This window comes from Bartonella sp. MR110HLJHH, from assembly GCF_042194225.1.
GTDB lineage: Bacteria > Pseudomonadota > Alphaproteobacteria > Rhizobiales > Rhizobiaceae > Bartonella > Bartonella grahamii.
Genome location: NZ_JBHIMQ010000010.1, coordinates 1 through 57,671, shown reverse-complemented (window position 1 = coordinate 57,671; position 57,671 = coordinate 1). Strand labels below are relative to the sequence as shown.

Annotated in this window: 46 protein-coding genes, 1 tRNA gene and 4 pseudogenes (1 of these 51 running past the window's edge); 25 read left to right on the top strand and 26 right to left on the bottom strand. The window is 35.9% G+C overall.

Going from position 1 to position 57,671, the window contains the following annotated elements; translation table 11 throughout:
- The 6 genes from proS to ACFIKB_RS06940 form a co-directional block, all read left to right on the top strand.
- Nucleotides 1-1,117, top strand: the 3' portion of a protein-coding gene (gene proS, locus ACFIKB_RS06965) for a proline--tRNA ligase (protein ID WP_375653131.1). 209 nt of this gene lie to the left of the window's left edge; only the last 1,117 of its 1,326 coding nucleotides appear in the window; its start codon lies beyond the left edge, outside the window; it ends in the stop codon at nt 1,115-1,117.
- Between the two features lie 11 nt (nt 1,118-1,128).
- On the top strand, nt 1,129-2,397 hold the full coding sequence (locus ACFIKB_RS06960; RefSeq protein WP_375636117.1) for a lipoprotein-releasing ABC transporter permease subunit: 1,269 nt from the start codon (nt 1,129-1,131) through the stop codon (nt 2,395-2,397).
- Entirely contained in the window at nt 2,397-3,077 is a 681-nt protein-coding gene (locus ACFIKB_RS06955; RefSeq protein WP_375636116.1) for an ABC transporter ATP-binding protein, read from the top strand. The genes ACFIKB_RS06960 and ACFIKB_RS06955 overlap by 1 nt, the downstream gene beginning before the upstream one ends.
- A gap of 66 nt (nt 3,078-3,143) precedes the next feature.
- A complete protein-coding gene (locus tag ACFIKB_RS06950) occupies nt 3,144-3,431 on the top strand; it encodes a succinate dehydrogenase assembly factor 2 (RefSeq protein WP_375636115.1) in 288 nt (95 codons plus the stop codon).
- Nucleotides 3,432-3,436: 5 nt separating this feature from the next.
- Entirely contained in the window at nt 3,437-6,937 is a 3,501-nt protein-coding gene (mfd, locus tag ACFIKB_RS06945; protein WP_375636114.1) for a transcription-repair coupling factor, read from the top strand.
- Between the two features lie 1,662 nt (nt 6,938-8,599).
- The gene (locus tag ACFIKB_RS06940) at nt 8,600-9,211 is read left to right on the top strand and encodes an invasion associated locus B family protein (RefSeq protein ID WP_015856370.1); all 612 of its coding nucleotides are present in this window, start codon (nt 8,600-8,602) and stop codon (nt 9,209-9,211) included.
- 87 nt (nt 9,212-9,298) lie between these two features.
- Here the strand turns inward: ACFIKB_RS06940 and ACFIKB_RS06935 are convergent, their stop codons facing one another.
- Entirely contained in the window at nt 9,299-11,929 is a 2,631-nt protein-coding gene (locus ACFIKB_RS06935) for a ribonuclease E/G (protein ID WP_375653128.1), read from the bottom strand.
- A gap of 588 nt (nt 11,930-12,517) precedes the next feature.
- Here ACFIKB_RS06935 and ACFIKB_RS06930 point away from each other — a divergent pair.
- From ACFIKB_RS06930 to prfB, 3 genes are all read left to right on the top strand, one after another.
- Nucleotides 12,518-13,747, top strand: coding sequence for an N-acetylmuramoyl-L-alanine amidase (locus ACFIKB_RS06930; RefSeq protein ID WP_015856372.1), 1,230 nt, complete (start codon nt 12,518-12,520; stop codon nt 13,745-13,747).
- Nucleotides 13,748-13,915: 168 nt separating this feature from the next.
- Nucleotides 13,916-16,381, top strand: coding sequence for a penicillin-binding protein 1A (locus tag ACFIKB_RS06925; protein ID WP_375653126.1), 2,466 nt, complete (start codon nt 13,916-13,918; stop codon nt 16,379-16,381).
- 168 nt (nt 16,382-16,549) lie between these two features.
- Nucleotides 16,550-17,678, top strand: a protein-coding gene (gene prfB / locus ACFIKB_RS06920) for a peptide chain release factor 2 (RefSeq protein WP_015856374.1) whose coding sequence is annotated in 2 segments (ribosomal slippage) — nt 16,550-16,618 and nt 16,620-17,678 — 1,128 coding nt in all. Because the reading frame shifts where the segments join, the coding sequence is not laid out codon by codon here.
- Nucleotides 17,679-18,014: 336 nt separating this feature from the next.
- Here prfB and ACFIKB_RS06915 read toward each other — a convergent pair.
- From ACFIKB_RS06915 to ACFIKB_RS06905, 3 genes are all read right to left on the bottom strand, one after another.
- Complete coding sequence (locus ACFIKB_RS06915; RefSeq protein ID WP_375636110.1) at nt 18,015-18,500, bottom strand: peroxiredoxin; 486 nt, start codon at nt 18,498-18,500, stop codon at nt 18,015-18,017.
- A gap of 186 nt (nt 18,501-18,686) precedes the next feature.
- Nucleotides 18,687-19,940, bottom strand: coding sequence for a tyrosine--tRNA ligase (gene tyrS, locus ACFIKB_RS06910; protein ID WP_375653124.1), 1,254 nt, complete (start codon nt 19,938-19,940; stop codon nt 18,687-18,689).
- A gap of 315 nt (nt 19,941-20,255) precedes the next feature.
- The gene (locus ACFIKB_RS06905; protein WP_015856377.1) at nt 20,256-20,936 is read right to left on the bottom strand and encodes an alpha/beta hydrolase; all 681 of its coding nucleotides are present in this window, start codon (nt 20,934-20,936) and stop codon (nt 20,256-20,258) included.
- Between the two features lie 161 nt (nt 20,937-21,097).
- Here ACFIKB_RS06905 and ACFIKB_RS06900 point away from each other — a divergent pair, with 161 nt between their 5' ends.
- The 10 genes from ACFIKB_RS06900 to ACFIKB_RS06855 all read left to right on the top strand — a co-directional run bounded on the left by ACFIKB_RS06900 (nt 21,098) and on the right by ACFIKB_RS06855 (nt 33,600).
- Entirely contained in the window at nt 21,098-22,243 is a 1,146-nt protein-coding gene (locus ACFIKB_RS06900) for a cysteine desulfurase family protein (protein WP_015856378.1), read from the top strand.
- 192 nt (nt 22,244-22,435) lie between these two features.
- Nucleotides 22,436-23,947: a Fe-S cluster assembly protein SufB gene (gene sufB / locus ACFIKB_RS06895; protein ID WP_015856379.1), complete on the top strand. Its 1,512-nt coding sequence runs from the start codon at nt 22,436-22,438 to the stop codon at nt 23,945-23,947.
- Nucleotides 23,948-24,105: 158 nt separating this feature from the next.
- Nucleotides 24,106-24,861, top strand: coding sequence for a Fe-S cluster assembly ATPase SufC (gene sufC, locus ACFIKB_RS06890; RefSeq protein ID WP_375636107.1), 756 nt, complete (start codon nt 24,106-24,108; stop codon nt 24,859-24,861).
- 11 nt (nt 24,862-24,872) lie between these two features.
- Complete coding sequence (gene sufD / locus ACFIKB_RS06885; protein WP_375644837.1) at nt 24,873-26,135, top strand: Fe-S cluster assembly protein SufD; 1,263 nt, start codon at nt 24,873-24,875, stop codon at nt 26,133-26,135.
- Nucleotides 26,136-26,145: 10 nt separating this feature from the next.
- Nucleotides 26,146-27,384: a cysteine desulfurase gene (locus tag ACFIKB_RS06880; protein WP_375644836.1), complete on the top strand. Its 1,239-nt coding sequence runs from the start codon at nt 26,146-26,148 to the stop codon at nt 27,382-27,384.
- The gene (locus tag ACFIKB_RS06875; RefSeq protein ID WP_375644835.1) at nt 27,384-27,785 is read left to right on the top strand and encodes an SUF system Fe-S cluster assembly protein; all 402 of its coding nucleotides are present in this window, start codon (nt 27,384-27,386) and stop codon (nt 27,783-27,785) included. Before ACFIKB_RS06880 ends, ACFIKB_RS06875 begins: the two co-directional genes overlap by 1 nt.
- Before the next feature lie 83 nt (nt 27,786-27,868).
- Nucleotides 27,869-28,060: a hypothetical protein gene (locus ACFIKB_RS06870; RefSeq protein ID WP_375644834.1), complete on the top strand. Its 192-nt coding sequence runs from the start codon at nt 27,869-27,871 to the stop codon at nt 28,058-28,060.
- A gap of 6 nt (nt 28,061-28,066) precedes the next feature.
- Nucleotides 28,067-29,509 (top strand): site-specific DNA-methyltransferase, encoded by a 1,443-nt coding sequence (locus ACFIKB_RS06865; RefSeq protein WP_375644833.1) that lies wholly within the window; start codon nt 28,067-28,069, stop codon nt 29,507-29,509.
- A gap of 21 nt (nt 29,510-29,530) precedes the next feature.
- On the top strand, nt 29,531-32,281 hold the full coding sequence (locus tag ACFIKB_RS06860) for a DEAD/DEAH box helicase (RefSeq protein WP_375653122.1): 2,751 nt from the start codon (nt 29,531-29,533) through the stop codon (nt 32,279-32,281).
- A 443-nt stretch (nt 32,282-32,724) separates the two neighbouring features.
- Nucleotides 32,725-33,600, top strand: coding sequence for a COG2958 family protein (locus ACFIKB_RS06855; RefSeq protein WP_375653120.1), 876 nt, complete (start codon nt 32,725-32,727; stop codon nt 33,598-33,600).
- A gap of 570 nt (nt 33,601-34,170) precedes the next feature.
- Here the strand turns inward: ACFIKB_RS06855 and sodC are convergent.
- From sodC to ACFIKB_RS06835, 4 genes are all read right to left on the bottom strand, one after another.
- Nucleotides 34,171-34,698, bottom strand: coding sequence for a superoxide dismutase [Cu-Zn] SodC (gene sodC, locus ACFIKB_RS06850; protein WP_375653118.1), 528 nt, complete (start codon nt 34,696-34,698; stop codon nt 34,171-34,173).
- Between the two features lie 213 nt (nt 34,699-34,911).
- Nucleotides 34,912-35,268, bottom strand: coding sequence for a hypothetical protein (locus ACFIKB_RS06845; protein WP_375653116.1), 357 nt, complete (start codon nt 35,266-35,268; stop codon nt 34,912-34,914).
- Nucleotides 35,246-35,590: a hypothetical protein gene (locus ACFIKB_RS06840; protein ID WP_015856389.1), complete on the bottom strand. Its 345-nt coding sequence runs from the start codon at nt 35,588-35,590 to the stop codon at nt 35,246-35,248. Before ACFIKB_RS06840 ends, ACFIKB_RS06845 begins: the two co-directional genes overlap by 23 nt.
- Nucleotides 35,591-36,134: 544 nt before the next feature.
- The gene (locus ACFIKB_RS06835) at nt 36,135-37,361 is read right to left on the bottom strand and encodes a UbiH/UbiF family hydroxylase (RefSeq protein WP_375653113.1); all 1,227 of its coding nucleotides are present in this window, start codon (nt 37,359-37,361) and stop codon (nt 36,135-36,137) included.
- Nucleotides 37,362-37,543: 182 nt separating this feature from the next.
- Between ACFIKB_RS06835 and pcsA the strand changes: the two genes are divergently transcribed.
- From pcsA to ACFIKB_RS06820, 3 genes are read left to right on the top strand one after another with little or no spacing between them, the layout of a single operon-like run.
- The gene (gene pcsA, locus ACFIKB_RS06830) at nt 37,544-38,356 is read left to right on the top strand and encodes a phosphatidylcholine synthase (RefSeq protein WP_375636099.1); all 813 of its coding nucleotides are present in this window, start codon (nt 37,544-37,546) and stop codon (nt 38,354-38,356) included.
- A 25-nt stretch (nt 38,357-38,381) separates the two neighbouring features.
- Complete coding sequence (locus ACFIKB_RS06825) at nt 38,382-39,428, top strand: enoyl-CoA hydratase/isomerase family protein (protein WP_375644826.1); 1,047 nt, start codon at nt 38,382-38,384, stop codon at nt 39,426-39,428.
- Entirely contained in the window at nt 39,425-39,838 is a 414-nt protein-coding gene (locus tag ACFIKB_RS06820) for a DUF6163 family protein (protein WP_375644825.1), read from the top strand. The genes ACFIKB_RS06825 and ACFIKB_RS06820 overlap by 4 nt, the downstream gene beginning before the upstream one ends.
- A gap of 366 nt (nt 39,839-40,204) precedes the next feature.
- On the opposite strand, the gene ACFIKB_RS06815 is transcribed toward ACFIKB_RS06820, so the two are convergent.
- The 8 genes from ACFIKB_RS06815 to ACFIKB_RS06780 form a co-directional block, all read right to left on the bottom strand.
- A complete protein-coding gene (locus ACFIKB_RS06815; RefSeq protein ID WP_375644824.1) occupies nt 40,205-40,564 on the bottom strand; it encodes a hypothetical protein in 360 nt (119 codons plus the stop codon).
- A 110-nt stretch (nt 40,565-40,674) separates the two neighbouring features.
- On the bottom strand, nt 40,675-41,484 hold the full coding sequence (locus tag ACFIKB_RS06810; protein WP_375644823.1) for an MBL fold metallo-hydrolase: 810 nt from the start codon (nt 41,482-41,484) through the stop codon (nt 40,675-40,677).
- Nucleotides 41,485-41,494: 10 nt separating this feature from the next.
- On the bottom strand, nt 41,495-42,268 hold the full coding sequence (locus tag ACFIKB_RS06805) for a TatD family hydrolase (RefSeq protein ID WP_375644822.1): 774 nt from the start codon (nt 42,266-42,268) through the stop codon (nt 41,495-41,497).
- The gene (metG, locus tag ACFIKB_RS06800; protein WP_015856397.1) at nt 42,258-43,817 is read right to left on the bottom strand and encodes a methionine--tRNA ligase; all 1,560 of its coding nucleotides are present in this window, start codon (nt 43,815-43,817) and stop codon (nt 42,258-42,260) included. Before metG ends, ACFIKB_RS06805 begins: the two co-directional genes overlap by 11 nt.
- A gap of 84 nt (nt 43,818-43,901) precedes the next feature.
- Entirely contained in the window at nt 43,902-44,945 is a 1,044-nt protein-coding gene (locus ACFIKB_RS06795; protein ID WP_375644821.1) for a DNA polymerase III subunit delta', read from the bottom strand.
- A complete protein-coding gene (gene tmk, locus ACFIKB_RS06790) occupies nt 44,942-45,586 on the bottom strand; it encodes a dTMP kinase (RefSeq protein WP_375644820.1) in 645 nt (214 codons plus the stop codon). The genes ACFIKB_RS06795 and tmk overlap by 4 nt, the downstream gene beginning before the upstream one ends.
- 28 nt (nt 45,587-45,614) lie before the next feature.
- Nucleotides 45,615-46,778 (bottom strand): D-alanyl-D-alanine carboxypeptidase family protein, encoded by a 1,164-nt coding sequence (locus ACFIKB_RS06785; protein ID WP_375636091.1) that lies wholly within the window; start codon nt 46,776-46,778, stop codon nt 45,615-45,617.
- Nucleotides 46,779-47,866: 1,088 nt separating this feature from the next.
- Nucleotides 47,867-48,766, bottom strand: coding sequence for a septal ring lytic transglycosylase RlpA family protein (locus ACFIKB_RS06780; protein WP_375653112.1), 900 nt, complete (start codon nt 48,764-48,766; stop codon nt 47,867-47,869).
- A 285-nt stretch (nt 48,767-49,051) separates the two neighbouring features.
- Here ACFIKB_RS06780 and ACFIKB_RS06775 point away from each other — a divergent pair.
- Nucleotides 49,052-49,238, top strand: a pseudogene (locus ACFIKB_RS06775) (integrase); the annotation flags it as partial.
- Between the two features lie 90 nt (nt 49,239-49,328).
- Here the strand turns inward: ACFIKB_RS06775 and ACFIKB_RS06770 are convergent.
- Nucleotides 49,329-49,404 (bottom strand) — tRNA-Lys (locus ACFIKB_RS06770).
- A 683-nt stretch (nt 49,405-50,087) separates the two neighbouring features.
- On the opposite strand from ACFIKB_RS06770, the pseudogene ACFIKB_RS06765 reads away from it, so the two are divergent.
- Both ACFIKB_RS06765 and ACFIKB_RS06760 read left to right on the top strand, forming a co-directional pair.
- Nucleotides 50,088-51,254, top strand: a pseudogene (locus tag ACFIKB_RS06765) (tyrosine-type recombinase/integrase).
- Between the two features lie 209 nt (nt 51,255-51,463).
- Nucleotides 51,464-51,664: a helix-turn-helix transcriptional regulator gene (locus ACFIKB_RS06760; protein WP_375653111.1), complete on the top strand. Its 201-nt coding sequence runs from the start codon at nt 51,464-51,466 to the stop codon at nt 51,662-51,664.
- 218 nt (nt 51,665-51,882) lie between these two features.
- On the opposite strand, the gene ACFIKB_RS06755 is transcribed toward ACFIKB_RS06760, so the two are convergent.
- From ACFIKB_RS06755 to ACFIKB_RS06715, 9 genes and pseudogenes are all read right to left on the bottom strand, one after another.
- A complete protein-coding gene (locus ACFIKB_RS06755; protein WP_375653109.1) occupies nt 51,883-52,290 on the bottom strand; it encodes a hypothetical protein in 408 nt (135 codons plus the stop codon).
- Nucleotides 52,287-53,015, bottom strand: a complete 729-nt coding sequence (locus ACFIKB_RS06750) for a filamentous hemagglutinin (protein WP_375653108.1) — start codon at nt 53,013-53,015, stop codon at nt 52,287-52,289. The genes ACFIKB_RS06755 and ACFIKB_RS06750 overlap by 4 nt, the downstream gene beginning before the upstream one ends.
- 38 nt (nt 53,016-53,053) lie before the next feature.
- Nucleotides 53,054-53,458, bottom strand: coding sequence for a hypothetical protein (locus tag ACFIKB_RS06745; RefSeq protein WP_375611045.1), 405 nt, complete (start codon nt 53,456-53,458; stop codon nt 53,054-53,056).
- On the bottom strand, nt 53,455-54,219 hold the full coding sequence (locus tag ACFIKB_RS06740; protein WP_375653106.1) for a filamentous hemagglutinin: 765 nt from the start codon (nt 54,217-54,219) through the stop codon (nt 53,455-53,457). The genes ACFIKB_RS06745 and ACFIKB_RS06740 overlap by 4 nt, the downstream gene beginning before the upstream one ends.
- A 15-nt stretch (nt 54,220-54,234) precedes the next feature.
- Complete coding sequence (locus tag ACFIKB_RS06735; RefSeq protein ID WP_273791333.1) at nt 54,235-54,639, bottom strand: hypothetical protein; 405 nt, start codon at nt 54,637-54,639, stop codon at nt 54,235-54,237.
- Nucleotides 54,636-55,904: pseudogene (locus tag ACFIKB_RS06730) on the bottom strand (filamentous hemagglutinin); the annotation flags it as partial. The pseudogene ACFIKB_RS06730 and the gene ACFIKB_RS06735, both read right to left, overlap by 4 nt.
- Nucleotides 55,905-56,262: 358 nt before the next feature.
- Nucleotides 56,263-56,739 carry a hypothetical protein gene (locus tag ACFIKB_RS06725; RefSeq protein ID WP_375653105.1) on the bottom strand — a complete coding sequence of 159 codons (477 nt, stop codon included), beginning with the start codon at nt 56,737-56,739 and terminating at the stop codon, nt 56,263-56,265.
- A 177-nt stretch (nt 56,740-56,916) separates the two neighbouring features.
- Nucleotides 56,917-57,330 carry a hypothetical protein gene (locus ACFIKB_RS06720; protein WP_019219059.1) on the bottom strand — a complete coding sequence of 138 codons (414 nt, stop codon included), beginning with the start codon at nt 57,328-57,330 and terminating at the stop codon, nt 56,917-56,919.
- Nucleotides 57,327-57,671, bottom strand: a pseudogene (locus ACFIKB_RS06715) (filamentous hemagglutinin); the annotation flags it as partial. The pseudogene ACFIKB_RS06715 and the gene ACFIKB_RS06720, both read right to left, overlap by 4 nt.

The following is a 57,671-nucleotide window of genomic DNA, read 5'->3' as shown; positions in this document are numbered from 1 at the left end:
GATGCCTACAATTCAATCTTCTGATCTTTGGCGTGAAAGCGGTCGTTATGATGATTATGGTTTGGAAATGCTTCGCATTAAAGATCGTCAAAAGCGTGATTTACTTTATGGTCCAACCAATGAAGAGATGGTAACAGATATTTTTCGCTCATATGTTCGTTCTTATAAAGATCTTCCACTTAATTTGTATCATATTCAATGGAAATTTCGTGATGAAATTCGCCCACGTTTTGGTGTGATGCGGGCACGGGAATTTTTAATGAAAGATGCTTATTCTTTTGATCTTGATTATGAAGGCTCTAAAACATCTTATAATCGTATGTTTGTTGCTTATTTACGCACTTTTTCTCGTCTTGGCTTAAAAGCAATCCCTATGCGTGCAGATACAGGTCCAATAGGGGGGAAACTCAGTCATGAATTTATCATTTTGGCTGAAACGGGAGAGAGCGCTATCTTCTGTGATAAACAATTTCTTGAACTTACTGTTCCTGATAGTTCAATCAATTTTAGTGATAAAGCTGTTTTAGATGATATTGTTAAACAATGGACATCTTTTTATGCAGCGACAGAAGAAATGCATAATGAAGAGGAGTGGGCTAAAGTTTCTGATCATAGTCGTCTTTCAGCGCGTGGTATTGAAGTCGGGCATATTTTCCACTTTGGCACGAAATATTCTGCTCCAATGGGAGCAAAAGTTATGGGACAAGATGGAAAAGAGCATGTAGTCTCTATGGGATCTTATGGTATTGGACCTTCGCGTCTTGTTGCGGCCGCTATAGAGGCTTCTCATGATGAAAATGGTATTATTTGGCCAAAGTCGATGGCACCGTTTGATTTTGGGATTATCAATATGAAATCCGATGATGAAAAATGCACGAAGGCATGTGAGTTTCTCTATCAGGGATTAAAGGAGGCTGGTTTTGATCCATTATTAGATGATAGAAATGAACGTCCTGGATCAAAATTTGCAACAATGGATTTGATTGGTTTGCCAACGCAAATCATTGTTGGTCCTAACAGCATTGCACAAAATGAAGTTGAAATTAAAGATCGAAAAACAGGTGTAAAAAAATCTCTAAAGGTTGAAGATGTACTCAGCCAACTTTCTATGAATTAATAGGAAATGTTATGAAGAGGCTGAAAGACAAATGGTTTTCATCTTATGAGTGGATGATCGCTTTTCGTTACATGATTCCCAATAAAAAACATGTCGTTGCATCTGTTATTTCAATTATTTCTCTTATTGGGATTATGTTGGGCGTATTTGCTCTGGTTGTTGTTATGGCGGTGATGAATGGCTTTCGTACAGAGCTTCTCAATCGTATTCTTGGTATGAATGGGCATCTTATTGTTCAAACAGTTGATTCTGGTTTTTCTGATTATAAGACTCTTATTTCTTCTTTAGAATCTACAAATGGTGTAAAGTTTGCTTTGCCTGTTATTGAAGGTCAAGCGCTTGTTCAAGGTGAAGTTCAAGGTGGCTCTGGCGCATTAGTTCGTGGTATGCGCAAACAAGATCTAGAAAAGCTTAAAACAGTCTCTCAAAACATTAAATTAGGATCGATTTCTCGGTTTGATGAAGAAGAAGGTGTTGCAATTGGAAGTGGCTTAGCAGAAAAATTGGGGCTGACAGTTGGAAGAGATATTCGTATTATTACTCCAGATGGTGATGAGACTCCTTTTGGCGTTACACCACGTGTGAAAGCTTATAGAGTCGTTGCTATTTTTGAAGTTGGTATGTCTGAATATGATTCAATATTTATCTTTATGCCTCTCCATGAAGCACAAATGTTTTTTAATTTGGGAGATAAGGTTCAGTCTTTAGAATTATTTCTAAATGATCCTGATGCTGTTGATCAAATAAAACCTGTTGTAGAAAAAACAGTTGATCAACAGGTCTATTTAATTGATTGGCGTACACGCAATCAGGCTTTTTTTTCAGCCTTACAGATTGAACGAAATGTTATGTTTTTCATTCTTTCTCTGATCGTTCTTGTTGCTGCTTTAAATATTATTTCAGGGCTGATTATGCTTGTAAAAGATAAAAGTCATGATATTGCGATTTTACGCACGATGGGGGCTCAACAGAGTGCGATTTTGCGTATATTTATCATTACAGGAATGATGATTGGTTTTATTGGAACTATATTGGGTTTAGTTTTAGGTGTTATCGCGACCGCGAATATTAATCATATCCAAGACTTTATATCTTGGTTATTTAATGTCGACGTTTTTAATCCTCAACTTTATTTTTTAACAAAATTGCCTGCACAAATTGACTGGAAACAGACAATCTTGGTTGCTATGATGGCTTTATTTTTGTCGTTTCTTGCTGCTCTCATTCCGGCATGGCGTGCTGCTAAGCTAGATCCCGTACAAGCTTTGAGGTATGAATAATGACAGCTATTTTAGAGCTTGTAGAGATTGAAAGACACTTTTTCGAGAGTCATAAGCCGCTTATTGTTTTAGATAAAGCGAATTTTATTCTTAATCGTGGAGAGCTTGTCGCACTTGTTGCACCATCTGGTGCTGGAAAATCAACACTTCTTCATATTGCTGGATTATTAGAAAAACCAACAGCTGGTGATGTGATGTTACGGGGTGTTTCTTGTGCAAAGCGCTCTGATAGTGAGCGAACAGCTATAAGACGAAATGATATTGGTTTTGTTTATCAATTTCATCATTTACTTCCAGAGTTTACGGCGTTAGAAAATGTCATGGTACCGCAAATGATAGCAGGATTAAAAAAATCCATAGCAGAAGATCGTGCGCGCAAATTATTGACGTATCTGCGTATTTCTCATCGCGCTAACCATCGTCCCTCAGAGTTATCGGGAGGAGAACAACAACGTGTTGCTATTGCACGTGCAGTAGCAAATGGCCCTTCGGTTCTTTTGGCTGATGAACCTACAGGAAATCTTGATCCAGTAACTTCAGCTTATGTCTTTCAAGCTTTGTCTATCCTTGTTCGTCAGTCGGGTCTTTCTGCTCTTATTGCAACACATAATTACGCTTTGGCTAAGCAAATGCATCGTCGAATTACACTTAAAGAACAAAAGATTATAGAACTTCCTTAAAAGCAAGGTACAAATTTTATACGACTAATTGAATAGTTTATATTACTTTATTCAAGGAGATTTTTTATGACAGTTTTTGTCGTTGACAAAAATCAATTAGATGTGCGTCGTCGTCGATTGATTTTTCGTGCATGGCATCGCGGTATTCGTGAAATGGATCTCATTTTTGGACATTATGTCGATGCTCATATTGCTGAAATGAATGATAAAACGCTCTCTGAACTTGAATATATTATGTCTTTTGATGATCGTGATTTACTCACATGGATTACTGGAGAAGTTTTGCCACCCTCTGAAGTTGATAGTCCACTTTTTCGCGATATTGCCAATTATCGTATTTGCTTAAGTTATTAATCCTGATGCCTATATTTAAAAAAATTGTTATTCCCAAAAATAATTCTGTTCGTATGATTTTTGATGGAGTTCCTGATGGATTTGAAGCCTTTGCGCTTGCTAAATTAAGTTCAGAAATTGCACAAGGTAAACCACTCATCTATGTTGTCCGCGACGGAACAAAAATTGTTCATTTACAACAAGTTTTAAATTTTATTGAGCCCAATTTACCCATACTTCAATTTCCTGCATGGGATTGTTTGCCTTATGATCGTGTGTCACCAGGAATTGCTGTTATGGCACGTCGACTATCAGCATTGGCACACATAGCAAATTTACGTAAAGATCCACATCCTGCAATTATATTAACAACAGCAAATGCGATTATGCAAAAGTTACCTCCTCGTGAAATGATAGAAGCTCAGCTTATTCACGCACGTGTTGGCCAGCGCAATAACATGGGAAATCTTATTCAGTTTTTAGAAACCAATGGTTTTGAACGCGTTACGGTTGTCCGTGATGTTGGTGAGTTTGCTGTAAGAGGAGGAATACTTGATATCTTTTCTCCCATGGATGTTGAACCTTTACGTCTTGATTTTTTTGGAGATACCCTAGAAAGTATCCGCATATTTGATCCAGAAAGTCAAAGGACAACAGGTCAAAAAACTGAACTTTTATTACAGGCAATGAGTGAGGTTGTTCTTACACCAGAACGCATAAGCCGTTTTAAGAGCAATTATACCCGTACATTTGGTGTATCACAAAAAAATAACATGCTTTATGAAGCAATTGCTCAAGGTCGGCGTTTTGCCGGTATGGAACATTGGCTTCCATTTTTTTATGAAAACCTTGATAGTTTTTTTGACCATTGTGGTAACTTACCGATAGTTTTTGAGCATCTCATAGAAGAAGCCTTCATTGAGCGCTATCGTCTTATTGAGGACTATTATAACGCGCGCAAAGAGCGCGAAAATGATGAAAAAAATTCTACTTCTTATCACCCAATAGATCCTAGTCTTTTCTATTTAACGCCAGAGCGTGTTTTGGAGGGTGTGCAACAATCTTCACAGCGTATTGATTTTTCGCCTTTTAATATTCCACAAAGTTTGGAAAAAACTGTTATTCACACCAATGTTAAACAGGGATATGATTTTGTAAAAGAGCGTAATGCGCAGGAAAAAAATGTTTTTTCAAGTGTTGTTGATCATATCGCATCTTTACGCACTGCTGGTAAAAAAGTGCTTTTAGCGTGTTGGAGTGAAGGATCTCTCAATCGTTTGCTACAAGTTCTCGATGAGCATGGATTGAAAAAAATAGATGTTGCAAAATCCTTGCAAACTGTCAAAGCAACACCACGAGATCGCATATTAGCAGCTGTTATCATGATAGAACATGGTTTTGAGGCTGAAGATTTGGCTGTTATAGCAGAGCAAGATATCCTTGGCGATCGTTTTATAAGATCGCCAAAGCGGCGTAAAAATAATACAAATTTTATTTCTGAAATTTCTGCTTTAAATTCTGGTGATATTATTGTGCATATCGACCACGGTATTGGCCAATTTGTTGGTCTTAAAACCATCAAAACCACTGGAATTTTACGAGATTGTCTTGAAATTAGATATGCTGGAGGTGATTTACTCTTTTTACCTGTTGAAAATATTGAGCTTCTCTCACGTTATGGCTCAGAAGGAACAGAGGTAACTTTAGATAAATTAGGGGGTGTTGCTTGGCAAGCACGTAAAGCTCGGCTTAAAAAACATTTATTGGAAATGGCAGGGCAATTAATTCGTATAGCTGCAGAGCGTGTGACTCGTGCTGCGCCTGCTTTACTTCCACCAGTTGGACCATTTGATGAGTTTGTTGCTTGCTTTCCCTATGAAGAAACGGAAGATCAAATGAATGCAATTGATGCTGTTTTAGACGATTTAGCCTCAGGAAAGCCTATGGATCGCTTGATATGCGGTGATGTTGGTTTTGGAAAAACCGAAGTAGCCATTCGAAGTGCTTTTGTCGCAGCATTAAATGGATATCAGGTTGCTGTTGTTGTACCGACAACTTTGCTTTCACGTCAACATTACAAGACATTTATTTCGCGTTTTCAAGGATTACCGGTTAAAATTGGACATGCTTCAAGGCTTGTAAAAGCGAAAGAACTTGCACAAGTAAAAAAAGGTGTTTCAGATGGTACAATAGATATTGTCATTGGAACCCATGCATTATTAAGTGGTGCAGTTAATTTTTTACGGTTAGGCCTTCTCATCATTGATGAGGAGCAGCATTTTGGTGTCAAACACAAAGAGCGTTTAAAAGAGCTTAAAAGTGATATTCATGTTCTCACACTTTCAGCAACTCCCATACCACGCACTTTAGGGTTAGCATTATCGGGTGTACGTGAACTTTCATTGATAACAACGCCCCCCATTGATAGAATGGCGGTTCGTACTTTTATTTCACCTTTTGATGCACTTGTTATACGAGAGACCCTGCTTCGAGAATATTATCGTGGCGGACAAAGTTTCTATGTTTGTCCTCGTATTTCTGATCTGGCTTTTGTAGAAGAATATCTCAAAACACATGTGCCAGAACTGAAATTCGTTGTGGCTCATGGACAAATGCCGGCTGGACAACTTGATGATATTATGAATGCATTTTATGATGGGCAATATGATGTTTTGCTATCGACAACCATTATTGAATCTGGTCTTGATATTCCAACAGCCAATACCCTAATTGTGCATCGCGCTGAGATGTTTGGTCTTTCTGCACTCTATCAGTTACGAGGGAGGGTAGGGCGCTCAAAACAACGTGCTTATGCACTCTTTACATTTCCTGCTGGTAAAGTTTTAACAGCTGCTGCTGATCGCCGTCTTAAAGTTTTACAATCTCTTGACACCTTGGGGGCCGGTTTTCAATTGGCAAGCCATGACATGGATATCCGCGGTTCAGGCAATTTTTTAGGTGAAGAGCAATCGGGACATATTAAAGAAGTTGGATTTGAACTCTATCAAAAAATGCTTGAAGAAGCTGTTGCTGAATTAAAAGATGGAGAGCTAAATGAAGATAAGCAATGGTCTCCTCAAATTTCACTTGGTACAACAGTGATGATACCAGAAAGTTTCGTGCCTGACTTGCCATTACGTATGGGGCTTTATCGTCGTTTAACAGAACTTGATGATTTAGAACAAATTGATGAATTTGCAGCGGAGTTAATTGATCGCTTTGGTCCTTTACCGCTTGAAGTTCAACACCTTCTTAAAGTCTTTTATATCAAAACATTGTGTCGAAAAGCGCATGTAGAAAAATTGGATACTGGACCAAAGGGGATTGTTATACAGTTTCGCAATAATTATTTTGCAAATAGTGTTGCTCTTGTTCAGTGGGTTGGAAAACAAGGTTCGATGGCAAAAATTCGACCAGATCAAAGTATCGCTCTTATTCGTGATTGGTCCACAGCGGATGAAAGGCTTGTTGGAGCAGCGAATATTATGACACAGCTTGTCGAAATGGCAGAACAACATTCTGGTTAAAAACTTCTTTGTTGTTTCAGAATTGTTACTCATTTTTATAAAATTATTATAAAAACAAATAGTTATTGATTTTTTATAAGAATAAAATTTAAGTTTATAATAAAAGAACTTCTTACATATTCATTTTGCGTTCTTCATCATAAGACATATTGATACAATGAAGAAAATAGCTTAGACGGTGTAACCGTAATAAATAGAACGTGCATATAAGTATCTTCTCTAAAAAGCAAAAATTTAAGCCAAGATAACATGCTTTCTTCATTACAAAAGTTGCTAACGATAGTTTTTTACTCCCTGTAATATATGGCATAAAAACAGCTCACGCTGATTTATCTTCTAAGGAACAATACCAACATTAAAAAACAAAAGAAAGAATACTAAAGATAGCATACAATTTATTGAAGATAAGTATTTATATTTAGATATTTTGGGAAAAAATTTTTCTAAAGCAGAATACTATAAGCGTTTGCAGGAACGAAATAAGTTTTTAAAAGAACTGAAAAATCTGAAGAATGAATATTATAATCTTGGTTCGAAATTACAGGATCTATTTGAAAAAAATAAAAATTTATCTCTAGGGTAGATATAGCGAGAGAGTACGAAGTAGGAGAATACGAAGAAAAGCTGAATTATTTAATAAATAGAAAATTATCCTCATATTTATTATTAGTTGCAAAGTTTTAGCGGATATATTGCAGAGTGATATAGGTGCTATTTTACGCAAAGATTTTGATTGGAAAGATAAAGATTTTTATTGAGTAAAAGACGCAATTAATTCGATAAGCCCCAGTTTCTAGCAATATAAAAGAATTGCTAACAGAAGGCTCTTAATAGCTATGAAAAACAAACATTTGATGATGTAAAAGATAAATTATTATTATAAATTAATATGTTGTTATATTTTAAGGAAGTTTATTATAAATAAAATATTTTCAACAGTTATAAATTTTCTCTCTAAGAAAATATGTTTTTTAATTAAGAAAAAAGCACTTCTTTAGTAGCGTATTTTTAAATTAAACTTTTTGGTTAAAAGCTGTAGAATATAAAGCTTTTATTACAAAAATGTATCGCCATTGTTTTGTAAACAAGGGCAGAAAATTGTCCATTAGGAAAAAGTTCTCTTACAATTATGCAGAAATTTTAGACAATCAGTGGTTTTAATTTATGAAATGTTTCAATAATACCGTAAATGATTTTATTTTTTCGTATCATACGAATCACATAAGGAAAAAAGTAAAATTTATCTGATATTTCGGAGATTCATGCATTACAACAGCTGTTGCTAAGGCTCTACGAGCTTAACATGAAGAGTAATAAATGTAAAAAGTTTAATTAGTAAGATTTTTAGAGTAGTATAGGAGTTTATTTTAATTAATATTGCAATATTGATTCGTTTGTGTAATCTTAGCTTAAATGCACAGAGGTGTTTTATGGATAGATTGCATCAAACACCAATATGATAAAGAGGGGAATTATATGGGTGTATAAAAATTAGAATAGCTTGTCGTATTTTTTTCTCTAAATTTGACTTTTTTTTTTATATTGAAGTAAAAATAGTAAAATTAAGTGTTATTTCATTATAATTTAATAAATTTAAGTTGGAATTATATTTAATATTTTTTTGAAGTTACTTAAAAGCGCGTTGAAAGGATTAACTTAATCATGTCGCATAAAAATGTTTATTCTGCTGTTTCAGTATTAGTTGGAGCCGCTGCCCTTTTTCTTATAGCTGGTATTTCTGCAAATGCGCAAACTTTATCACAAGGTTGGTACAAAGTTTGCAGTAAGCAGCATGATGTTGATATTTGTAATACAATGAATACTGTATTATCGAATACGGGACAACCTTTAACGGCTTTTAATCTTGTTGAAATAAAAGGGAAGCAAAATGAAAAACGTATAGGTATTCAAGTACCTACAGGTCGTTTTTTGCCAGAAGGTGTTCACATTAAAATTGGTGACGACTTCTCTAAAAAAATTCCTTATATTATTTGTAATGGACCAAGTTGTATTGCCAATGATGTCTTAGATGATAAGCTTATAGCTGCTATGAAAAGTGGTACAAAAATGGTTGTAACCACAGTTAATTTCCGTGGTTCAGCTAATCCTATTGAATTTTCTCTTAATGGGTTTACAGCAGCCTATACCGGTCCTGGTATGGAGGAAAAAGATTTCCAACAAGAACAAATAAAGATGCAGCAAGCTATTCAATCAAAGCAAAAAGAAATTGAAGATCGTATGCGGGCTGAGCAAGAAAAAGCAAAACAAAAGTGATAAACCCACACCATAGAATTGGTTGAAACGTCTTCTATAATTATTTATTTAAACCGCCACAGAAAACTGTGGCGGTTTTTTTAATCTTTAATTTTTCGAAAGAATTCTGCGTTTCCACCAACCAATACGTTCAGTTTTGGAAGAATCATTAGGCGTTGATGAAACAACAACGGGTTGATTAATTGTTTCTTCAATTTGGGAAGGAGAGGTTTCGACAACTTCCTCCATCTCGATTATAGTTTCTTTCTCTAATATTTTTTGTATTTGCGTTGTCTCTTTAGAAGATGATTTTTTACGTGTTCCACGTGTTGACTTTTTACTATTTTCAAGAGTTTTATCTTCTACTTTATGAATAGATTTGTCTGCCTTTTTTGTTTTAGCTTTACGTACTGAACTAGTTTTAGGTTTTTCTTCAAGAGATTTTTGTTCTACGACATTTTGATCATTATCTAAAGAAAGTTGATTTTCTACTACTTTTGAAGAACGTGTTTTACGTTTTTTAGGTTTAATACTTGTATCATTTTTTTCAGATTCACCCTGTTGTTGTATATCTAGAGCTTGTGTATTATTTTTTGTTTCTTCAAGTTCAAAAGATTTAGCAGGTGAAACACGATGTTTGCGGTGTGCTGCTTTAATTTCTGCTAAAGCCTGCTTAGCAAAATCTCCCACTGGTTCTGCGTAAGGAATGCGAATCTGATGAAAACTATTATCTTGATTGCGTCGACCACCACGACGTCCTCGACGACGTCCTCGACGATAAGAATCATCACTCAAGGTATCTTCTTTTTTATGAACGTTGGAGAGAGAATGATCAGTAATTTCATCGTGACGATTTTTGCGCCGACGCTTTTGGTTTGTTTCAATGGGAGAAGGATTTTCAATAGATTCACTTTCTGTGAAAACAGAATCTTCAATTTCTTGCTTATTAACATCTTCCAATGAAGATCGAGAAATGCTCTCTGCTATTGAGCCTTTAGAAATAACAAGATGTTGCGTTCCAATACTATCATCTGCTTCAATACTAATATTAAGCTTAAAGCGAGTTTCTAAATTAACAAGAATGTTGCGTTTATGATTTAATACATAAAGCGCTGTTGCTACGGGTGTGCGCACGATAATATTATATTGCGAATTATGAAGAAGATATTCTTCAATTGAGCGCATGACATGTAACGCAATTGATGATTCAGAACGTATATTTCCTGTTCCTGCGCAATGCGGGCAGGGCTGTGTTGTACTTTCTAAAACCGATATGCGAATACGTTGACGACTCATTTCTAAAAGGCCGAAGTGTGAAATATGACCTACTTGAATACGAGCACGATCATTTTTTAAACAATCTTTTAATTTTTTTTCGACCAGCTTTACATTGCGTTCTTCAAGCATATCAATAAAATCAATCACAATTAAACCAGCAAGGTCACGCAAGCGTAATTGACGCGCTACTTCTTCAGCAGCTTCAAGGTTAGTTTGTAAAGCTGTCTTTTCGACAGAGAATTCTTTCGTAGAGCGACCAGAATTTACGTCAATAGCAACAAGTGCTTCTGTTTGATTAATAACAAGATAACCACCAGATTTTAAAGAAACCTGTGGTTGCAACATTTTATCAAGTTGAATTTCAATATTATTTCTTGCAAAAATGGGTGTAGGATCACGGTAAGGTTGCACAACTTTTGCATGGCTTGGCATGAGCATACGCATAAAGTCTTTCGCTTCACGATATCCTTGGTCTCCAGAGACAAGAATTTCACTAATGTTCTTATTATAAAGATCTCGTATAGAACGCTTGATGAGATTACTTTCTTCATGGACAAGGCATGGCGCCGTTGACTCGAGTGTCAAAGTGCGAATAGTATCCCATAACCGCATAAGATATTCATAATCACGTTTAATTTCAGCTTTTGTTCTGTTGGCTCCAGCTGTTCGTAAGATAACGCCCATACCTTTTGGAACGGCTAATTCTTTTACGATTTCTTTAAGACGCTTACGGTCTTGTACGTTCGTAATTTTTCGTGAAATACCACCACCACGTGCTGTGTTGGGCATTAGAACAGAATAACGACCTGCTAAAGACAGATATGTTGTAAGGGCAGCACCTTTATTACCACGCTCTTCTTTGATGACTTGTACCAACAAAATTTGACGTCGTTTAATGACTTCTTGAATTTTATATTGGCGCCCTTGTTTTCTTTGATAAATTGGGAGCTCTTCACGGATGTCCTCAGCACCAACCATTTCGATCTCATCATAAGAGATATCGGCATTTAATGCTTCTTCTGTATTATCAATTATTGTTGATTCAGATGTGATATCATTTTCAATATCGGCTGCTATGACATTGTTTTTTCCATTTTTTTTTGTTCTTCTGGAGCGTTTTTTATTTTTAGTTGCTTCTTCCGTAAAGGCATCTATAGAATTTTCTCCTACAGCTGCTTTTTCCTCTTCTTCAAGAAGAGCAAGGCGATCAGCAATAGGAATTTGATAATAATCAGGATGAATTTCAGAAAATGTTAAAAAACCATGTCGGTTTCCACCATATTCAACAAAAGCTGCTTGGAGAGACGGTTCTACACGCGTAATACGTGCGAGATAAATATTCCCCTTGAGCTGTTTTCTATGTTCTGATTCAAAATCAAGTTCTTCAATTTTGTTGCCGTGAACAACAACAACACGTGTTTCCTCCGGATGGGAGGCATCTATAAGCATTTTGTTTGACATAAGCTAATATCCTGAAGGCGACATGCACAATTTTACTCAAACGAACGCTATAACTATTCGTAAATATAAAAGGCTGTCTGCCATAAAAGGGAGGTACCAGAAAAACAGGACGGAACACCACGTGCAAAGGCATGACTGCATTTACACCATTTCTCATCATTATCTCCATCTGTTTTTTATGACTCATATTTCTTAAAAGTCTCCGGTAAAATAATCTTTAAAACAGTTCGGATATCCGAACCAACGAATCTTAAGTAATGCAATCCTAATGTTATAACATAGAAATTTTTCATCCATAAAAAAGTCTCAATGCATAATAGGCAAAAAACCTCTAAAGACAACTTAATATGAGTTACAGATAATTTAGATGACTATTATCAGCTAGGAAGCATAAATATTCTTTTATGTTGATATCATGCGTTTGGCAAGTAACAATGTAAATCATGTATAATGATAATGTCTTTAATGACCTTAATTTCGTTTTTGGGTGTTTATTTAGCTTTTATTGAAAAATAGAGAATAAATTGGTGTATCGTTTTTATATAACCAAGATAAATTATTACAAATGTAATGTAGAGTATTTTGCTTATGATAAGAGTTTTCTTTACCAAAAAGCTGAAAATAGCTTATGGGAATGTTATTGTGCTTGTCACATACTTTTTATTATTATTTTTGCTATTCCAAACCAGTGTTCAAGCCGCAGATCCTCTGAGACTTATTAATTTTCGAACCATTGGTGATAGTGTTCATACGCGTATTATTGCGGTTTTCAATTCAAAACCAAATGTTCGTTTACAGATTTTGGACAGGCCAGCACGGTTGGTGATCAATTTACCTACAATTGACTTTTCGATGCAAAATACGCCTTTAAAGAAACAGAATACATTATCCGTTATGCTTTCAGATGTGCGTTATGCTTTTTCTGACATGCAGACTTCACGCATTATTTTGACAAGTAAAACGGCCTTTGTAATTGAAAAAAGTGTCGTAAAAAAATTAAATAATGGTTTATGGCAGTTGCTGATTGATATTCGTAAAACTACACTAGAAAAATTTGATGAAATATTAAAAAAACAGCAAAAAACCAATTTTGATACAAAAACGCAGTTAATGCCAGCATATAATTTCCGTGTTGTTCTTGATCCTGGTCATGGTGGTATTGATGGCGGTGCACGGGGTGTTACTGGAGTTTTAGAAAAAGATGTGACTTTAGACTTTGCGCGTGCATTGCGAGACGAATTACAAAAGGATTCTCATATTACTGTTGCTTTAACGCGAGATTCCAATATTTTTTTAAGACTAAGTGAAAGAGTTAAAAAAGCGCAAGAGTTCGATGCTGATCTTTTTATATCTATTCATGCAGATACGATTGATCTACATTCTCTTCGCGGTGCTACAGTGTATACCATATCAGACAAAGCCTCTGATGCCATTGCAAAATCTTTAGCTGAAAATGAAAATAAAGTTGATTTGCTGGATGGTTTGCCTGCAGATGAAACACTCGAAGTTACAGATATTTTGATGGATCTTACACGACGTGAAACACATACATTTTCGGTTAATTTTGCAAATAGTGTTATTTCAAGTTTATCAAAGAATCATATTAACTTGATTAATAACCCACATCGGTATGCTAATTTTCAAGTTTTAAGAGCTTCAGATATACCCTCCGTCTTGATAGAGATAGGTTATTTATCCAATAAAGAGGACGAAAAGTTATTAAATGATCCTCATTGGAGAAAACAAATGGCAGCCTCTATTGCTCATTCTATTCGTCAATTTGCTCATTATAGGCAGAAAATGATACAGCCTCTTTAAATTTGTGAGAAAATAGAGTATCAATATGGGGTTCTAGTGTACCCTAGTATAAATAAAAGATAGAAAACAATTTCTCTTGATCCCAATCTTGTGGTGATATCCGCTTGGTGTGTTTGAAGTAACGTATTTTTTCTTTGATTAATTCTTAAGAAAGCGATAGCCGTTTTTATGATGATTTTTTTAAGATATCTTCTTCGTTTTTTTGTTGCTATTGGACTTTGTGGAGCAATAATGTGGGGTGTTATGACCAGTGGTCAAGCAAATGCACTCCCTAATTATGAAGTTCTTTCACTTTATGAGCCGCCGGTAATGACCCGCGTCCATGCTTCTGATGGCCGTCTTATGGCAGAGTTTGCAACAAAACATCGCCTCTATTTACCAATTCAATCAATACCAAAGCTTGTTATAAATGCTTTTATTTCGGCTGAAGACAAAAACTTTTATCATCATTTTGGTTTAGATCCTGAAGGACTTTCTCGAGCTTTGATCAATAATATTCGTAATATTGGTTCTGGAAGACGCCCAGAGGGTGCATCAACTATAACGCAACAAGTCGCTAAAAACTTTCTTTTAAGTTCAGAAACAACGTTAGAGCGTAAATTTAAGGAAGCTATTTTAGCAATGCGTATTGAGAAAACTTATTCAAAGGATCATATTCTCGAACTTTATCTCAATGAAATTTATCTGGGTCGTGGTACTTATGGTATAGCAGCTGCTTCTTTGACCTATTTCAATAAATCCGTCAATGATCTGACGCTAGAACAATGTGCTTATTTGGCTGCTCTTCCAAAAGGGCCAGCAAATTATGATCCATTTAAGAATACACAACGTGCTATTGATCGGCGCAATTGGGTTATAGATCGGATGATTGCAAATGGATATGTAACGCGTGAACAAGGTGAAAAAGCGAAAGCTAAACCTTTAGGAGCGACAATACGTGGGAGTGATAGCTATGTTTTTGCGGCTGATTATTTTACTGAAGAAGTGCGACGTCGTTTAATACATCGCTATGGGGCTAAGACACTTTATGAAGGTGGGCTTTCCATTCGTACAACGCTTGATCCACATTTACAACTTATTGCGCGACGTGCTTTGCACGCTGGATTAATTAGATTTGATCATTCGCAAGGATGGCGTGGAGCTTATGCACATATCGATGAAAAAGGTGATTGGGGGATAGAACTTGCAAATATCACGGGGCTAAGTGATGTTCCTGAATGGCGTTTAGCTGTTGTTCTTTCTGCTAATCCCAATAAAGTAGAGATTGGTTTACAGCCACAGCGCGAAGCTTCGGGTATATTATCAAAAAAACGGGAAATTGCTGTTTTATCTGAATCTGATTCAAAATGGGCACTCCATGTTGTAAAAGAAAATGGTTATCGAAAAACTGTTCAGAACTTATCTCATGTTCTGCAAGTTGGGGATGTCATTTTTGTTGAAAAACTATCCAATACAAACAACACTTATCGTTTACAACAAATTCCAAAGGTTGAAGGTGCAATTGTTGCTATGGAACCTCATACAGGGCGCGTTCTTGCTATGGTGGGAGGATTTTCTTTTGCTGCATCTGAATTCAATCGTGCAACCCAAGCTTATCGCCAACCGGGGTCTGCTTTTAAGCCTTTTGTTTATGCAGCAGCTCTTGATAATGGGTATACACCAGCATCCGTTGTTTTAGATGGCCCCATTGAAGTTCGTCAATATAATGGGGAAGTTTGGCAACCCAAAAATTATGGTGGTACCTTTGCAGGACCTTCAACGTTGCGTTATGGTATTGAGCGTTCTCGTAATCTTATGACAATACGGCTTGCCAATGATATGGGAATGCCTCTTGTCGCTGAATATGCAGAACGCTTTGGCATAGTGGATAAATTGCAGCCTTATCTTCCCATGGCTTTAGGGGCTGGTGAAACAACAGTATTACGAATGGTTACAGCTTATTCAGTTATTGCCAATGGGGGACGCTCTATTAAGCCTTCTCTGATAGACAGAATTCAAGATCGTTATGGAAAGACAATTTATCGTCATGATGATCGTATTTGTGAAAATTGTAATACGCCTTCATGGAATAATCAACGTGAACCCACATTGATTGATGAGCGAGATCAAGTTCTTGACCCTATGACTGCTTATCAGATTACATCCATGATGGAAGGGGTTGTTCAGCGTGGTACTGCAGCACGTTTACGTTATCTTAATCGACATATTGCCGCTAAGACAGGGACAACCAATGACTCTAAAGATGTCTGGTTTATGGGATTTACTCCTGACATTGTCGTTGGTATTTTTATCGGCTACGATCAACCTGCTCCATTAGGATATAATGGAACCGGAAGTTCATTAGCTGCACCTATTTTTGGTGAGTTTATGGCAAATGCTCTTAAAGGAAAGCCAGATGTTCCCTTTAAGATGCCAAAGGGTATGATTTTAATGCCAATTAATCGGAAAACAGGAATGCTTGCGGAAAGAGGAGATCAAGATGTCATTATAGAAGCATTTAAACCAGGGACTGGTCCTGCTGATATATATCAAGTTATTGGGAGTACAAATTCTTTTCAAGAAGGTGTTCCTGCAGTAACCACTTCTCCACAAGTCAATAAAGCCCTTGAAAGTGGGACAGGTGGGCTGTATTAATCAACAAAATCTCCTTTCGCCATGAGTCTATAGTTTTTATTTTTTTTACAGTGTCGGTCCTGTAAATAGAATGATAAGTCCGTGCTATTCCCTCACAGCAGCTATCGAATTTGTATAAAATTCTAGAGACATAACCAGAAAGAGTGTTAAAAAATATGGTGTTAAATTATGCGAGCAGAAATAGAAACATTAGTTGATGAAATCCAGAAAGCAATTCAATTGCTAAGGGGGCATCTTTGACTGGGATCAATCACTAAAACGTCTCGAATATCTTAATCAAAAAGCGGAAGATCCGTCATTATGGGATGATGCACAACAAGCACAGGATATGATGCGTGAGCGTCAACGTCTTGATGATTCAATCAATGGTCTTTTATCATTTACAAAAACACTTGAAGAATGCATTGAGCTTATCGCGATGGGCGAAGAAGAAAGTGATGTTGAAATTATCGCTGATGCAGAAAATTCAATACGTAATCTTAAAAATGAGATAGATAAAAGGCAAATTGATGTACTTCTTTCAGGAGAGGCGGATCCGAATGATACCTATTTAGAAGTTCATGCTGGAGCAGGGGGAACAGAAAGCCAAGATTGGGCTTCTATGCTCTTACGTATGTATATGCGCTGGGCTGAACAGCATGAAATGAAGGTTGAAATTTTAGAAATTCATGATGGAGAAGAAGCAGGAATAAAGTCAGCGACTATTCTTGTAAAAGGGCATAATGCTTATGGAATGTTAAAAACAGAATCAGGCGTTCATCGCTTGGTGCGGATTTCTCCATTTGATTCGAATGCAAAGCGCCATACCTCTTTTGCAAGCATTTGGGTTTATCCAGTTATTGATGACAATATTGAAGTTGATGTTTCAGAGGCAGATGTGCGTATTGATACATATCGTGCATCGGGAGCAGGAGGACAACATGTTAACACGACAGATTCCGCTGTTCGCATCACACATATAAAAACGGGTATTGTTGTTCAATGTCAAACAGAGCGTTCTCAACATAAAAATCGCGCTACGGCTTGGTCGATGTTGCGTGCACGGCTTTATGAAGAAGAGCTTAAAAAAAGAGAAGAAGAAACCAATGCTGCTGAATCTTCTAAAACAGAAATCGGATGGGGACATCAAATTAGATCTTATGTTCTTCAACCCTATCAGCTTGTCAAAGATTTGCGTACAGGGATTGAAAATACGGATCCACAATCCGTACTGAATGGTAATTTAGATGCATTTATAGAGGCAGCACTCGCACGGCGCATTTATGGACAAGACAAAGAAATTGAGGATATTCGTTAATTATATATCCTTCCTTCAAGCCATGTAGATTTTTTTCTTAAGTTGTTTGTTTTATTGATGTTGTGATATTACGATAGTTCTTGATACTTTAAAGGTTCAAAGAGGGATTTTCTTGTTCCTTTCTTCAATTTTTTCTCACACGCCAATCCTGCTTATGATATTGCAAGTGATAGAAAGCTGAAATAAGAAAAATTTGCGATATTCGGAGGACTAATATAAATATAAAACAATTCATTATCCTTATAAATCAATATATTGTAAAAATTGAATCCATTGAAAAACTAAAATCAATTCGGAGGATGACTTTTGCTTTTTAAGATAAATCAAACACTCAATTTATAAGTTAGCGTTATGATGTAAAAGTGTTGCAGTAGCTAAAACATTTTCAGCATGCCCAGATACGCTTACTTTGCGCCATTCTTCTGCTATTATTCCATTTGCATCAATTAAAAAAGTGCTCCGTTCAACACCCATATATTTGCGTCCATACATGCTTTTCTCAACCCAAACACCATAAGCTTCGAGGGTTGTTTTTTCTTCATCAGAAACCAAGATGACATCAAGTTCATATTTTACTTTAAATTTATCATGTTTTTTTACATTATCTGGAGAGATTCCAATAACAGCAACACCAATTTCATCAAATTTCATCTTTAATTTTGTGAAATCAAGTGCTTCGCTTGTGCAACCGCTGGTGTCATCTTTTGGATAAAAATATAAAACAACAGGTTTTCCTTTAAAGTCAGAAAGACATACTGTCTCTCCTCCATCGCGAGGCAAATTAAAATCAGGAGCAAGAGCACCTTTCATTGATCTTGTCATTGTTTTCATCTTTCTTGTGTAATAAGTATAAGATATCAGAGTACACAGAAGAAAAGAACTATTCAACTCTCTAGAATATTATTGTTTTTAAGAGACCTTTATTTTCCTAACAAAACTCGCTCTATCACAACGATTGGATTGAAAGAACAAGATCGGCGTGAACAACATAAACAAAACAACAAAAGATTATACTGGTTTTATCACAATATGTTTTTTCTTACCGAAAGAAAGCTTAATGATTCCTTCCGCACTGACATCCCCTTCAATAATAAGATGTGTTTCATCCTCAATAATTTGATCATTTACACGTACACCTCCACCTTGAACGTGTCGGCGTGCCTCACTATTAGATTTAGCGAGTCCTGCTTGTACTAAAAGAGTGAGCAATCCAACACCTTTTTTTAATTCTGAGGCATTAATTTCAACAGTTGGAAGATTTTCTCCCAGAGTTTTTTCTTCAAACGTTTTGCGAGCAGTCTCTGCTGCTGCATTGGCAAGAGCACGTCCATGCAACATTGCTGTAACTTCTGTTGCAAGAATTTTTTTTGCTTCGTTAATTTCTGTCCCTTGTAGTACAGAAAGTTTAAGAATCTCATCCATTGGCAATGGGGTATAGAGCTTTAGAAATCGTGTTACATCAGCATCTTCTGTATTGCGCCAATATTGCCAAAATTGATAAGGTGAAAGCATATCCGCATTCAGCCATACAGCCCCATTCAATGATTTACCCATTTTGGCACCGGAAGAGGTTGTCAACAATGGTGATGTTAACGCATATAATTGTGGTGTTCCTAAACGATGCCCTAATTCGATTCCGTTAATAATGTTGCCCCATTGATCAGAGCCCCCCATTTGCATACGCAACCCATAACGTTTATAAAGTTCAACAAAGTCATAAGCTTGCAGAATCATATAATTAAACTCTAAGAATGACAAAGAGTGCTCACGCTCAAGTCTGAGTCTGACAGAATCAAATGACAACATACGGTTGACAGAAAAATGTTTTCCCACATCACGCAAAAATTCTAAGTAGTTTAAATTGCATAACCATTCAGCATTATTCACAATACAAGCATCAGTTTCTCGGTCACCGAATGTCAAATAGTTAGCAAATACCTTTTTAATACCATCGATATTTGCAGCAATATCATCTTGTGTCAGAAGACGTCGCGCTTCATCTTTGAAGGAAGGATCACCGATTAATCCGGTTCCTCCACCCATTAAAGCAATGGGACGATGACCCGTTTTTTGTAACCAATAAAGCATCATAATCTGAAGAAGACTTCCAGCATGTAAACTCGATGCTGTTGGATCAAATCCAATATAAGCGCTTACAGTTTCTTTTGAAAAAAGATCATCTAAGCCTTTTTCATCTGAAATTTGGTGGATAAAACCACGTTCGCTCATAATGTGTAAAAAATCAGATTTAAAGGCAAACACAGATTCAATTTCCTAATTTTAAGAGTGCATTCATTTCATATAATAGGTGATTATATAATGAAGCGTTATCTATCATAACTGATGCACACATCACAAGAGAAAGAGACATATTGATAATATAAAGATAATAATACAAGGTATTATTATCTTTATACGCTAAAAACAGACTTCTCAGTGATAGAAAAAAAGCATTCTGTTATTCTCATTTCTATCCTGAAATAAAATTTAGAAAAGTTTTAAATACAGACTAAAAAAATTATTTTGTTATGATCAGAGACGACTTTTGCTGATTTTTTATAAATCTATCGTGTTTTCCTAAGTTAGAGAAAGTATTTCAGGAGGAGGAGCGAGAAGTTCATTGGTGATATGGTTATCCAAATAGTGGGCACATCGTTCAATAAGTTCTTCATGACATCCACTGAAAAAGTGATTAGCCTCTTCCAATATTTCTTGTGTGATGATGATACCTTTTTGTGTTTTCAATTTATCGACAAGTATTTGAACATCTTTTGGGGGGGAAACTTTATCGATACCGCCATGAATGATAAGTCCAGAAGAGGGACAAGGTGCAAGAAATGAAAAGTCATAAACATTAGGCTGAGGGGCAACAGAGATAAATCCCTCAATTTCCGGTCGGCGCATTAAAAGCTGCATACCAATCCATGCTCCAAATGAATATCCTGCGACCCAACAATTTTTAGAGTCTGGATGTTGTGTTTGCACCCAATCGAGAGCAGCAGCAGCATCTGAAAGTTCTCCTATTCCATAATCAAATTCACCCTGACTACGACCAATACCACGAAAGTTAAAACGTAAAGTTGTAAAGCCACGTTGTTGGAACATATAAAAGAGGTCATAGACAATTTTATGATTCATAGTTCCACCAAATTGGGGATGAGGATGCAAAATGATCGCAATGGGTGCATTTTTTTGTTGTGAAGGTTGATAACGCCCTTCGAGCCGACCCGCGGGACCGTTAAAAATAATTTCTGGCATAAAATGCTCCTTAAATGCAATAAAAGGCTTTCATTGACCTTGGTCGACTTTTACCATAGAATCTCTTAAATAATTATTAGATATTCTTTTTTTAGTGCACTTTTCAAGAAAATTGCGCTATTTTTTTAATCAATTCATAAGATTAATGATTGCGATGTAAAATGGTTATAAGACGCCGATATTTTGATCATAACGCAACAACACCGCTCAAAAAAATGGCACGGATGGCGTTAGTGGAATCTTTAGAGATATTTGGTAATCCATCATCGGTTCATAAGGAAGGGCGTGCGGCTAAAACCTTGTTGCAAAAGGCACGTCGACAAATCGCTGAAAATCTTAAAACAGATCCAGATCACGTGGTATTTACCTCTGGTGCGAGTGAAGCAGCGATGACTTTGTTAACACCCTTTTACAATATGGGGAATGCAAAAGTTCAATTTTCTCATCTTTACCTTGGAGCGACTGAACATCCCTCTGTTGCAGAGGGAGGGCGTTTTTCTAAAGAATTGATAAGCGTCATTGCTGTTGATCAAGATGGGCTCATTCAACAAGATAAATTAACATCACTCTTAACGGTTCACGATAAAACAAAAGGTTTACCTCTTGTTGCTATTCAAGCTGCAAATAGTGAAACGGGTGTTATTCAACCGTTAACAGAAATCGCCGCTATTGTTCGGGATTTAGGAGGTACTCTTATTGTTGATTTGACACAATATGTCGATAAAAATTTCGTGGATATTAATCAGCTAGGAGGAGATTTTTTTATACTGTCTGCACATAAAATTGGTGGTCCTAAAGGAATAGGTGCTTTTGTTTCATGTGGTAATCTTCTTATGCCACAACCTCTTATTATTGGGGGAGGACAAGAAAAAGGTCTCCGTGGAGGAACAGAAGCATTGCCCCTTATTGCTGCTTTTGGGGCAGCAATGGCTGATTGTTTCACACAGGAAGAAATAAAACAGTTAATATATTTACGCAATAAATTAGAAGATGGACTACAAAAAATAAGTAAAAATGTTGAAATTTTTGGCAAAAGAGTTCAACGTTTGCCAAATACAACTTACTTTACCGTGAAAAATATAAAAGCTGAAACGATGCAAATTGCTTTTGATTTAGAAGGGTTTTCTATATCATCCGGCTCGGCTTGTTCTTCGGGAAAAGTAAAACAAAGCAAAGTGTTGGAGGCAATGGGGTATCATGTTCCAAATGGTGCCATTCGCATTTCGCTAGGGCGGGACACAACTTCTGAGGATATTGATGATTTTCTATCGTTTTTTTCTCAAATTATAAGCAAGAAAAAAGGGTAAGATTTATCATCAGAAAGTTATAAAATTAGAATTATTTTAAAAATAAGATAAGTTTGATTGAAATTTTTGCACTTTACCTATAGCCTAGGAAATAACTTGCTACTTTAATCTTGTAAAAAAACAAGACTTTTAGTTACCGGTTTTTGACGCCAATAGTTACCGGTTTTTGACGCCAAAAAATGGAGAAAATTGATGCCGGCAGTACAAGAAACAATACGCCAAGTACGTGAAATAGATGTTGACCAATATAAATATGGTTTTGAAACCAATATTGAAACAGATAAAGCTCCAAAAGGCTTAAATGAAGATATTATCAAATTTATTTCTGCTAAAAAACATGAGCCTGAATGGATGCTAACATGGCGCTTAAAAGCTTACCGACGTTGGCTGACAATGCAAGAGCCTCATTGGGCGCGTCTTGAATATCCTAAAATTGATTTTCAGGAGCTTTATTATTATGCTGCTCCAAAAAATCATACAGGACCAAAATCTTTGGATGAAGTGGATCCTGAGTTATTAGCAACGTACGAAAAACTTGGCATTCCCCTTAAAGAACAAGAGATTTTGGCAGGAGTAAGAAAACAGTCTGATCCCTCTACTTTCGATGACAGTATGTCTGTATCGGGGCAGGTGGCTGTTGATGCAGTCTTTGATTCTGTTTCTGTTGTAACAACATTCAAAAAAGAGCTGGCACGTGCTGGTGTGATTTTTTGTTCTATTTCAGAGGCGATTATTGAACATTCTGAGCTTATTAAGGAATATTTAGGAACAGTTGTACCTATAAGTGATAATTATTATGCGGCCTTAAATGCAGCTGTCTTCACAGATGGTTCATTTGTTTATATTCCCAAAGGGGTTCGTTGTCCTATGGAGCTTTCAACTTATTTTAGGATTAATGAACGCAACACTGGCCAATTTGAACGAACATTGATTATCGCCGCTGAAGATTCCTATGTTTCTTATCTTGAAGGGTGTACAGCACCCCAACGTGATGAAAACCAACTTCATGCGGCTGTCGTTGAACTTATTGCCCTTAAAAATGCAGAGATTAAATATTCTACAGTACAAAACTGGTATCCTGGCGATAAAGATGGAAAGGGCGGTATTTATAATTTTGTGACGAAGCGTGGAGATTGTCGAGGTGATAGCTCTAAAATCTCATGGACACAAGTTGAGACTGGTTCTGCGATTACTTGGAAATATCCATCCTGCTTACTCCGTGGTGATAATGCGCGTGGAGAATTTTATTCTATTGCTGTTGCAAACGGTCATCAACAAATTGATTCCGGTACAAAAATGATTCATTTGGGAAAAAATACATCCAGTCGTATTATTTCCAAGGGCATTTCTGCAGGTTTTTCAAATAACACTTATCGAGGACAAGTTACAGCACATCGAAAAGCACAAAATGCGCGTAATTTTACGCAATGTGATAGTTTGTTAATCGGAAATGATTGTGGTGCGCATACAGTTCCTTATATTGAAGCAAAAAATGCAACAGCTCAGTTTGAACATGAAGCCACAACATCAAAAATTTCTGATGACCAACTTTTTTATGTTATGCAGAGAGGAATTCCCGAAGAAGAAGCTATCGCATTAATTGTAAATGGTTTTGTAAAAGAGGTCATTCAAAAACTTCCCATGGAATTTGCTGTCGAAGCACAAAAGCTTATTGGTATCAGCCTTGAAGGTAGTGTTGGATAATTTATTGTAATTAGATAAATAGAAGACTTGATGTAAAAGGGCTGTAACAGTAGCAAATAATGCTAAAAATGACCTCTATGGTAATTACAAAAGTAGATGGATGCTAAGGCAAAATAATACGCATTGGTATCTGAAAACAGCCAAAACAGGATTAAATTATGTTAGAGATAAAAAAATTGCACGCCCGTATTGCTGGGACCGATACAGAAGTTATTCGTGGTTTAAACTTGACAGTTCAAGATGGAGAAGTTGCCGCTATCATGGGACAAAATGGAGCCGGAAAATCAACTTTGTCTTATTTGCTTGCTGGTCGTGATGATTATGAAATAACAGAAGGAGATATTCTCTATAATGGAAAATCGCTTTTAGAAATGGATCCAGCAGAACGTGCTACATATGGTGTTTTTCTTGCATTTCAATATCCAATGGAAATACCAGGGGTAGCAACGATGGAATTTTTAAAAGTTGCGATGAATTCTCAACGCAAAGCGCGTGGTGACAAAGAGCTTAAAATTCCTGAATTTATAAAATGTGTTAAAGAAGTTTCAGCCAAACTTGAAATAGATATGGATATGCTAAAGCGTCCATTAAATGTAGGTTTTTCAGGTGGAGAAAAAAAACGCGCTGAAATTTTACAAATGGCACTTCTTGAACCTAGACTTTGCATTTTAGATGAAACGGATTCTGGTTTAGATATTGATGCATTAAAAATTGTTGCAGATGGTGTTAATAAACTTCGGGATTCAAAACGTTCATTTTTGGTGATTACCCATTATCAACGGCTGCTTAATTATATTATTCCTGACACGGTACATGTTCTTTATAAAGGACAAATTATCAAAAGCGGAGATAAATCCTTAGCGCTTTATTTAGAGCAAAATGGGTATGCTGATCTTATCAGGGAAGCGGTTTGAGGTTATTGAATATGAATACACAGCAAAACTTGTTAGCAGTTGAAGAAAATATACTCAGTAATTTCAATCAGTATGTAAACGACTTACCTGGTGATAAAGCTGTACAGGAAATCCGCAAGAAAACTATTGAGCAGTTTCAAACAACACGGCTTCCTTCCCGTAAAATCGAAAGCTGGCATTATACCAATCTGCGTACCTTACTGAAGTCTATTAGCAATTTTTCAAAAGTTCAAAACAATCAATTGGTTGATTCTTTGCTTTCAGAAAGTGCTGTTTTCTCCATAAACAATGGAAAAACATCGATAGAGTCAAAGGTAGATAATATTACAGTAAAACGCCTTTCAGACGCATTAGAAGATAATTCTGTACAGATAAATCAAAACATTTCTGATGAGGATTTTATTGGACAGTTAAATACAGCTTTTGTTACAGATGGTTGGCTTTTTCACATCCCTGAAAATACAAAGTTAAATATACCCATTGAATTACAAAATATACAAATGGGGGGACAGTCTCATATTTTTTCGGATATAAAAATTGATAAAAATAGTCAAGTTATGTTTATTGAACATCAGATTGGCAATGATAAAGATACCTTTATCAGTTCAATATTTTCATTAAATGTTGCTGCTGATAGCGATGTTACGTGGATTCTCATTCGCAATCGTGATTTTAATTCTACACAATTTGGTCGATTTTGTGCTGTTCTTGATCAAAGAGCGAAGTTATCACTTTATGTCATTAATATAGGGAGCCAATTAAATCGCCAAGAAGTCGATATTGAATTACAGGGAGAAGAATCTGATTTTCAATTACGCGTTATAAATTTATTATCAGGACAAACACATAGTGATCTTACAATGACTGTTCGTCACGTGGAAGAAAAATCAACATCAACCGAAATTATACGCAATGTGGTCACAGATAAGGCTGTTGGTGTTTTCCAAGGAATAATACGTGTGTCTCAAAAAGCGCAAAAAACAGATGCACGCATGGCTTGTAATAGCCTTATTCTTTCAGATGATGCAGAATTTAATGCAAAGCCTGAACTGGAGATTTTTGCTGATGATGTTGCATGCGGTCATGGTGCAACAGTTGCTAATATTAATCATGATTATCTTTTTTATCTTATGGCGCGTGGTATCCCATTTAAAACGGCTCGTGCACTTTTGATTAAAGGATTTATCTCTGAGCTCATTGATGAGATCAAGCAAGATAATATTCAAATTGCTTTGGAGAATATCATTAGTAAATGGCTTGAAAAAAATGTTTAAGGTAGAAAAAATGGAAAATAACGTAAAAACATTTACTTATAATGTCGAAGAAATTCGGCGTGATTTTCCTCTTTTGCACCATCAAGTTTATGGAAAGCGATTAGCATATCTTGATAGTAGTGCTTCTGCCCAAAAACCAATGTCAGTACTCAATGCAATGAATAATTATTATCACTATAGTTATGCTAATGTGCATAGGGGAATGTATTTTTTAGCCAACATAGCAACACAATCATATGAAAATTCTCGTGAAACCGTTCGTGTTTTTCTAAATGCTCAAAAAGCTGAAGAAATTGTTTTTACGAAAAATGCAACAGAAGCTATTAATACCGTTGCTTATGGTTGGGCTATGCCCAAACTCAAAGAAGGTGATGAGATTGTTCTAACGATCATGGAACATCATTCAAATATTATTCCTTGGCATTTTCTCCGTGAACAAAAAGGTGTTAGACTTATTTTTGTTCCTGTCGATGAAAATGGTGTTCTGCACATTGAAGATTTCCAAAAGGCTTTAAGCAAAAAAACGCGGCTTGTTGCTATAACGCATATGTCCAATATATTAGGAACTGTGCCTCCTGTTAAAGAGATTATTAAGCTAGCACATCAAAATTCTATTCCTGTTCTTGTTGATGGTTCTCAAGGAGCAGTACATTTAACCGTTGATGTGCAAGATCTCGATTGTGATTGGTATGTCTTTACAGGTCATAAGCTTTATGGTCCCACTGGTATTGGTGTTTTGTATGGTAAGGAAGATAGATTAGAAGAAATGCGTCCTTTTCAAGGAGGAGGGGAAATGATCGAGGAGGTAACAACCGATAAGGTTTTTTATAATGCTCCTCCTTACCGTTTTGAAGCAGGCACTCCTCCTATTGTTGAAGCTATTGGATTAACTGCGGCTATTGATTATATACAAGAGAAAGGTCGTAGCACGATTCATGCCCATGAGAGGTCCCTTTTAGCTTATGCGCAGGAAAAACTTAAAACTGTTGAGTCATTGCGTATTTATGGTCATTCTCCCAATAAAGGAGCTATTATATCATTTACAATTGAAGGGATTCACGCCCATGATATCGCTATGTTTATTGATAGAAAAGGAGTTGCAATACGCGCGGGAACCCATTGTGCACAGCCTTTATTACAGCGCTTTGGTCTAACATCTATTTGTCGGGCATCGTTAGCCATGTATAACACTCAAGAAGATGTAGATCAATTAGTAGAAGCATTGAAAGAAACAAGGACATTTTTTTAATGGCTGAATCAATTGAAGAGCGTCATTCTACAGAATCTGTTGAAACTGTAAGCGAAAATAAAAAGTCTTATGTATCAGCGATTCCAGCAGATGAAATTGATCGTATGACGAATGATATTATTGCTGCTCTCAAAACAGTTTATGACCCAGAGATTCCTGCTGATATTTATGAGCTAGGACTGATTTATCGTATTGATATTGAAGATGATCGTTCAGTAAAAATTGAAATGACTCTTACAGCACCGGGATGTCCTGTTGCTGGTGAAATGCCGGGGTGGGTAGAAAATGCAGTCAGTGCAGTTGAAGGGGTTTCGTATGTTGAAGTCATTATGACTTTTGATCCACCATGGACACCTGATTGTATGTCAGAAGAAGCTCAAATTGCTGTCGGATGGTACTAAAAATATTGTTAAGAGACTCTAATTTAGCCATTCATGAATAAGCTGTTTACTTTTCACAAGCGTTTAAATTTAAGGACAATCGCATGAGTTATAATAAACAAAAATTAGAACTTAACTGGATTGGAAAAGAAAAACGCCCAAAACTAGAGCCTCGTATCTTATTAGAAGATCTTGAAAAATCTTATCACGCTTCGCATCAAATATCATCCCAAGATATTTTTGATAATAAACTTATTTTTGGTGACAATTTGCTCGCACTCAAAGCGCTTGAATAAGAATATATGGGGAAGGTAAAATGCATCTATATCGATCCACCTTATAATACAGGCAATGCCTTTGAACATTATGAAGATGGTTTAGAGCATTCCCTATGGCTAAGCCTTATGAGAGACAGGCTAGAATTGTTACATCATTTACTGGCAGATGATGGAAGTATCTGGATATCAATTGATGATGACGAGCAAGCTTACCTTAAAGTGTTAATGGATGAAATTTTTGGTCGAAAAAATTTTATAAACAATATCATTTGGCAAAAAAAATATGCTCCACAAAATGATGCAAAGTGGCTTTCAGACAACCATGATTTTGTAATGGTTTATGCTAAAGATAAAACTGTTTGGCGCCCTCAATTGCTTCCTCGTTCAAGCGATATGGATGCGCGCTATAAAAACCCTGATAATGATCCTCGCGGTCCTTGGAAATCTGGAGATCTATCCGTAAAAAGAGTGACGCTTAAGGACATTTATGAAATCATCACACCTTCTGGACGCAAGGTGATGCCCCCTAATGGTAGAAGTTGGGCTATGAATGAAAAAAAATTCTTTGAATTATTGAAAGATAATCGTGTTTGGTTTGGTCCAACAGGAAGTAATGTTCCTTCTATGAAGCGTTTTTTATCAGAGGTAAAAAATGGTATGGTTTCAATGACCATTTGGCCTTATCAGGAAGTTGGCCATAATCAAGATGCAAAAAAAGAAGCCAAAGTCTTCAATTCTGATAGTGTCTTTACAACTCCTAAACCTGAGCGTTTAATGGAACGCATTATTCAACTTGCCACTAATCCCGGTGATCTTGTACTGGATTCTTTTGCTGGTTCTGGCACAACCGGTGCTGTTGCCCATAAAATGGGAAGAAAGTGGATTATGATTGAACTTGGTGAGCATTGTCACACCCACATTATCCCTCGTTTAAAACAAGTCATTGATGGAACTGATCAAGGGGGAATTTCCAAAAGTGTCAATTGGCAAGGTGGCGGTGGATTTCGCTATTATCGCCTTGCACCTTCTCTGTTACAAAAAGATCCATGGGGACAATGGATTATTAGTCGCGAATATAATGCTGCGATGCTTTCAGAAGCAATGTGCAAACATATGGGATTTACCTACGCACCTGATGAAAATCATTATTGGATGCAAGGGTATTCAACCGAAACAGATTATATTTATGTCACAACAAGCGCTATGACCCATGAACAACTCCGTATAATGAGTGAAGAGGTAGGCTCTCATCGCACGTTGCTGATTTGTGGTACAGCCTTTGATACAAAATCAGCATCCTTTGAAAATCTGACACTCACTAAAATCCCCCGTGCAGTATTAGAAAAATGCGAATGGGGAAGGGACGATTACAGTTTAAATGTAGCCAATCTTGAACCAGTGATTGTGGTAAAAGAAAACAACAAAAATAAAGATATTGTGCAAGCAGAATTAGATTTATTTGAATAGTATATAAAAGCGGAGTTTTTCATGAACACTATTGAAAAAAGGATTTCTGCTCGCTTATCGTTACGTGATCCTCAACGTGAATCTTTAAATATTTTGGTAAAAATCTTAGAAAATATAGAGCTTTCTAAAAATGCTGATTTGGTTGCAGAGTTAGAAGTGATAAAAAATCTTTATCCTTCTGTACAAGATTTTGAACGAAACTTTCCCTCTTTTTGTTTTGCCTTAGCAACGGGGGTTGGGAAAACGCGACTTATGGGTGCTTTTATCAGCTATCTTTATTTAACAGGTCGCAGTCGCCATTTTTTTGTTTTAGCGCCAAATTTGACTGTTTATGAAAAGTTAAAACAGGATTTTAGTCCCCAAAGTCCGAAGTATGTTTTCAGTGGAATGAGTGAATTTATTGCCAATAGACCCGTTATTATTACAGGTGAAGATTATGAAAGTGGTAAAGGTATTCGCGCTAATGAACACTATTTTCAAGGACAAAAGCGTTTGTTTGAGAATAGAGATACGGCTTTTATCAATATTTTTAATATTTCTAAAATTAATACAACAGATAATAAAAAAGGCGCACTAAAATCTAGTATGCCGAGGATTAAACGCTTACAAGAGACAATTGGCGAAAGTTATTTTGATTATCTCGCAAATCTTCCTGATTTAGTTTTGTTAATGGATGAAGCACATCGTTATCGTGCTTGCGCTAGTGCGACGGCAATTAATGAGTTAAAACCTGTTTTAGGAATAGAGCTTACAGCGACACCAAAAACAATAGGTGCAAAACCCGTAGATTTTAAAAATGTTGTTTACAGCTATTCACTTGCAGAGGCTATGAGGGATGGTTTTGTAAAAGAGCCTGCTGTTGCTACGCGTAAAGATTTTCAACCTCAAAATTATACATCTGAGCAATTAGAACATATCAAATTACAGGATGCAATTCATGCCCATGAAAATGTGAAAGCAGATTTAGTTGCCTATGCCAAAGATTATAACAAAAAGTTCATTAAGCCTTTTATTTTAGTTGTCGCTCAAGATACAACTCATGCACAAAAACTACGGAATTTATTGGAATCAGATGATTTTTTTTCAGGTACCTATAAGGGAAAAATTTTAGAGATTCATACAAAACAGTCGAATATAGAAGAAGACCAAAATATTCAAAAGCTTATTGCAATTGAAGATTCTCATGAACCAACAGAAATTGTTATTCACGTTAATAAATTAAAGGAGGGGTGGGATGTTACGAATCTTTATACTATTGTACCGTTGCGTGCATCGGCTTCAGAAATTTTAACAGAGCAAACAATTGGGCGCGGATTGCGTTTGCCTTATGGGTATAGAACAGGCGTGGAATCTATTGATCGTTTAACAATTATTGCGCATGATCGTTTTCAAGATATTATTGATCGTGCAAACGATCCAAACTCAATTATAAAAAAGCATATTGAGATTGGAAGAGGGGGGGATGTACCCTCTGAAAAGTCAGATATTGTGACGGTTCCATGTCAAGTAGAAGCTTTATTGATGCAAACGATGGTAACACGTAATTCCGATATAAATGGAGCATCTGATTTACAAGGTATCATATTACGTAATACAGATTCCCCTACATTAACGCCTGAAGAGCAAGAAATTGCAGCGATCGCGTGGGATCTTATCAAAGAGAATGATAAATTGCCAAGTTCTCAAATGCTTTATTCTGCACCGATACAAGAAAAAATTGCTAATAAAGTTATGAATATTAAGCCTTCATCACAAAAGTCTCTTGTATCAAAAGTGGTTACAATTTTGACAAAAGAATTAGCAGAATTGATGATAGATATTCCCAATATTGTATTCATACCTTCGCGTGACGTGACTTATGGTTTTTCTGATTTCGATTTGAAAAATCTAGAAAGCTTAAATTTGCAACCTGTTAGTAAAGAACTTTTAATTCGAGAATTGCGTACCCATAAAAGTATTTTTCTCACTTCTAAGAATGAATATGTCAAAGAGCCTTACCTTGAAAACTACATCATTCGTGGTTTAATTGATAATGATTTTATCGATTATGATAGCCATACGCTCTTATTACGAAAATTAGCTGGTCAGATGGTAGAACATTTCCGATCTTATTTACCCAATGATACAGCTGTTGAAAACGTATTAATTCACTATCAGAATAAGCTTACTAATTTTATTGTTACGCAATTAAGAGAACATCAATGGGAAACGCAAAAAGATTATGAGGTTAAAGTGACACTAGGTTTTACAACTTTAACACCTATCCATTATGTGTTGCCGCAAGGGACGTCTCCTCTTGATTTTCGTAATATTCCTGCCATTAAAAGCGATATTAAAAAACTTGTATTCAGCGGCTTTAGAAAATGTTGTTATCCTTTACAAAAGTTTGATTCAGTAGAAGGGGAATTACGATTTGCTCAAATATTAGAGGATGATGTACAAGTATTGAAATGGATGAAACCCGCTCGAGGTTTTTTCAAGATAGAATATGATAAAGGATCAATCTATGAACCGGACTTTGTTGTAGAAACGAAGGATGCCAAATATCTTTGTGAGCCTAAAAAAACCTCTGAAATGCAAAATCCTATTGTGTTAAAAAAGAGAGAAGCTGCAGTTCAATGGTGTTGTCATGCAACGCGCTATGCGGCTACTTCTGGCGGTAAAAAATGGTATTATATTCTTATTCCCCATGATGCTATTAAAGCAAATAGTAGTTTTGAAGGTTTGTGTGCAGAATTTACCATTGCAGAATCTATACTTGAGAGCTCATAACATTTCGTTTCAAAAATAAAACACATAAGTTTTTTAATTGACCGATGTGAGGTCCAATCAAATGTTTGAATAATTATTTTTAATTTTTTGCACTATTGCACCATTAATTTAAAAATATTAGGGGTTTCTTAAATCATAAAATTAATATTTTTTTCTAACAACATTAAAATAAAAGGAAAAATGTATAGAAAAGTTACACAAGATTATGATTTTTTATGGGGATTTTTAGCACATTTACAATTTTTGATAAAAGTACAATCTTACTTTCCTTATGTGAAAAGATCTTTGAGTTTATAGTCACAAATTTAAAAAAATATTTTAATTTCATTGGGTAATTTTATAAATATGCTTTTTTTAAAAAACTTAAATATTTTATTGTTCTTTCATTTAAAAAACCTGAATATAATGAAATATCTGGAGGGTGAAAGGGGAAATTTTTTCATATGACTTTGAATTTAACAAATACTGTTTTTAATTTTTTAAAGAAAAACCCGACAAAAAAATTTACAGCTCGAGAAATTGCTCAATGGATATTTGAAAATTACCCAGAAAAATGCCGTCAAAAACAAAAGCATTCAACGGCAATAATTACTCCCCTTAATAGTGATGCAGCTCTTATTCAGCAAATTGTTGCTGAAATAGGAGCAGGACGCCCTCAGTTACAAAAACGTTATTCAGAAATTAAAACCACTGAAGGACGACCACGGCAATATTATTTTACTAAACAAACAGATAGTGCTGAAATTGATGCAGTAGAGGACATTGATGCAGCAGAGGACAATGCAAAGAGTAGAACAGAAGATGGCTCTGTTAAAGAGCATGATCTTTATCCGTTATTATCTAAATTTTTATGGTCAGAGCTTGCAGTTTACAGCAAGCGCATTAATGAGAAATGTTCTCGTAATAAACATGGTGCAGGCGGAAATAAATGGCTTTATCCAGATCTCGTAGGAATGCAAGATTTAAGCAGTGAATGGAATCGTTCAAATTTACGAAAAGCATTTTTTCAAACAGTTAGTAATTCGTCATGGGCTAATTTAAGTTATTTAGTTGCTAGTGAAATTGAAGGAGTTGATACATTAAAAGAGCTTCGAATGCTTTCAAGTTTGCATGGAGTTGGATTTATAAGACTTAATAAGGAAAACTCTTCCGAGAGTGAGATTTTAATTCCTGCCAAAGAACGTAGTGATATTGACTGGGATACTGCTAATAGACTAGTGGAGGAAAACAAAGACTTTCTTGATTATATTAAGCTCATTCGTCAATTTTATCAAACTGGCGAGATGCGTCCACTAGACTGGGATCATATGTATCCATGAGAGGTATTTTAAAAAAGACTCTATTGTTTAAAAGCCTTTTTTTCAGAGTGATAAAAAAATACTCTAACTATTTTATTTGACTTATTATATTGATATAATATATTGATTTATAATGATAATTATTCATTTGTTTTAAACTTAAATGAGGGGGGTAAATATCCTAGCATTCAATCTTTTAAGACCACCTTATATTGATATTGTATCAATCAAAATTGTTTGCATGCATCTCATGAGTGGGCTTGAGTAGGGGAAGAGTAAAAATTCCGTTTTAGACCCGTTCTATTTTGTACGTGGGGCGTAATTCTATTAGATACTAGACTTAATAATTATAATTTATTACAAATTTGATATTTTAGAAAGTGAAATTCAATTTTCTTGCTTTGTTTACATCAAACATTGAAAATATTACTTCCTCATATTGAAGTCTTCTTACGGAGAATTTATACCACTATTTCTTTAATTTCCATTGTTATTCGTTTTGATTATTATTAAGTTTTTTGTTATCCAAATTAAACATTCAAAAAACTTTACTCTTATAAAATATTCACACAGTTTGCCAGAATATTCTCTTTATTTTTCAATAATACCGCACGCCAAACGCGCACCACCTCCGCCAAGCGGTAATGGTTTGTCTGATTGATTATCTGCTCCTAAATGAATGACTAAAGAGTGCCCTTTAATTTCAGAGATTTTTTTTAATCGTGGAGCAAGAACGCTCATCATAGCATACCCTTGCTTATCAACATAAAGTGCTGGTAAATCACCAAGATGACCATTGACATTATAAGGTCCTAAATGTTTTCCGGTATGTTCCGGATCATAATGTCCACCTGCGCTTCCACCAATTATGCCATCTTTTGTATCACATGAAGGATTTACATGTATATGAAAACCATGCATCCCTTCTGATAAAGTAGATAAATTAGGGATGAAAATCAAACCGTATGTGTTTTCTTCAATTTTAATGCTACCAATAGCCTTTTTGGAATTATTATATTCTAATTTATAAATATTTACTTGTGTTGATAGTGCTAATGCAGAATTTTTATGAATTAAAAATTCCATAAAAACCAATAATGATAATAATATTTTTTTCATAAAATTCCTTTATACTTATATTTAAATAAATTTTATCTATAAAAATAATCTATATTATTAAATATATATGATTGTATTAAATTGAAATTTAAGAAAAATAATTTACATAGAAATATTATTTCATTTATAACACGATAATTATTTCATCAAAAACAGAACATATAATTTGTTGATGACTTAATTATTTTTCATAGAAAAAATGACGAAAAATTTTTATTCATTATGAAATTTATAAGAGAAAGAATTATTATGATTCATATAAATTTCCCATAAAATACAGCATATACCGACACTTCCTCCCATTCCTGATCCTATCAGTGTTCCTATTATCATTCCGGCAGAAAGTGCTACTCCTATACCCATTGCGATAACTGGACCAAATCCTGGAAGAGCAATATAACCATAAGTTGCAAGAGTTGCTGCGATAGCTCCTGATATGCTACCATTTAAACCGCCAATGAAAGCAAATTCTTTAATAGAATGGCAGCACTTTTTTAATTTTTTTTCCTTACAGCTATGAACAAAAACGTTGCTGTAAGTTTTAAAATCAATCATATTTTTTTCTTTCATTTTGAATGCTAACTGTTCCTGAATAGTCAACGGATACGAAAAAATGGGACTTTTTAAATTTTACTAAAGCACGCCAGATGCCTTTGTCATCTAAACGCAATCGTTTAATATTCTCAAAACCATTTTGCATAAGACAATTTTTAACTTGTGAAGCAGTAAATGAGTTCTGACCTATTTTAGTGACATTTTGAGTAGAGCTATAGGTAAAGGCTTGACAATAAGGAAGATGAAAAACCTCACTGATTGAAGTAGTGACTGTCAACGAGACACATACAATCATTATAAAAAAAATACTTAATTTCAAAAATTTATTTAGTTTCATCTTGTCACCATTTGTTGAAACAACACTTCATTAACCTCTGTGTTACTAACAAGTTCCCAAGATGATTTTATTTTTAATAATATACTTAATGATAAAAAATTTTGAAACTCTATTGATTAAATAAAAATGTTTTTTATTATTTATTTTCTTATTAAAATTAATGTTATAAAATAACTATTTCAAAATGGTATTATTTTTCATTTGCTTTATAGTGTAAAATTTAACAGACATGATTTAGCAAGATATCTTTACAATTCCATTTGTAGTCTATAATTAACTTAATTATTATGCTTATTAGTTTTTTATCTGTAATTTTGATATTATATACAAATATATAAGAAATATATTTATTATAATTATTTTTTTCTTATTTTATATTAGTATGCTAAATATATATAATAATTTTTAATAAAAAATGATGTATAGTACTACTAATTTTACATGTTTTATTACAAAATCTCAAATATAAATAATTTTTCTGTGGTTATTGATACCTTATTCACTTATTATTATTTGTTTATTTTACGTTATTATCCATTATTGCTCAGTAGAGCTGTTTAGATGATTTTGTTGGAAATATTTGCATAATTTCCTTGAATCCACAACTGGGATACATTCCTTCGCGCATAAATAAATTACGTAATGGTGAAAAACTATGTAACAAACCAAGCCCAACGCTTCGTATGATATGAATAGGCAACATATGAGAAAGTAGAGCAGAGTTAAGTGTATGAACAGCTCCACTTCGGATTAATATATCTGGTTTGCGGCATTTGTTATAATGCGCAACAATCATTTCAGAGTTAGAATTGGACATTTTATTGAGTAAAATATCAATCAAAGTTTGGACATCACGGAATCCTAAATTCAATCCCTGTGCCCCAATAGGGGGGAAAACATGAGCGGCTTCACCCACTAAAATTGTTCGATTAGCAGCAAAATGATAAGAAAGAAGTCCTGAAAGCGGCCATGCTTGAATTGATGTTTCTAAGCTTAGCTTTCCAAGCATTGATTGCATTTGGTTTTCGATCATTTTTGCAATTTCTTTTGGTTCTATATTCAACAATTCCTCAGCACGAGAAGGATGAACAACCCATACAAGACTAGATCTTCGCCCTGGTAAAGGAACCTGTGTAAATGGACCATGTTCTGTATGAAATTCGGTTGATGTATTTTGATGAGAAAACTCATGAGAAAAGTTGAGAACAAGTGCTTTTTGTGGATAATTCCACTGTTTGACACTTATTCCTGCTGCGGCACGTGTAAGAGAGTGACGTCCATCAGCAGCAACAACAAGTGGTGCTTGAATGACTCTATGATCAGCAAGAGTAATACATACATGGTTTTTTGTGTGATGAAAAGATTTGGCTGCCGAAACAAATCTTGTAATATTGGGCGTATGTGTAACAGCATCGACTAAAGCACTGTTCAATTTTACATTAGGTATATTATAGCCAAAAGCTTTTTCACCAATTTCAGCAGAAGAAAAATGCACCGTAGGAGCATGCACAATTCTAGAAGTTATATCTACAATTCTCATGTAGGATAAAGAAGCAGCATATTTTTGAATATTATTCCAAATATTGAGTTTTTGAAGCATGCGTACTGCAGGCATCATAAGAGCAGTTGTCCGTAATTCATCTGTATGAGCAGGGGGGCCAACAAGAAAAACAGAAAACCCCTCATGTGCAAGACTCAGTGCGGACAACATTCCCACAGGACCTGCACCAATAACAGCAATATCTTTATGCTCTTTCTTTTCAAATATCACAACGATTTGAACCTTTATCCATTGAGAAAATATTTTAACATTTCCAAATGATCACTCTCTTTTTATTATATGAAGCTCTTCTATTATAGTATGTAATAAATAATGCGATATAAAAAAGTAACCTTTTTATGATTTTTTTAAATGCTGGGTTATATCATCGGCAAAAAATGGCGTATTGATAGATGGTTGAAGACTTTAAAAACGAGGATAAGAAAACCTTGAAACGTAAACTAACAAAGAAAATCAAAACAAATGCTAAATTATTACGCCATAAAAAAGTAACAATGCCACAAGCAAAGGCTTTTTCTGTTCATTTACTAACAGCTTCGGGATCATTTTTAGCGTTTCTTTCTCTTATATCAGCCTCTCAAAAAGAATGGACAGCTATGTTCTGTTGGCTTGGGCTTGCACTTCTCGTCGATGGTATAGATGGACCAATTGCACGCAAACTTGATGTTAAATACGTTCTTCCAACATGGTCTGGAGAGCTGTTAGATAATATTATTGATTACGTGACTTATGTCTTAATTCCTGCTTTTGCACTCTATCAAAGTGGTTTTATGGGGGTAGGGTTATCGTTTTCATTGAGTGCAATTATTGTTATTTCATCTGCTATTTATTATGCAGATACTAGCATGAAAACCAAAGAAAACTTTTTTAAAGGATTTCCTGTTGTTTGGAATATGATGATTTTTACGCTTTTTGTCGTAAGACCGGGAGAGTGGATTACTTTTATCATTATTGTTTTATCGGCGATTATATCTTTTTTGCCAATTTATTTTATCCATCCAGTAAGAGTCCTTCGTTTACGCAGAGTTAATTTTCCAATTTTTCTCTTATGGTGTTTTTTTGGTGTTTCTGCATTCTTTTATCAACTAGAGGCTCCCTCTTGGGTTAAAATAGGAATTTCAGTAACAGGATTTTATATATATTGTATTGGCGCAATCATGCAAATATTTCCTCAACTTGGGGCAAAAAATATAAAAAAACAATAAATAGTTGTTTTAAGAAGGGTGTAAGATGCAAATTGATTTTGGAGCAGATGATGATATTTCTTTTACGAAAGAAGGGCGTGCTGGTATTATAAAGCTCACACGCCCTTCAGCATTAAACGCTCTGAATCAACGAATGGTTTCAGCTTTAAAAAAAGCTCTCAGGACATGGGAAATAGATGATAATGTTTCTTGTGTTTTAATTGAAGGGGAGGGGCGTGCTTTTTGTGCTGGTGGAGATGTTGTAGAAATCTACCATATGGGGAAAAGTGCCTCTGCTTGTCAATACTTTAGTGATGAATATAGTTTAAATGCTTATATTAAACATTTTTCAAAGCCCTACATTTCTTTCTTAAACGGTATTTGGATGGGAGGAGGGGTAGGTATTTCTCTCTATGGTTCGCATCGAATTGTTACAAAAAATACAGTTTTTGCTATGCCAGAAGGTGCAATTGGATTTTTTCCAGATGTAGGTGCAAGTTTTTTCTTACCATCTCTTCCCAATCATTTTGGCATCTATCTTGCATTAACGGGCGCACGCATAAAGTGGGGAGATTGCTTAAATTTAGGATTAGCAACACACGCCGTTGCTGAAATTGAATTCGATATGATTAGAAAAGCTATTATTGAGCAAGGAGATCCTACTTTAGCTTTAAACGAGCGAGCAATTACAAAAGACTATGAAACGAGTCATGAAACACGTTGTATTATTAACACTTGTTTTAGTGCACATACCTTAGAAGAATGTCTTGAGTTGCTACATAAAAAAAGTAATGAAGGTATTTTATTTGCTAAAGAATGTTATGATATTTTGCAGTCACGTTCTCCGATAAGTTTAAAAGTTATCTGGAAACAAATGAAACAAAATTCATCTCAAACGTTGGAAGATTGTATGAAAATTGAAAACCGTATTGCACATCATATGATTAATTCACATGATTTTCATGAAGGTATACGTGCTATGTTAATCGATAAGGATAAAAGACCTCAATGGCAGCCAGATAAACTTTCAAATGTGACAGATGAAATGGTAGATTCTTACTTCCAACCTGTTGAGCAAGAGTTATTATTGTGAAAAATAATTCACACAAACGGATTTCAAAAATCAATTTAATCTATAACTGTTATTTACGGTTTTTGGCACTCATTTGCTTAGTCCTAGGTATTTGTTATTGGATACGCCTTGTTGGTGTTTTTCCAGGTATTCTATGGCGTTTTGATCTTATGCCTTGGCAGTGGCAAGTTGCATCAGCTATATTGGCTATTCTCTATCCTATTGCCTTAGTTGGACTTTGGATGTATTCATTATGGGGTATCATTGTGTGGTGCATTGCAGCATTGATTGAAGCAATAACAATATATTATTCTGATTTTATTTATCAGCCATTTGTACCGTTATTTCATGGAATATTGTTTTTAGCTTTCATAATACTACAAATTGTGATGATTTTTTTTAAAAGAGTAAAAAATAAAAAAACATCGTGATTGAAATTTTCGAGCCAGAATAACAGGCTCGATTTTCAATCATACAACTTCAAAGGTCATCAAGTTTTTAAAAGTAGCTCACCACAGTTTTCAAACATACGTTCCTCAAAGTGCTAATGCTAGTGCTAGATATACTCCTTCCATAAAGTTCCATAATATAGATTATGCGATAATACGATACAGAAAAATAAAGCAAACCCTACTTTAAAACATAAATCATATTTATAATCGTACAACTCACTTTTTAAAAAAAATTATGGTAATGGCGATAATAATTGAACCGCACATTAAAATATTCGGTCTTTGAGAATATTCCTCAAAGACCAAAATAGTTGTGATGAAATTACGTCGTATAAATAATAAAAATTACTGTACTATTTTACAACGTTTCATACGTGCAAGATCACTCAAAACAGCATTACGATTATTTAAAGCTGAAATTTCATTACTTTCACTTGATTTTACATCCATAAAAAACAAAGCAGGTACAAATACAACACCTGCTGCTGCTAAGGCCACGTTTTTATTTCTTGCTTTAGAACGCTCTGCAATTGTATCATTAATCTGACGTTTATTAGCAAAAAACTCCCGTTGAATATCGGCACAACTCATTGATCCGTCATGTAATGTTGTCGTTGAAATGTTTTTTTCTAAACGCCCTCCACATGCTGTCAAGGAAACCGCTAAAACCACAATACATACACCCCGCTTAAAATTCTTATACATAAAAGCCTCATTTTTGACATAAAAAAGCACTAAATATGTCAAAATTGAAATAAAATAAAGGATAAATCTAAAAGTATTTTATTTAACTTAAAATATTGCACATAATAAGCTTACGTATCTGTTTCAAAAGTAAGACCTTGATATGCAGGTTTTACATGGGATGGAACATAATTTATAACCTTGTTGTAATCCAGCGATCTATCCATATGTGTAAGTATTGCTTGTTTTGGCTTTAAATATTCTATCCATTGTAATGCTTGATCAACAGAAAAATGACTCGGATGGGATTTAAATTGAAGAGCTTCAATGATGAGAACATCCAAATCCATTAATTTGGATAAAGTTTTTTCAGGAAATTCACTAACATCCGTACAATAGGCAACATTCCCAATCCGAAAACCTAAGGAATGAATGTTTCCGTGGTGTTGTAAATATGTATTGACGCTTATTGCTCCGCCCTGCCCATGAATAATAAATTGGCTATCTTCATTGATAAGATGCTCTTTTAAAATGGGAGAATAAGATGAAGCTTTTGGTGTTTGAAAACAATATCCGAAAGCACTTTTGAGATGCTCTAGTGTAAATCTGTCGGCATAGATATCTATTAAACATTTTTGTGCAAGTGCATAGCTGCGTAAATCATCAATACCGTGGATATGGTCTGCATGAGAATGTGTGTAAAGAGCAGCATCAAGATGGCTTACACGCGCATCAATCATTTGTGAGCGAAAATCTGGACCTGTATCAATAACGATTGTTGTTTTGTCTCCTGAAGGTTTAATACGTTCAACTAATAAAGAACTTCTGTAGCGTTTATTTTTAGGGTTATTCGGATCACATGTTCCCCAATCACCATTGGGTCGTGGCACTCCTGGAGAAGGACCACAACCTAATATTGTAAATCGGTATTGATCACACATATCTTTTGCCTTATTTCATTTTACTAAATAAACGAAAAGCGTTACGCGTTGTTATTTGAGCTGTTTCTTCAATGCTTAAGCCAATTGTTTCAGCCAAAACAGCTGCTGTATAGCATACAAAAGATGGTTCATTTGTTTTTCCCCGATGGGGACTAGGTGCTAAGAATGGAGCATCTGTTTCCACTAACAAATGCTCATGGGGCACAATTTTTGCTATTTCACGGATTTCAAGTGCATTTTTAAAAGTAAGAATACCTGAAAAAGAAATATAACCACCAAGTTCGATTCCAGCACGAGCAAGTTGTATTCCAGACGAATAACAATGAAGGATAAAGGGGAAAACTCCTTCTTTTATCTGTTCACGTAATATTGTCTCCATATCGATATCGGCATTGCGTGAATGTATAACAAGAGGAATCTGTGTTTCTCGAGAAGCAATGATATGTTCTTGAAAAACTTTCTTTTGCTCTTCTGGTGTAGAATAATCATAATGATAATCAAGCCCCCCTTCCCCAAACGCAACAATTTTAGGGTGATTCGAGAGCTGTATAAGCTCTTCCGCTGTAATATTTTGTTCTTCATGCGCATGATTGGGGTGTGTTCCAACAGAACAAAAGACTTGATCATAGCTTTGCGCAATGGCTAACAGCTTATCTAACTTATGAACATGGGTTGAAATTGTTATCATACGTTTAACGTCAGCATCTAAAGCCCGTTGGATAACATTATCCAAATCTTGTGAAAAATCTTCAAAATCAAGATGACAATGTGTATCAATCAACATGATAAGTATCTTCTTTCTTCAAGATATAACGAGGAAAAATCGGTTCTGGTGGTGGAAGATCAAGCCCTTCTTGAATTTTTGAGTGACTTATATGATACAATAACCGATCATCTTCAGCAACCGCAAGGCTATCAAGAAGTTTCGCTGCTGATTGGGGTATGAAAGGTAAAAGCATAATTCCTATTCTCCGCAAGATTTCTACAGTGATATAAAGAACTGTAGAAAATCGCTCTTGGTCATTTTTACGTAAACTCCAAGGTTGTTCGTTGGCAAAATAGCGATTGGCATCTGCTACAATTGAAAAAATAGCTGAAAGTGCTAAATGCATACTATAAGAAGACATAGCTTGATGTACAGTTTCAAGTACTTGAAGAGATTGTTCTAAAAGCTGTTTATCTTGAGCTAAAAATGAAGTTGGTCTCGGGACTTGTGCATTACAATTTTTGGCAATCATAGACAAACAGCGCTGTGCTAAATTACCAAGATCATTAGCAAGATCAGCATTAATACGGTTCACAAGGCTTTCATGGCTATAACTACCATCTTGTCCGAATGGTACTTCACGGAGAAGGAAATAACGGACCTGATCAAGACCATAATGATCAACCATTTCAAAAGGATCAACGACATTTCCAATAGATTTTGACATTTTTGCACCACGATTAAGTAAAAAACCATGTGCAAAAATATTTTTAGGCAATTCAATTCCAGCAGACATTAAAAATGCCGGCCAATAAACTGCATGAAAACGAATAATATCCTTACCAATAATATGCGTATTTGCAGGCCAAAAATCACGTTTTTTTGAATTTTCATTGAAAAAACCAATTGCTGATAGATAATTTGTAAGCGCATCAACCCAGACATACATCACATGCTTTGGATTCTCAGGAACAGCAATGCCCCAGTTAAAACTTGCGCGTGAAATAGAGATATCTTTTAAACCTGATTTTATAAAACTTATAATTTCATTACGCCGCTCAAGTGGAGCAATAAAATCAGGATGTTTTTCATAATATTCAAGAAGAGCCTTTTCATAATGAGAAAGTCTAAAAAAATAACTTTCTTCTTCATTCCATTCAACTGGAGAGCCTAATTCTTTCTCACGGCGGATGTTGTCTGGTCCAATTTCCGTATCTTTTTCTTCATAATAGGCTTCTTGGCGAACCGAATACCACCCCGTATAACGACCGAGATAAATATCGCCATTTGCTTCCATCTTTTTCCAAATTTCTTGACAAGCTTGGTAATGGCGTTCTTCTGTCGTACGAATAAAATCATCGTTAGAACAATTTAATACTGCAAGCATTTTTTGAAACACAGCACTATTACGATCTGCAAGTTGCTGAGGTGTCATACCTAATGCTGCTGCGGTTTGTTGCATCTTTAGACCATGCTCATCTGTACCAGAAAGAAAAAATACATTTTTTCCGTTTAATCGTTGAAAGCGGGCTAAGACATCGCTTGCAATTGCACTATAGGCATGTCCAATATGTGGGGCACCATTAGGATAAAAAATGGGAGTTGTTATGTAATATGTGTCACGCATGTCATACTCGTTGTAAAACGCTATAAATAAAAGATATAAAGATATAATGACATAACGTCTGTTCATCGTATTGTCACGGAAAAACTAATCCTCATGAATGATCTTATGAACTTTAAAAAGTAAGTTAATAACAAACTGCTTTTTATCGAGATTAAACAGTTGTATTTCCTCTATTTCTTGATGAATCTCTTGCCATTTTTCCGCATATTTTTTTGAGAGAAATAAGTCACCCTTTTCAACGAGCATGATAGCTTTTTTTTGAATTTTATTAAGAATTTCATCACAAAATTGTTGAAATTGGAATGTAGAAGAAACAGATGAAAATGTTTGTGCAAGAGTATGTACAATCGTTGCGTTACAAACAGGTTTCTCTAAGAGAGCATCAATTGTTTTAATAATTTCAAGACCGTCATGGCAGATAAGTAAAGCAGCTTTTCGAGGACTTCCTTTAGATTTTTTAATAATTATTTCAATTGTTTTCTCATCAGGTAAGTTCTGATTGGCAAAAATATGTATAATAACTTTTTTCATTTCATCGTTATTCAACGGACGAAAAGAAATTTTTTGACACCGTGAGTGGATTGTTGGAAGCAATTTTCCTGAAGAATGCGCGATAATAACAAATAACGTTTTTGAAGGTGGTTCTTCAAGTATTTTGAGAATTGCATTTGCTGCATTTCTATTCATATCATCTGCAGAATCAATAATAACAATACGCCATCCATTATCTTGCGATGTTCGGCTTAAAAAATGCATAATATCACGGACATCATCAACGAGTATTCCTGTTTTAAACTTTTGCGTTTTTACATCAAATCGACGTGAAATATACAAAAGACCAGGGTGACTTCCTTGTGTAATTTGGCGCCATGGAGTAGAATAAGGATCGGGTTTCAAGAAAGCCTCCTGTTGAGAACTTAAAATGTTCCAAGCAAGATGAAAGGCTAAAGTAGCTTTTCCAATCCCATATTCTCCTTCAAATAACAATGCATGATGCAAACGCTCTTCTTTAAGCATTTGTGTCAAAAAATGACGAACATCCTCATGACCAAAGACAACATCATTCTGGGATGGTGATAAAATTGTATCAATATCATCATATTGGCGTAAGATATTTACATTACTCATGAAAGCTTATCCAACAATACCTGATGACAAATATTTTTTATTTGATGTGCAACCGCTTCCACTGAGCCAGTAGCATCAATGACTCGAAATCTATGGGGTTCCTGTTTGGCCAATTGAAGAAAAGCTTGACGCCTTTGTTCTTGAATTTCCAACTGATCTTTTTCAAAATAATCAATTTCTTCTGTTTCTTTTCTTCGTAAATTTGCACGTTTCATACCACACATTGCTGGCATATCTAATAAAAATGTTAAATGGGGCAAGATACCATTGAGTGCAATACACTCTAAAACAGCAAGAAGAGAAGAACTGACTGTATCATTGAGTCCTTGATAAACGCGTGTAGAATCAATAAAGCGGTCACATAAAACGATTTTACCTTTTTGCAAAGAAGGCGCGATAACCTCGGTAACATGGTCGACACGTGCGGCTGTAAACAAAACAGCTTCAATCAACGGTCCATAATGTTGCGCCTGCCCTGACAATAAAATATGCCGGATTGCTTCTGCTCCTAGCGTTCCCCCTGGTTCTCGTGTTGTGACAACATCATAACCTTGGTGTGAGAGAGACTCAGCAAGTAAAGAAATCTGCACCGTTTTTCCTACCCCGTCCCCTCCTTCGAATGTAATAAAATAACCTGACACGTATGACCTTAACCTTATTAGCACGTAACTACAAATATTTCCGTAACCATCCAATTGTTATTTCATAGAATGCATTTTTTACTTTTGCAAAGAAACTTCCTTCCTGAACATTCATTCCGGCAAAAACTGGTTTTTCCAGAAGAACCTTTTTATCTTCTAAAATTTGAATAACGCCAACTGATTGTCCAGAAACGATAGGAGCTTTCAATGGACCATGATATTTAATTTTTGCTTTAACATTTACTTTTTTTTCATTCGAAAGCATAAAACTTATTGGTTTTTTAACAATGAGTGGAACAAAATTTTGCGTACCACCATAAACAGAAGCACGACCAACCGTTTCTTCTTTTATGAAAATCGTTTTGAGATCAAATGCTGTCATTCCCCATTGAAGAATGCGTTCTATTTCTTTTGTATATTTTTTACCATCTTGCAAACCATTGATTGCTAAAAAAAGACGTCGATGATTTTTAGAAATGGTGGCAACCATTGAAAAACCTTCTTTTTCACTGTAGCCAAAACCAAATCCTTCTACACCAATTTCCTTAGAAATAAGAGGGTTTTTATTACGTTGAAAAATATTATTCCACGTAAAATGAGGCTCACGATAAAGTGCATAATAATCCGGATATTCCTGAACAATATGACGTGCTAATATAATCATATCACGCACGGTTACAAATTGTCCATCTTCGGGTAGCCCTGTTGCGTTAACAAAATGACTCTGAGATAATCCGACTATTTTCGCGCGCTGATTCATCAGTTTTGCAAAATGAGCCTCATGTCCAGATATTCCTTCAGCAAGAATAATAGCAGCATCATTTCCATTCATAATAATTAAACCACGTAAAAGATCAGAAACACTGATTTCTGTCTTTATCTTTGCAAACATAGTGGTTGTACCGGAAGGTGCTCCACCTTTACGCCAAGCATTTTCACTGACCTTGAATTTCTGCGTACTCTTTAACATTCCCTCCTTTAAGTGATGAAATACGACTTCCACTGTCATCAATTTTGCTAATGAAGCAGGAAAAAAAGGAATATCACTTTGTTTTTCATAAAGTATTGTCCCTGTATCATCATCGAGTAACAACAATTGTGATGCAGAAATTTGAAAACCTTCTGCTCTCCCCCACGTGTCAAATGCCAATATCCCCCATAAAGTCAATAAGATCCTTAATGTTGTATACATAGCTTCTCCTCCCATCCCAAAGATCAACATAAAGAATCTTATATAGGAAAAAACTTTTTTATTTCCGCAAATTGAGGAATTATTGACAACTCAAGAAAAGACTTTATTTTTATTCAACTTTATCAAAAGTAATATGATGAACTTTTTATCTTCTACATAGGTTTAGTTTAATATTTTAAAGTATACAAAGACAAAAATATTTTTAAGTTTTTTGTTTTATATTTATAGTACATTGTTTATTATAAAAATTATAATATTTTAACTTATATATTATTAAAAATGCTGTAAGATTTCTTCGTTATATTTCTTTTCATATTGAATTTAATAAAATTCGCTTACTTACGCGTCATAAGTAAAGTTCGTATATGGATAAAAATTATTAAAAAAGAGAATAAAAATACCTCTTATCAACCTCTCAAGTGTTAAAAATTATCGCACAAAACATTGGAGGTTTACAAAGTGTACGATGGTGTCGGTTTATATCTTCATAAGTGTAAAGATAGTGATGTCTAAAGGCGTTACCAATCATACCATTCATAGGCGCTATCGTAAAATAGGCTTGTAACGTGTTGAAATATTTCCCTTTTAAATAAGTACGTGAATTGGCAATGTATGTGTATTTTGTTTGAGACGCTCTGTTTCTCGTGAGGGGACTTACTCCATTAAAGAACATGATAAACAAAAGCATGAAGTAATGCATAATCTCTTCATAAGATATTACCGTGGATGCTTTTTGGAAAGCTGCAAAACCGAATCAAAAGAAAATATTTTTCAAGCTTTTTATTCCTATCAAATTGATTGTATAGTTGCTTTGGAGATTACACAAACAGACTGATACAATAATCTCCCCTCGTCTAGCAAAAGCTATTACAGCAAGAAAAGTACGCGCTTTATTAAAGCAAGAAATATCATAAAACGACGAATAGACCAGTAATGGAGCGGAAAGAACGTATTGAATTTATAATAGCACCCAACCACGCTTTTTTAAAAGGACAACGCGCTTTAAGATGAAAACCTTCCACTAAATCCGTAAGTTCTTATCTTTTTTACTAGAGAATTATATAGATAAAAAATCAACGCATATTTTCTTAAAACAGTTGTAGCCAATTGACCTTTGTTTTTTTGTTTAGCTTATTTATAGAAGCAACTTGATCGAATGGCATCGGCTTATCAACCATGATAGGACCAATTTCTGGCAATTTAACTGCAACAGTTTTATTACGTTGTTCCTGTTCAACAGCAGCTGCTTTAGCTAATCCTTCTTTGTTTCCTGTATTGCGCTTGTCTTTTAACAAAACAGTTTCTCTTTTTTTCGAAACATTTTCTGACGCTAATGAATACGAGGCAGCATTTCCAGGAGTATAAGAGGCCATTAAATATGCACCATCATAATAGCCAACGGGTGCTTCAGCAATATATTCTACCTTAACATCTGCAACCCCCCTATCTACATACCCCAGTATTGCCGCAGCTTGCCTTGATAAATCAATGATTCTGTCTTTCATAAAAGGTCCGCGATCATTCACTCTAACAATGATTGAAGATCCATTTTTCAAATTAGTAACACGAGCATAGCTAGGTAAAGGCATTGTAGGATGAGCAGCAGTCAAAAGATTCATGTCATAAATTTCACCGTTGGCAGTTAAACGCCCATGAAAATCTGAACCATACCATGATGCTTCGCCAACACGTTTATAAGTTGGATCATTTTGAGGATAATACCACTTTCCTTTTATTTGATAAGGTTTACCAACAACAACTCGTCCACGCTTTTTTTCTTCCGATTGATTCTTCTTATTGGATACTTGTTGAGGTAGTACAGAAGTGTTTACGTCAATTGGTTTATTATGATAGGAATCTTTTATTGAAAAATTCATAGTTTGGCTTGCGCAACAAGATACCAGTGACTGAGAAATGACGATCATAGAAAACAATTGAAGTGATGGTTTAATAATAAAAGTAAATTTCTTTTTTCTATTTGAAGGCATCTATTCAGTCCACTTATTTCTGTTAAGTACTACTGTAAAAACCACGTCACGCTGTCACGCTTTTTATATGCGACGGAAGAATTTACGTTTTTAAATGATTTCCCTCGCGCATATACCACCCTTGAATTGGCTCCTTTTATCAAAAAATTAACACATTGTTAACCTTTTTATGATTTTTGTAAGAAATAAATGTACTATAGTAGATGTTTAAAAGAATGAAAATTAAACAAATCAACATCTTATAGAAAAGTTATTTCATAATATAAACTGTGAATAAGTGGTGATTTTAGCAACTTGTTTTGCGAATCATGTAATGCAGTAGGTATTAAAAAATCAATCTATGGATTGAGAAAAGGAGCAACCACATTTGCTGCCAACGCAGGTACAACCGTATCGTAAGCTTAAAGCTCTTTATTTTTGGACAGGAGACAGCATAGCATCGCTCTATTCCAAAACATCTGATAGAAAATGACTGATTATAGAATCAATAAAAAACTTCAAAAAGAATCAAAACGAGAAAGATTCTTAAATTTTTGTATAGTCTATTGATATTATTTAAAGTTGGTGAGCGCGCAGGGATTCGAACCCTGGACCTACTGATTAAAAGTCAGTTGCTCTACCAGCTGAGCTACGCGCTCTCACACAAGCTATCTAGTTTGTAGACTATCTAATTTGCAGAAAGTGAAGGGAACATACGGTTGACTTTTCATTTGGTCAACACCTTTTGAAGAAAAATATTATTATTTTCTTCAGTTATCAATAATTTTCCGTTTTCCCCTTCTTTTTTCATCATTGTATAGATACTCTTTAATCTTCTTTTTGAAGTTTCAATAAAGGAACAATTTCATTGCAAAATATTGCATAGATTCGAAGCGCTAAAATTATAAGAAATTATCCCCCTTCCCTCACATGGGTTGTTGAGCATAATGGATAGAGAAAAAAAATACCTTTTACTATAATATTATTTTTATATCTTTATATTTTAGTTTTCAATTTTCAAATATAAATACAGATTTATAAGATAACATATTGATTTATAATAATTTATCATTTCATCACTTGAGTGAGAGATCTCAAATACTGTAAGCTTCTCTCATTTCAAATCTTTTTTATATTGAAACAACAAAAAGTATTTTTTTGACCGATACAAGATATTGATTTATAATGATAATCTAGCTCTATTCATATTGAATTAGACCCCCGAATAACGTAGGATTCTCTCATTTCAAATCTGTTTATCTTGAATCAATCAAAACCACTTACTTGCACATCACAAGCGGGGTTGATGTGTGGGTAAAAATTGTACAAGAAAGGAGTAAAAATGGTTCTTATGAATCGTCTTAATGCAAGGGCTGTCGCAACATTGGGAGCTGAAAAATATAATGATGGTGCCGGCTTGCTTCTTCACAAACGTAAAGATGGAGGTGCTCAATGGCTTTATCGTTATACCATTCATGGTCGGCGCCGCGAAATGGGCTTGGGTGCCTTGCGAGATGTTTCTTTAAAACAAGCCCGTGAATTGGCAACTGGGTGGCGGGCTGTTTTACGTGAGGGGCGTGACCCCATTAAAGAACGCAACAAACAAAAGCGTGAGGCAATGCGCAATCTCCATTATTTAAAAGATATTGCTCTAGATGCTTTTGAAAGCCGTAAAGCTGAATTAAAAAATGATGGTAAGGCTAGTGATTGGTTTTCACCTTTGCGGCTTTACATTCTCCCTAAATTAGGTTGCCTCCCCGTTTCAGAGATTACACAAACAGAGATACGCGATACGCTTTCTCCCATTTGGCATACAAAAGCTGGAACTGCTCGAACAGCACTAATGCGTCTTAATCTTTGTCTCAAACATGCGGCTGCATTAGGGTTAGATGTTGATTTACAAGCAGTAGAAAAAGCAAAAGCTCTCTTAGGCAAACAACGTCATAAAAAACAAAGCTTACCAGCCATGGATTGGAGAGATGTGCCGGCTTTTTACCAATTTCTCTGCAAAACAACAACTATAAAACATTTAGCTTTGCGTCTGCTTATCCTTACAGGGGTTCGTAGCAATCCTTTGCGTCATATTCATAAAGATCAGATTGAAGATGATATCTAGACAATCCCCGCTGAGAATATGAAAGGAAAGCGTGATGCGACAACAGAATTTCGCGTGCCTCTATCAACAGAAGCAATAAAAGTAATTGAACAAGCCCGCTGTATCTCTAAAAGTGATTTCATCTTTTCACTTACCGGTCGTGGTCCTCTTTCACATACGATGATGGCTGCGTATATGAGAAAAAATAAAATTGAAGCCTGCCCCCATGGTTTTCGTTCTAGTTTACGCAATTGGCTCGCTGAAACAACCGATGCCCCCTATGAGGTCGCTGAAACCATTCTAAGTCATACGGTCGGCGGTAAAGTAGAGCGTGCCTATCGTCGTACCGACTATCTAGAACAGCGTCGTGTCTATATGGATAAATGGGCGGCTTATGTCACCGGTCAATCTTAAGATATGGGGTGCATAACCCCCTTATCTGTGGATAACTTTAGCTCTCTTATCTCTCATTCTTTCTCAATAAGATTCATAATTTATCACATAAGAAATTGTATGATAAAATATTGTTTTCTATAAATAAAATACCTTCAAAAATGAACCAAAATGTGGTTAATAAATAGTTATGATTTGTTGCCATTTTTTTATAGTGAAAGGATTTTATTATGACAAAAAATGATATTCTTTTAACAGACCGTGAAAGTGCAAAACTGCTTCATATGAGTGTCTCAACATTCCGCCGTCATGTTACTAATGGCTCTCTCCCAAAACCTTTAAAATTTGGTTTTTTATCGCGTTGGTTACAATCGGATCTTTTGAATGTCATTGAGCAAGCGAAACAGCAACGTCAAAGTGACGCGGCATAAAAAAAACTTGTCACGTAAGGATGGACAAGGCTTTATCAAGCTCATCAACTTGGATGGTAACAAAAACCGTCCTGTATCGCAACCTGGTTATAGGATTACTAAGTACATTCTACGCCATATTGCTTTACATACAATATTGAGATGTTAGATTGAGAAAACAATCGCGCCATTCCAAGCAAAGGCAAGGATGGCGCATTGTTGGTCATTACAAGAAAGACTTAAGGCTTGCATTCAGGTTGTTCTGGATGCTTTTTACAAAACGGGCTGTTCAAGCGCTTCTTGACACTGCGCTGTGGTATGACAGCACCTGGACGACAAATGGGAAGGTTTTCGGCTCTAAAAGTATAACACCAATTACCTCCCAACTTATCTTTATAACGGAATCCTGCTTGGAGCATGCAAGCATGAATTGTTGCTTTAGCATTAATGCTTATATTTTCACTTTCTGGATCAACATCATAAGGCGTTGGCATACCACATTCTAACAAAGCTTTTCCTACCTCAGTAAAATCAGTAACACTATTTTTCTCCCACATACTCAAGTACCCTGGAGCAGGCTTATCAATGTTACATCCAGCAATATTTAACAGAATGAGACCACTTAATAATTTCAAGATTTGTTTCATTTTTTCCTCCCTGAATATTTTGAATAAATTGGCGTACGATTAGGTAAACCATAGCGCGATGTACACGCATAACCTGCATGACCATAACAAGCATGGACACTGGGGTAGCCCTTAAATATTTGTCCTCTCTCTTTCCAGGGACCACTTCCAGGAGGTATTTGCTCAAAAGTGTAAGGATTTTTGCCAATCTTTGTACCCACAAAGTCATTTTTATGATTTTCCAAGTTTACATAATCCTGCTTTCCATCACTTAAGATATATAATATATCTGCCATGTTTTGAGTATTATAAGCTGGTCCAAAGAAATTAATCGTTGTATTGCCAGCTACATCATTTACACCTTCTTGTTTGAAAGAATACAGCATATTTCCCAATGTCATGGTACCGCGGCTATGGCCATAAAGTTCTAACCCTGTAATACCATGGCTATACACCAAATCTTTTGCTTTTTGTGTGGAATTGGTCAATCCCCAAAAGTTATTTTCCATAAACTTCTGGTAGCCTGCTACCAGAAGTTCTGATATGGCAGAATCCGCTTGGGGGAACACAACAAAATAAAGCGGTACATTTTTATTCTCCGCATGTTGCTCAGCATAAACAGCGGCTTCCTCTGGTGGAGTAAAAATGCCATTAAAGGAGACATGCACCTTGCCATCAGAACCAACTTGTAAATGCTGCTTTTCTTCATCCGTTAAATAATGAAAGTGAGGAAACAATCGCGCCATTCAAAGCGAAGGCAAGGATGGCGCATTGTTTCCATCACTTAAGGTTGACATTTGCGACTATTTTTATACTTTTTACAAAACGGGCTGTTTAAGCGCTTCTTGACACTTCGCTGTGGAACGACAGCACCTGGACGACAAATGGGCAAGTTTTCAGCTTTATGATTTCCACACCAGCCTCCCCCCACATCATATTTATAGCGAAATCCCGCTTGGAGCATGCAAGCATCAATGGTTGCATTTGCATTATTACTGAGCTTTCTACTTTCTGGATCCTTATCATAAGGGGTTGGCATACCGCATTCTAACAAGGCTTTTCCTATCTCCGTAAAATCTGCTCCTGGCTTCTCCCATGCCCCTATAGAAGATATGGGAGTTTTATTAAACTGGCACCCAGCTATACTCAATAGAGTTATCGCACTTAATAATTTTAAGATTTGTTTCATTTTTTACTCCATGATTTACTTGAAGGAACTTGTTCACGATGAGATGAGCCGTAAAGCATGTTGCACATACGCCCCGCATCTCCAAGACAGGTATGGGAACTTATGGGATTCATGGTCACTCTCCACCATTCTCTCCACCAGTTACTGCCAGCAGGTATTGTCTCGTAGGTATAGCCATTGCCGCCAATCACTCTGCTTACAAAGTCATATCTATTCCCATCAAAGCCAATGGTAGTTTGTTTGCCATCACTCACATAACCTAACAGACCGGATGCAACTAAAGCATTAAAGGCTGCTCCATAGAAATTGATATTCGTATTGTCGGCTATACCGTGCACACCTTCTTGTTTGAAAGAATACAGCATATTCCCCAATATCATGGTACCACGGCTATGGCCATAAAGTTCTAACCCTGTAATACCATGGCTATACACCAAATCTTTTGCTTCTTGTGTTGAATTGGTCAAACCCCAAAAATTATTTTCCATAAACTTCTGATAGCCTGCTACCAGAAGTTCTGAAATAGCAGAATCCGCTTGGGGAAACACAACAAAATAAAGCGGTACATTTTTATTCTCCGCATGTTGCTCTGCATAAACAGCCGCCTCATAGGGTGGTGTAAAAATGCCATTGAGGGACACATGCACCTTGCCATCAGCACCTTCTTGTAAATGCTGCTTTTCTTCATCCGTTAAATAATGTGCGTGAGGAAACAATCCCGCCATTTCAAGCCAAGGCAAGGATGGCGGATTGTTGATCATCACAAACAGCAAGACTTAAGGCTGGCATTTGCGACTATTTTTATATTTTTTACAAAACGGGCTGTTTAAGCGCTTCTTGACACTGCGCTGTGGTATGACAGCACCTGGACGACAAATCGGAAGATCCTCGGCTTTATGATTTACACACCAAGTTCCCCCTCCCACTTTATCACGAAAACCTGATTGAATCATACAAGCTTCTATGGTTGCTATTGCATTGTAGCTGAGCTTTCTGCTTTCTGGATCAGTATCATAAGGGGTTGGCATTCCACATTCTAATAAGGCTTTTCCTACCTCAGTAAAATCAGTAACACCATTTTTCTCCCACGTAGCTATCTCTCCTAGAGGAGGTTTATCGATATTACATCCAGTTACACTCACCAAAACTATTCCACTTAATAACTTTAAAATGTGTTTCATTTTTTACTCCTTGATTTACTTAAAGGAAATTGTTCACGATGAGATGAGCCGTAAAACTTTTGGCATTTATAACCCACATCTCCAAGGCAAGTATGGGAACTTATGGGATTCATGATCACTCTCCACCATTCTGTCCAAACGTTACTGCCAGCAGGTATTGTCTCGTAGGTATAGCCATTACCGCCAATCCATCGGCTTACAAAGTCATATCTATTCCCATCAAAACCAATAGTGGTTTGTTTGCCACCACTCACATAACCTAACAAACCGGATGCCGCCAAAACATTAGCCGCTGGTCCATGGAAACTGATCGTTGTATTGCCAGCTACATCATTTACACCTTCTTGTTTGAAAGAATTCATCATATTAAAGCCTGTCAAACTGCCACGACTATGGGCATCAAAATGCAATCCTGTGTTACCATAGCGAGACATTATATCTTTTGCTTCTTGTGTGGAATTGGTCAAACCCCAAAAGTTATTTTCCATAAACTTCTGATAACCTGCTACCAAGAGTTCTGAGATAGCAGAATCGGCTTGGGGAAACACAACAAAATAAAGCGGTACATTTTTATTCTCCGCATGTTGCTCTGCATAAACAGCCGCCTCATAGGGTGGTGTAAAAATGCCATTGAGGGACACATGCACCTTGCCATCAGAGCCGGCTTGCAAATGCTGCTTTTCTTCATCCGTTAAATAATGAAACTTAGGGATATTTTGTCCACGAGCATCTCTTATAGGTACCCCATTTTCATCTATTTCATAGAGTATATTACCCTTTTCATCACGGTCGACCACGGCGATGGGATGCTCTTTGATAAACATGGTTTTATAGGAGTCATCGCTGTATTTAAACCCCTCTTCTAAGAGTTGCGTTACCATTTCACGGTTTTCATGGACGATTTGTTCCAGCTTGCCTACATCGAGTTGTTGTACACCCTTATGGGCAGTGGCAGTATCTCGATTAAGGGAGGCGATTGCTTGTTCCACGTCTTGTCCTGTCAATGCCTTCTGCCCTGCTTCATCAGTAATGACGATGGTGCCATCGCTAATGGCAGATTTGGTGTATCCTTCCTCTGAATCTTTAGCTTTTGAATGATCTAAGACATTTTTGGCAATGTTTTTCCCGACACCATATTTGCCCTGATACATTGGACCACCCGCAGCAATGCTGATCCCATCGCTGCTGGCTTGAGCATGCGCACTGTTGCTGATGTCACTGGTGCTAATGCTTCCTGTGGTCAGGCTGTTTTTTTCTGCCGGCGCGGTACCAGCGATAATATCGGCTCCAACACCATGGATGCTGCCTTTGTGGGCTTGCATGTTGACAGCGCGTCCTGCTTCTATTGTTGTGCTCATCGCGGTGAAAGCTTGAGAAGAAGCTTCTGCTTTCTTAAAGCCCACTGCCATACTGCCAGATGCGCCAGCCTCGTTCAAACCGCTTAACGTATCCTGTGGATTGCCCCACGACTTTGGCTTCAAAATACGCATCCCCCGTAATGAAACCTCACCCTGCCTTATTGTCGACTATCTTAACCACCAAATTAAAAGTGCCCGTTGCGTGGATAAAGAAGGAAACAGCTTTGATCCTCTACTTCATTCGTGATTTTATCCAACGACCTTTTTAACGATGGGGAGGACGCTTTGGTGATCGCTTTTGTAAAGCTTTTTGCTTTTGCTGACGTTTTCTTTCATCCTCAAAATGCGTTAGTAAAGCGCCTTCCTGTTTCGTTTTGTTGGTCACACCAAAGGTATCATTGTCCATAAATTGCTGATATCCAGCTATCATTAAATTGCTTAGGAATGAGCCACTTTTTGGAGGTTGTGTAAAATAGATCCCTTTTGAATCTTGCAATTTATACCGGAAACCTGCTTTTTTCATGCACTCATAAACTGAGGCAAATTCATTTGCATACGAATTCATATCACTAGAAGAAGCATAGACTGGTTTCCAACCACATTTTGATAAGGATTGTTGGATCATCGCTTTATCGACACCTGGTTTTTCCCATAATGCTAAAGTTGATGGAGGAGGTTGGTTAACACATCCAGCTGTATTTAAGAGAGCTATGCAACTCAATAGTTTTAAGATTTTCTTCATTTTTTCCCTCTTTCAATGGATTTATTTACTATAAAACAGCTCGGAAGCTTGTTGATATTTTCTGTCATCGCTACTTAAAACAACGGTGAACAATATTGAAATGGTTGCTTGAGGAAACAATCGCGCCATTCCAAGCGAAGGCAAGGATGGCTAATTGTTGATCATCACAAGAAAGACTTAAGGTTTGCATTCAGGTGCATTTTTATATTTTTTACAAAAAGGGCTGTTTAAGCGCTTCTTGACACTGGGCCTCGGGATCACAGCACCTGGACGACAAATGGGCAAGTTTTCGGCTCTAAAAGTATAACATGGGCCACCCGCTCTTGCTACTTCTTCATCTTTATAGCGGAATCCTGATTGAATCATGCAAGCATAAGTTGTTGCTTTTGCATTGATGCTCTGCTTTCTATTTTCTGGAAATACATCATAAGGCGTTGGCATACCACATTCTAATAATGCTTTTCCTATTTCAGTAAAATCTGCTCCTGGCTTCTCCCAAGCAGTCAAGTATCCTGAAGGAGGCTTATTAAACTGACATCCAGCTATACTCAATAGAGTTATCGCACTTAATAATTTTAAGGTTTGTTTCATTTTTTACTCCATGATTTACTTGAAGGAACTTGTTCACGATGAGATAAACCATAACGCCATGTACACTTATCACTCGCATCTCCAAGACAGGTATGGGAGCTTATGGGATTCATGGTCACTCTCCACCATTCTGTCCACCAGTTACTGCCGGCAGGTATTGTCTCATAAGTATAGCCATTACCGCCAATCCATCGGCTTACAAAGTCATATCTATTCCCATCAAAGCCAACAGTGGTTTGTTTGCCATCACTCACATAACCTAACAGACCGGATGCCGCCAAAACATTAGCCGCTGGTCCATGGAAACTGATCGTTGTCTTGCCAGCTACATCATTTACACC

Bases quoted from the DNA above. Each gene is read 5' to 3' on its own strand.
- ACFIKB_RS06960 (WP_375636117.1), top strand. From the start codon at position 1,129: ATGAAGAGGCTGAAAGACAAATGGTTTTCATCTTATGAGTGGATGATC.
- ACFIKB_RS06955 (WP_375636116.1), top strand. From the start codon at position 2,397: ATGACAGCTATTTTAGAGCTTGTAGAGATTGAAAGACACTTTTTCGAG.
- ACFIKB_RS06950 (WP_375636115.1), top strand. From the start codon at position 3,144: ATGACAGTTTTTGTCGTTGACAAAAATCAATTAGATGTGCGTCGTCGT.
- mfd (WP_375636114.1), top strand. From the start codon at position 3,437: ATGCCTATATTTAAAAAAATTGTTATTCCCAAAAATAATTCTGTTCGT.
- ACFIKB_RS06940 (WP_015856370.1), top strand. From the start codon at position 8,600: ATGTCGCATAAAAATGTTTATTCTGCTGTTTCAGTATTAGTTGGAGCC.
- ACFIKB_RS06935 (WP_375653128.1), bottom strand. From the start codon at position 11,929: ATGTCAAACAAAATGCTTATAGATGCCTCCCATCCGGAGGAAACACGT.
- ACFIKB_RS06930 (WP_015856372.1), top strand. From the start codon at position 12,518: ATGATAAGAGTTTTCTTTACCAAAAAGCTGAAAATAGCTTATGGGAAT.
- ACFIKB_RS06925 (WP_375653126.1), top strand. From the start codon at position 13,916: ATGATGATTTTTTTAAGATATCTTCTTCGTTTTTTTGTTGCTATTGGA.
- ACFIKB_RS06915 (WP_375636110.1), bottom strand. From the start codon at position 18,500: ATGACAAGATCAATGAAAGGTGCTCTTGCTCCTGATTTTAATTTGCCT.
- ACFIKB_RS06905 (WP_015856377.1), bottom strand. From the start codon at position 20,936: ATGCCAGAAATTATTTTTAACGGTCCCGCGGGTCGGCTCGAAGGGCGT.
- ACFIKB_RS06900 (WP_015856378.1), top strand. From the start codon at position 21,098: ATGGTTATAAGACGCCGATATTTTGATCATAACGCAACAACACCGCTC.
- sufB (WP_015856379.1), top strand. From the start codon at position 22,436: ATGCCGGCAGTACAAGAAACAATACGCCAAGTACGTGAAATAGATGTT.
- sufC (WP_375636107.1), top strand. From the start codon at position 24,106: ATGTTAGAGATAAAAAAATTGCACGCCCGTATTGCTGGGACCGATACA.
- sufD (WP_375644837.1), top strand. From the start codon at position 24,873: ATGAATACACAGCAAAACTTGTTAGCAGTTGAAGAAAATATACTCAGT.
- ACFIKB_RS06880 (WP_375644836.1), top strand. From the start codon at position 26,146: ATGGAAAATAACGTAAAAACATTTACTTATAATGTCGAAGAAATTCGG.
- ACFIKB_RS06875 (WP_375644835.1), top strand. From the start codon at position 27,384: ATGGCTGAATCAATTGAAGAGCGTCATTCTACAGAATCTGTTGAAACT.
- ACFIKB_RS06870 (WP_375644834.1), top strand. From the start codon at position 27,869: ATGAGTTATAATAAACAAAAATTAGAACTTAACTGGATTGGAAAAGAA.
- ACFIKB_RS06865 (WP_375644833.1), top strand. From the start codon at position 28,067: ATGGGGAAGGTAAAATGCATCTATATCGATCCACCTTATAATACAGGC.
- ACFIKB_RS06860 (WP_375653122.1), top strand. From the start codon at position 29,531: ATGAACACTATTGAAAAAAGGATTTCTGCTCGCTTATCGTTACGTGAT.
- ACFIKB_RS06855 (WP_375653120.1), top strand. From the start codon at position 32,725: ATGACTTTGAATTTAACAAATACTGTTTTTAATTTTTTAAAGAAAAAC.
- sodC (WP_375653118.1), bottom strand. From the start codon at position 34,698: ATGAAAAAAATATTATTATCATTATTGGTTTTTATGGAATTTTTAATT.
- ACFIKB_RS06845 (WP_375653116.1), bottom strand. From the start codon at position 35,268: ATGAAAGAAAAAAATATGATTGATTTTAAAACTTACAGCAACGTTTTT.
- ACFIKB_RS06840 (WP_015856389.1), bottom strand. From the start codon at position 35,590: ATGAAACTAAATAAATTTTTGAAATTAAGTATTTTTTTTATAATGATT.
- pcsA (WP_375636099.1), top strand. From the start codon at position 37,544: ATGGTTGAAGACTTTAAAAACGAGGATAAGAAAACCTTGAAACGTAAA.
- ACFIKB_RS06825 (WP_375644826.1), top strand. From the start codon at position 38,382: ATGCAAATTGATTTTGGAGCAGATGATGATATTTCTTTTACGAAAGAA.
- ACFIKB_RS06815 (WP_375644824.1), bottom strand. From the start codon at position 40,564: ATGTATAAGAATTTTAAGCGGGGTGTATGTATTGTGGTTTTAGCGGTT.
- ACFIKB_RS06810 (WP_375644823.1), bottom strand. From the start codon at position 41,484: ATGTGTGATCAATACCGATTTACAATATTAGGTTGTGGTCCTTCTCCA.
- ACFIKB_RS06805 (WP_375644822.1), bottom strand. From the start codon at position 42,268: ATGTTGATTGATACACATTGTCATCTTGATTTTGAAGATTTTTCACAA.
- metG (WP_015856397.1), bottom strand. From the start codon at position 43,817: ATGCGTGACACATATTACATAACAACTCCCATTTTTTATCCTAATGGT.
- ACFIKB_RS06795 (WP_375644821.1), bottom strand. From the start codon at position 44,945: ATGAGTAATGTAAATATCTTACGCCAATATGATGATATTGATACAATT.
- ACFIKB_RS06785 (WP_375636091.1), bottom strand. From the start codon at position 46,778: ATGTATACAACATTAAGGATCTTATTGACTTTATGGGGGATATTGGCA.
- ACFIKB_RS06780 (WP_375653112.1), bottom strand. From the start codon at position 48,766: ATGCCTTCAAATAGAAAAAAGAAATTTACTTTTATTATTAAACCATCA.
- ACFIKB_RS06760 (WP_375653111.1), top strand. From the start codon at position 51,464: ATGACAAAAAATGATATTCTTTTAACAGACCGTGAAAGTGCAAAACTG.
- ACFIKB_RS06755 (WP_375653109.1), bottom strand. From the start codon at position 52,290: ATGAAACAAATCTTGAAATTATTAAGTGGTCTCATTCTGTTAAATATT.
- ACFIKB_RS06750 (WP_375653108.1), bottom strand. From the start codon at position 53,015: ATGGCGCGATTGTTTCCTCACTTTCATTATTTAACGGATGAAGAAAAG.
- ACFIKB_RS06745 (WP_375611045.1), bottom strand. From the start codon at position 53,458: ATGAAACAAATCTTAAAATTATTAAGTGCGATAACTCTATTGAGTATA.
- ACFIKB_RS06740 (WP_375653106.1), bottom strand. From the start codon at position 54,219: ATGATCAACAATCCGCCATCCTTGCCTTGGCTTGAAATGGCGGGATTG.
- ACFIKB_RS06735 (WP_273791333.1), bottom strand. From the start codon at position 54,639: ATGAAACACATTTTAAAGTTATTAAGTGGAATAGTTTTGGTGAGTGTA.
- ACFIKB_RS06725 (WP_375653105.1), bottom strand. From the start codon at position 56,739: ATGAAGAAAATCTTAAAACTATTGAGTTGCATAGCTCTCTTAAATACA.
- ACFIKB_RS06720 (WP_019219059.1), bottom strand. From the start codon at position 57,330: ATGAAACAAACCTTAAAATTATTAAGTGCGATAACTCTATTGAGTATA.